This window comes from Thioclava sp. ISO4, assembly GCF_058105145.1.
The window spans coordinates 53,948-107,053 of the sequence record NZ_CM176571.1 but is presented as its reverse complement, the minus strand read 5'-3'; the positions used below and the strand labels follow the sequence as shown (position 1 = coordinate 107,053).

Annotated in this window: 57 protein-coding genes and 1 tRNA gene (2 of these 58 only partly in view); 37 read left to right on the top strand and 21 right to left on the bottom strand. The window is 64.3% G+C overall.

Annotated features, from left to right (window positions below; genetic code table 11):
• The 5 genes in view from AC2TZ7_RS00585 to AC2TZ7_RS00565 are tightly spaced (at most 40 nt apart) and all read left to right on the top strand, a layout consistent with a single transcriptional unit that may run on beyond the window.
• A protein-coding gene (locus AC2TZ7_RS00585) for an FAD-dependent oxidoreductase (RefSeq protein ID WP_489865530.1) crosses the window boundary here: on the top strand, positions 1-441 show its end. Its footprint begins 1,116 nt before the window's first position; 441 of the gene's 1,557 nt are visible here — the last part of the coding sequence; its start codon lies beyond the left edge, outside the window; its stop codon occupies positions 439-441.
• Positions 438-683 carry a DUF2783 domain-containing protein gene (locus AC2TZ7_RS00580; RefSeq protein ID WP_078521172.1) on the top strand — a complete coding sequence of 82 codons (246 nt, stop codon included), beginning with the start codon at positions 438-440 and terminating at the stop codon, positions 681-683. Before AC2TZ7_RS00585 ends, AC2TZ7_RS00580 begins: the two co-directional genes overlap by 4 nt.
• Before the next feature lie 40 nt (positions 684-723).
• A complete protein-coding gene (locus tag AC2TZ7_RS00575) occupies positions 724-1,764 on the top strand; it encodes a TRAP transporter substrate-binding protein (protein ID WP_273071198.1) in 1,041 nt (346 codons plus the stop codon).
• Positions 1,761-2,207, top strand: coding sequence for a TRAP transporter small permease (locus AC2TZ7_RS00570; RefSeq protein ID WP_134331280.1), 447 nt, complete (start codon positions 1,761-1,763; stop codon positions 2,205-2,207). The genes AC2TZ7_RS00575 and AC2TZ7_RS00570 overlap by 4 nt, the downstream gene beginning before the upstream one ends.
• Positions 2,204-3,517, top strand: coding sequence for a TRAP transporter large permease (locus tag AC2TZ7_RS00565; protein WP_489865529.1), 1,314 nt, complete (start codon positions 2,204-2,206; stop codon positions 3,515-3,517). The genes AC2TZ7_RS00570 and AC2TZ7_RS00565 overlap by 4 nt, the downstream gene beginning before the upstream one ends.
• Before the next feature lie 16 nt (positions 3,518-3,533).
• On the opposite strand, the gene AC2TZ7_RS00560 is transcribed toward AC2TZ7_RS00565, so the two are convergent.
• Positions 3,534-3,992 (bottom strand): MarR family winged helix-turn-helix transcriptional regulator, encoded by a 459-nt coding sequence (locus tag AC2TZ7_RS00560; protein ID WP_078521164.1) that lies wholly within the window; start codon positions 3,990-3,992, stop codon positions 3,534-3,536.
• A 61-nt stretch (positions 3,993-4,053) separates the two neighbouring features.
• On the bottom strand, positions 4,054-4,536 hold the full coding sequence (hpaR, locus tag AC2TZ7_RS00555) for a homoprotocatechuate degradation operon regulator HpaR (RefSeq protein WP_273071191.1): 483 nt from the start codon (positions 4,534-4,536) through the stop codon (positions 4,054-4,056).
• Positions 4,537-4,640: 104 nt separating this feature from the next.
• Between hpaR and AC2TZ7_RS00550 the strand changes: the two genes are divergently transcribed.
• The 7 genes from AC2TZ7_RS00550 to AC2TZ7_RS00520 all read left to right on the top strand — a co-directional run bounded on the left by AC2TZ7_RS00550 (position 4,641) and on the right by AC2TZ7_RS00520 (position 11,597).
• Entirely contained in the window at positions 4,641-5,039 is a 399-nt protein-coding gene (locus tag AC2TZ7_RS00550) for a 5-carboxymethyl-2-hydroxymuconate Delta-isomerase (protein WP_489865528.1), read from the top strand.
• The gene (gene hpaE, locus AC2TZ7_RS00545) at positions 5,039-6,547 is read left to right on the top strand and encodes a 5-carboxymethyl-2-hydroxymuconate semialdehyde dehydrogenase (protein WP_489865527.1); all 1,509 of its coding nucleotides are present in this window, start codon (positions 5,039-5,041) and stop codon (positions 6,545-6,547) included. Before AC2TZ7_RS00550 ends, hpaE begins: the two co-directional genes overlap by 1 nt.
• 54 nt (positions 6,548-6,601) lie before the next feature.
• Complete coding sequence (hpaD, locus tag AC2TZ7_RS00540) at positions 6,602-7,582, top strand: 3,4-dihydroxyphenylacetate 2,3-dioxygenase (protein WP_489865526.1); 981 nt, start codon at positions 6,602-6,604, stop codon at positions 7,580-7,582.
• 38 nt (positions 7,583-7,620) lie between these two features.
• The gene (locus AC2TZ7_RS00535; RefSeq protein WP_489865525.1) at positions 7,621-9,033 is read left to right on the top strand and encodes a pyridoxal phosphate-dependent decarboxylase family protein; all 1,413 of its coding nucleotides are present in this window, start codon (positions 7,621-7,623) and stop codon (positions 9,031-9,033) included.
• Positions 9,030-9,911, top strand: coding sequence for a fumarylacetoacetate hydrolase family protein (locus tag AC2TZ7_RS00530; RefSeq protein ID WP_489865524.1), 882 nt, complete (start codon positions 9,030-9,032; stop codon positions 9,909-9,911). Before AC2TZ7_RS00535 ends, AC2TZ7_RS00530 begins: the two co-directional genes overlap by 4 nt.
• Positions 9,905-10,705 (top strand): FAA hydrolase family protein, encoded by an 801-nt coding sequence (locus AC2TZ7_RS00525; RefSeq protein WP_489865523.1) that lies wholly within the window; start codon positions 9,905-9,907, stop codon positions 10,703-10,705. The genes AC2TZ7_RS00530 and AC2TZ7_RS00525 overlap by 7 nt, the downstream gene beginning before the upstream one ends.
• Before the next feature lie 142 nt (positions 10,706-10,847).
• Positions 10,848-11,597 (top strand): HpcH/HpaI aldolase family protein, encoded by a 750-nt coding sequence (locus AC2TZ7_RS00520; protein WP_489865522.1) that lies wholly within the window; start codon positions 10,848-10,850, stop codon positions 11,595-11,597.
• Positions 11,598-11,661: 64 nt separating this feature from the next.
• On the opposite strand, the gene AC2TZ7_RS00515 is transcribed toward AC2TZ7_RS00520, so the two are convergent.
• Positions 11,662-12,117: an Lrp/AsnC family transcriptional regulator gene (locus tag AC2TZ7_RS00515; RefSeq protein WP_489865521.1), complete on the bottom strand. Its 456-nt coding sequence runs from the start codon at positions 12,115-12,117 to the stop codon at positions 11,662-11,664.
• 133 nt (positions 12,118-12,250) lie between these two features.
• Between AC2TZ7_RS00515 and hppD the strand changes: the two genes are divergently transcribed.
• The gene (gene hppD, locus AC2TZ7_RS00510; RefSeq protein WP_489865520.1) at positions 12,251-13,345 is read left to right on the top strand and encodes a 4-hydroxyphenylpyruvate dioxygenase; all 1,095 of its coding nucleotides are present in this window, start codon (positions 12,251-12,253) and stop codon (positions 13,343-13,345) included.
• A 333-nt stretch (positions 13,346-13,678) separates the two neighbouring features.
• On the opposite strand, the gene AC2TZ7_RS00505 is transcribed toward hppD, so the two are convergent.
• Positions 13,679-13,752: transfer RNA gene (locus AC2TZ7_RS00505), tRNA-Cys, on the bottom strand.
• 194 nt (positions 13,753-13,946) lie between these two features.
• On the opposite strand from AC2TZ7_RS00505, the gene AC2TZ7_RS00500 reads away from it, so the two are divergent.
• The 3 genes from AC2TZ7_RS00500 (at position 13,947) to AC2TZ7_RS00490 (ending at position 17,561) form a co-directional block, all read left to right on the top strand.
• Entirely contained in the window at positions 13,947-14,597 is a 651-nt protein-coding gene (locus AC2TZ7_RS00500) for a protein-L-isoaspartate O-methyltransferase family protein (protein ID WP_489865519.1), read from the top strand.
• A 133-nt stretch (positions 14,598-14,730) separates the two neighbouring features.
• On the top strand, positions 14,731-16,092 hold the full coding sequence (locus AC2TZ7_RS00495) for a TolC family outer membrane protein (protein WP_489865518.1): 1,362 nt from the start codon (positions 14,731-14,733) through the stop codon (positions 16,090-16,092).
• Between the two features lie 143 nt (positions 16,093-16,235).
• Entirely contained in the window at positions 16,236-17,561 is a 1,326-nt protein-coding gene (locus AC2TZ7_RS00490; protein WP_489865517.1) for a hypothetical protein, read from the top strand.
• Positions 17,562-17,781: 220 nt separating this feature from the next.
• On the opposite strand, the gene AC2TZ7_RS00485 is transcribed toward AC2TZ7_RS00490, so the two are convergent.
• The 3 genes from AC2TZ7_RS00485 to AC2TZ7_RS00475 form a co-directional block, all read right to left on the bottom strand.
• Positions 17,782-18,114: a DUF6280 family protein gene (locus AC2TZ7_RS00485; RefSeq protein ID WP_075773874.1), complete on the bottom strand. Its 333-nt coding sequence runs from the start codon at positions 18,112-18,114 to the stop codon at positions 17,782-17,784.
• A gap of 397 nt (positions 18,115-18,511) precedes the next feature.
• The gene (gene ygfZ / locus AC2TZ7_RS00480) at positions 18,512-19,243 is read right to left on the bottom strand and encodes a CAF17-like 4Fe-4S cluster assembly/insertion protein YgfZ (RefSeq protein WP_489865516.1); all 732 of its coding nucleotides are present in this window, start codon (positions 19,241-19,243) and stop codon (positions 18,512-18,514) included.
• Between the two features lie 50 nt (positions 19,244-19,293).
• On the bottom strand, positions 19,294-20,994 hold the full coding sequence (locus AC2TZ7_RS00475) for an ABC transporter ATP-binding protein (protein ID WP_489866770.1): 1,701 nt from the start codon (positions 20,992-20,994) through the stop codon (positions 19,294-19,296).
• 196 nt (positions 20,995-21,190) lie between these two features.
• On the opposite strand from AC2TZ7_RS00475, the gene AC2TZ7_RS00470 reads away from it, so the two are divergent.
• A complete protein-coding gene (locus AC2TZ7_RS00470) occupies positions 21,191-22,402 on the top strand; it encodes a pyridoxal-phosphate-dependent aminotransferase family protein (protein WP_489865515.1) in 1,212 nt (403 codons plus the stop codon).
• Here the strand turns inward: AC2TZ7_RS00470 and AC2TZ7_RS00465 are convergent.
• The gene (locus AC2TZ7_RS00465) at positions 22,393-22,599 is read right to left on the bottom strand and encodes a hypothetical protein (RefSeq protein ID WP_078542284.1); all 207 of its coding nucleotides are present in this window, start codon (positions 22,597-22,599) and stop codon (positions 22,393-22,395) included. The genes AC2TZ7_RS00470 and AC2TZ7_RS00465 overlap by 10 nt on opposite strands.
• Positions 22,600-22,734: 135 nt before the next feature.
• Positions 22,735-23,844: a pyridoxal phosphate-dependent aminotransferase gene (locus AC2TZ7_RS00460; protein WP_489865514.1), complete on the bottom strand. Its 1,110-nt coding sequence runs from the start codon at positions 23,842-23,844 to the stop codon at positions 22,735-22,737.
• Between the two features lie 138 nt (positions 23,845-23,982).
• On the opposite strand from AC2TZ7_RS00460, the gene AC2TZ7_RS00455 reads away from it, so the two are divergent.
• Positions 23,983-25,278, top strand: coding sequence for an MFS transporter (locus tag AC2TZ7_RS00455; RefSeq protein ID WP_489865513.1), 1,296 nt, complete (start codon positions 23,983-23,985; stop codon positions 25,276-25,278).
• Between the two features lie 189 nt (positions 25,279-25,467).
• Here the strand turns inward: AC2TZ7_RS00455 and AC2TZ7_RS00450 are convergent, their stop codons facing one another.
• Positions 25,468-28,587, bottom strand: a complete 3,120-nt coding sequence (locus AC2TZ7_RS00450) for a valine--tRNA ligase (protein ID WP_489865512.1) — start codon at positions 28,585-28,587, stop codon at positions 25,468-25,470.
• Positions 28,588-28,777: 190 nt separating this feature from the next.
• On the opposite strand from AC2TZ7_RS00450, the gene AC2TZ7_RS00445 reads away from it, so the two are divergent.
• Positions 28,778-29,998, top strand: coding sequence for a T6SS phospholipase effector Tle1-like catalytic domain-containing protein (locus AC2TZ7_RS00445; protein WP_489865511.1), 1,221 nt, complete (start codon positions 28,778-28,780; stop codon positions 29,996-29,998).
• On the opposite strand, the gene AC2TZ7_RS00440 is transcribed toward AC2TZ7_RS00445, so the two are convergent.
• Positions 29,900-30,391 (bottom strand): PaaI family thioesterase, encoded by a 492-nt coding sequence (locus tag AC2TZ7_RS00440; RefSeq protein ID WP_489865510.1) that lies wholly within the window; start codon positions 30,389-30,391, stop codon positions 29,900-29,902. The genes AC2TZ7_RS00445 and AC2TZ7_RS00440 overlap by 99 nt on opposite strands.
• Positions 30,392-30,600: 209 nt before the next feature.
• On the opposite strand from AC2TZ7_RS00440, the gene AC2TZ7_RS00435 reads away from it, so the two are divergent.
• Positions 30,601-31,590, top strand: coding sequence for a carbon-nitrogen hydrolase family protein (locus AC2TZ7_RS00435; RefSeq protein WP_489865509.1), 990 nt, complete (start codon positions 30,601-30,603; stop codon positions 31,588-31,590).
• 75 nt (positions 31,591-31,665) lie between these two features.
• Here the strand turns inward: AC2TZ7_RS00435 and metF are convergent, their stop codons facing one another.
• On the bottom strand, positions 31,666-32,532 hold the full coding sequence (metF, locus tag AC2TZ7_RS00430; RefSeq protein ID WP_489865508.1) for a methylenetetrahydrofolate reductase [NAD(P)H]: 867 nt from the start codon (positions 32,530-32,532) through the stop codon (positions 31,666-31,668).
• A 93-nt stretch (positions 32,533-32,625) separates the two neighbouring features.
• Between metF and AC2TZ7_RS00425 the strand changes: the two genes are divergently transcribed.
• The 4 genes from AC2TZ7_RS00425 to mscL all read left to right on the top strand — a co-directional run bounded on the left by AC2TZ7_RS00425 (position 32,626) and on the right by mscL (position 35,843).
• On the top strand, positions 32,626-33,531 hold the full coding sequence (locus AC2TZ7_RS00425) for a LysR family transcriptional regulator (protein ID WP_098412037.1): 906 nt from the start codon (positions 32,626-32,628) through the stop codon (positions 33,529-33,531).
• Between the two features lie 211 nt (positions 33,532-33,742).
• Entirely contained in the window at positions 33,743-34,534 is a 792-nt protein-coding gene (locus AC2TZ7_RS00420; RefSeq protein WP_489865507.1) for an inositol monophosphatase family protein, read from the top strand.
• Positions 34,535-34,554: 20 nt separating this feature from the next.
• Positions 34,555-35,301 carry a hypothetical protein gene (locus AC2TZ7_RS00415; RefSeq protein ID WP_489865506.1) on the top strand — a complete coding sequence of 249 codons (747 nt, stop codon included), beginning with the start codon at positions 34,555-34,557 and terminating at the stop codon, positions 35,299-35,301.
• Positions 35,302-35,414: 113 nt separating this feature from the next.
• Complete coding sequence (mscL, locus tag AC2TZ7_RS00410; protein ID WP_489865505.1) at positions 35,415-35,843, top strand: large conductance mechanosensitive channel protein MscL; 429 nt, start codon at positions 35,415-35,417, stop codon at positions 35,841-35,843.
• A gap of 94 nt (positions 35,844-35,937) precedes the next feature.
• Here the strand turns inward: mscL and ald are convergent, their stop codons facing one another.
• The gene (gene ald / locus AC2TZ7_RS00405; RefSeq protein ID WP_489865504.1) at positions 35,938-37,062 is read right to left on the bottom strand and encodes an alanine dehydrogenase; all 1,125 of its coding nucleotides are present in this window, start codon (positions 37,060-37,062) and stop codon (positions 35,938-35,940) included.
• A 144-nt stretch (positions 37,063-37,206) separates the two neighbouring features.
• On the opposite strand from ald, the gene AC2TZ7_RS00400 reads away from it, so the two are divergent.
• Positions 37,207-37,671, top strand: coding sequence for an Lrp/AsnC family transcriptional regulator (locus tag AC2TZ7_RS00400; protein WP_078569775.1), 465 nt, complete (start codon positions 37,207-37,209; stop codon positions 37,669-37,671).
• Here AC2TZ7_RS00400 and AC2TZ7_RS00395 read toward each other — a convergent pair.
• Both AC2TZ7_RS00395 and rpsU read right to left on the bottom strand, forming a co-directional pair.
• Positions 37,668-39,116 carry a TrkH family potassium uptake protein gene (locus AC2TZ7_RS00395; RefSeq protein ID WP_489865503.1) on the bottom strand — a complete coding sequence of 483 codons (1,449 nt, stop codon included), beginning with the start codon at positions 39,114-39,116 and terminating at the stop codon, positions 37,668-37,670. The genes AC2TZ7_RS00400 and AC2TZ7_RS00395 overlap by 4 nt on opposite strands.
• Positions 39,117-39,322: 206 nt before the next feature.
• Positions 39,323-39,529 (bottom strand): 30S ribosomal protein S21, encoded by a 207-nt coding sequence (gene rpsU, locus AC2TZ7_RS00390; protein WP_011748553.1) that lies wholly within the window; start codon positions 39,527-39,529, stop codon positions 39,323-39,325.
• A gap of 107 nt (positions 39,530-39,636) precedes the next feature.
• On the opposite strand from rpsU, the gene AC2TZ7_RS00385 reads away from it, so the two are divergent.
• From AC2TZ7_RS00385 to AC2TZ7_RS00375, 3 genes are all read left to right on the top strand, one after another.
• The gene (locus AC2TZ7_RS00385) at positions 39,637-40,305 is read left to right on the top strand and encodes a COQ9 family protein (RefSeq protein WP_489865502.1); all 669 of its coding nucleotides are present in this window, start codon (positions 39,637-39,639) and stop codon (positions 40,303-40,305) included.
• A gap of 14 nt (positions 40,306-40,319) precedes the next feature.
• The gene (locus AC2TZ7_RS00380) at positions 40,320-41,306 is read left to right on the top strand and encodes an NAD(P)H-quinone oxidoreductase (RefSeq protein ID WP_489866769.1); all 987 of its coding nucleotides are present in this window, start codon (positions 40,320-40,322) and stop codon (positions 41,304-41,306) included.
• A gap of 65 nt (positions 41,307-41,371) precedes the next feature.
• The gene (locus AC2TZ7_RS00375) at positions 41,372-41,836 is read left to right on the top strand and encodes a SpoIIAA family protein (protein WP_489865501.1); all 465 of its coding nucleotides are present in this window, start codon (positions 41,372-41,374) and stop codon (positions 41,834-41,836) included.
• Positions 41,837-41,840: 4 nt separating this feature from the next.
• On the opposite strand, the gene AC2TZ7_RS00370 is transcribed toward AC2TZ7_RS00375, so the two are convergent.
• Positions 41,841-42,491 (bottom strand): ribonuclease T2 family protein, encoded by a 651-nt coding sequence (locus AC2TZ7_RS00370; protein WP_489865500.1) that lies wholly within the window; start codon positions 42,489-42,491, stop codon positions 41,841-41,843.
• A 132-nt stretch (positions 42,492-42,623) separates the two neighbouring features.
• On the opposite strand from AC2TZ7_RS00370, the gene AC2TZ7_RS00365 reads away from it, so the two are divergent.
• Positions 42,624-43,400: a DUF1013 domain-containing protein gene (locus AC2TZ7_RS00365; RefSeq protein ID WP_098412029.1), complete on the top strand. Its 777-nt coding sequence runs from the start codon at positions 42,624-42,626 to the stop codon at positions 43,398-43,400.
• A 177-nt stretch (positions 43,401-43,577) separates the two neighbouring features.
• On the opposite strand, the gene AC2TZ7_RS00360 is transcribed toward AC2TZ7_RS00365, so the two are convergent.
• Entirely contained in the window at positions 43,578-44,639 is a 1,062-nt protein-coding gene (locus tag AC2TZ7_RS00360; protein WP_489865499.1) for a hypothetical protein, read from the bottom strand.
• A 271-nt stretch (positions 44,640-44,910) separates the two neighbouring features.
• Here AC2TZ7_RS00360 and AC2TZ7_RS00355 point away from each other — a divergent pair, with 271 nt between their 5' ends.
• The gene (locus tag AC2TZ7_RS00355; RefSeq protein ID WP_489865498.1) at positions 44,911-45,660 is read left to right on the top strand and encodes an SDR family NAD(P)-dependent oxidoreductase; all 750 of its coding nucleotides are present in this window, start codon (positions 44,911-44,913) and stop codon (positions 45,658-45,660) included.
• Here the strand turns inward: AC2TZ7_RS00355 and AC2TZ7_RS00350 are convergent.
• On the bottom strand, positions 45,657-46,082 hold the full coding sequence (locus tag AC2TZ7_RS00350) for an ArsR/SmtB family transcription factor (RefSeq protein WP_489865497.1): 426 nt from the start codon (positions 46,080-46,082) through the stop codon (positions 45,657-45,659). The genes AC2TZ7_RS00355 and AC2TZ7_RS00350 overlap by 4 nt on opposite strands.
• Positions 46,083-46,297: 215 nt before the next feature.
• Between AC2TZ7_RS00350 and AC2TZ7_RS00345 the strand changes: the two genes are divergently transcribed.
• The 5 genes from AC2TZ7_RS00345 (at position 46,298) to AC2TZ7_RS00325 (ending at position 48,935) form a co-directional block, all read left to right on the top strand.
• Entirely contained in the window at positions 46,298-46,654 is a 357-nt protein-coding gene (locus AC2TZ7_RS00345; protein ID WP_078522460.1) for an AtpZ/AtpI family protein, read from the top strand.
• A gap of 7 nt (positions 46,655-46,661) precedes the next feature.
• Complete coding sequence (locus AC2TZ7_RS00340; RefSeq protein ID WP_093476999.1) at positions 46,662-47,417, top strand: F0F1 ATP synthase subunit A; 756 nt, start codon at positions 46,662-46,664, stop codon at positions 47,415-47,417.
• Positions 47,418-47,481: 64 nt separating this feature from the next.
• Positions 47,482-47,718: a F0F1 ATP synthase subunit C gene (locus tag AC2TZ7_RS00335; protein WP_038144344.1), complete on the top strand. Its 237-nt coding sequence runs from the start codon at positions 47,482-47,484 to the stop codon at positions 47,716-47,718.
• A gap of 91 nt (positions 47,719-47,809) precedes the next feature.
• The gene (locus tag AC2TZ7_RS00330; RefSeq protein WP_098412026.1) at positions 47,810-48,373 is read left to right on the top strand and encodes a F0F1 ATP synthase subunit B'; all 564 of its coding nucleotides are present in this window, start codon (positions 47,810-47,812) and stop codon (positions 48,371-48,373) included.
• Positions 48,374-48,377: 4 nt separating this feature from the next.
• The gene (locus AC2TZ7_RS00325) at positions 48,378-48,935 is read left to right on the top strand and encodes a F0F1 ATP synthase subunit B (RefSeq protein ID WP_078522463.1); all 558 of its coding nucleotides are present in this window, start codon (positions 48,378-48,380) and stop codon (positions 48,933-48,935) included.
• 82 nt (positions 48,936-49,017) lie between these two features.
• Here AC2TZ7_RS00325 and AC2TZ7_RS00320 read toward each other — a convergent pair whose 3' ends face one another.
• From AC2TZ7_RS00320 to AC2TZ7_RS00310, 3 genes are all read right to left on the bottom strand, one after another.
• Positions 49,018-49,779: a FadR/GntR family transcriptional regulator gene (locus tag AC2TZ7_RS00320; RefSeq protein WP_078522464.1), complete on the bottom strand. Its 762-nt coding sequence runs from the start codon at positions 49,777-49,779 to the stop codon at positions 49,018-49,020.
• A gap of 98 nt (positions 49,780-49,877) precedes the next feature.
• Positions 49,878-50,558 (bottom strand): YiaD family glycine zipper/OmpA-like lipoprotein, encoded by a 681-nt coding sequence (locus AC2TZ7_RS00315; RefSeq protein WP_098412025.1) that lies wholly within the window; start codon positions 50,556-50,558, stop codon positions 49,878-49,880.
• A gap of 142 nt (positions 50,559-50,700) precedes the next feature.
• On the bottom strand, positions 50,701-51,555 hold the full coding sequence (locus AC2TZ7_RS00310) for a bifunctional helix-turn-helix domain-containing protein/methylated-DNA--[protein]-cysteine S-methyltransferase (protein WP_489865496.1): 855 nt from the start codon (positions 51,553-51,555) through the stop codon (positions 50,701-50,703).
• A 114-nt stretch (positions 51,556-51,669) separates the two neighbouring features.
• Between AC2TZ7_RS00310 and nth the strand changes: the two genes are divergently transcribed.
• The gene (gene nth / locus AC2TZ7_RS00305) at positions 51,670-52,314 is read left to right on the top strand and encodes an endonuclease III (RefSeq protein WP_489865495.1); all 645 of its coding nucleotides are present in this window, start codon (positions 51,670-51,672) and stop codon (positions 52,312-52,314) included.
• A protein-coding gene (locus AC2TZ7_RS00300; protein WP_489865494.1) for an adenosine kinase crosses the window boundary here: on the top strand, positions 52,311-53,106 show its 5' portion. It continues 191 nt past the right edge of the window; only the first 796 of its 987 coding nucleotides appear in the window; it begins with the start codon at positions 52,311-52,313; its stop codon lies off the right edge, out of view. Before nth ends, AC2TZ7_RS00300 begins: the two co-directional genes overlap by 4 nt.

Sequence of the window (53,106 nt, the reverse complement as noted above, 5' to 3'; positions counted from 1 at the left end):
GCCGGCGCTGAGCGCTGGTTCCGCGACGCGGTTCTGGCGCTTTCGGAACATGCGCCTTTTGCGCGGCCGATGGTCAATTCCGGGCGGCTCAGCCTCCCGTGTTGCTATCCGCTCGATGCTGCGCCGAACGTCGCGGCGATGCCGGAGGTGAGCCGCCCCGGGAAAGTCGCGCCGGACGCGCCTCTCGGGAACGAGTGGCTCCTGCAAAAACTTGCGGGCCAGTTCACCCTGCTCGCGATTGGCTGCAAGGCGCCTGAGGTTGATGGGCTGAATACGCTTACGCTCGAGGTCACGCCGGAGCTGAGCGCGCGCTATCTCGGGCAGGCCACGACAGGGCTCTACCTGATCCGCCCCGACCAGATCATCGCGGCGCGCTGGGAAACGGCTGAGCCCGCCCAGATCATCGACCATCTCACCGCGATCAAGGAGGGACGGGCATGAGCTTGCAGACCGAACTCAATATCAAGGATCACGACGCGCTCTACGAGAAATTGATCGCGACGCATAAAGGGCTGACGGAAGCGGAGAGTGCAGCGCTCAACGCGCGGCTCGTTCTGATCTTGATGAATCACGTCGGCGATCCGGAGGTTCTGGAAGAAGCTTTTGCGCTCGCACGGCAAAGCGGACGCAAGGCGAAGTTGACAAGTGACACGACTGCGAATGAAGTTAACACGTTAAGTTAATCGGGCTCGGCCCGAGGCTTCGTCATCAGGGGAGGAAAAAATGACGACCAAACTGACCAGACGTTCGATGCTCGGCACCGCGGCGCTTGCCGGGGCCAGCCTTGCGCTCCCGGCGATTCCGGCGCGGGCAGAGGGTGTGGACCTCGTGCTGTCCAGCTGGCTGCCACCGCGCCACCCGATCGTGGTGGACGCGATCAAGCCCTGGGCGAAGGATATCGAGGCTGCGACCGAAGGCCGTGTGCGCATCCGCGTCCTCGCCAAGCCGCTAGGCTCGCCGCCTGCGCATTTCGACATGGCGCGCGACGGTGTGGCCGACATCACCTACGGTCTGCACAGCTTCACGCAGGACGACCGCTTCAAGAACTCGCGCGTGGGTCAGTTCAGCTTCCTCGGCAATGACGCCGTGTCGATGTCGGAAGCCTTCTGGACGGTCTACACCGAGAAACTCGGTGCCAAGGAGGAACATGCCGGCACCCACCTGCTGGGCCTGTTCAACCACGGACCCGGGATGATCCACAACAACAAGCGCCCGATCAACAAGATCGAAGACCTGCAGGGTCTGAAGATGCGTGTGCCGGGCGGCTACATCGCCGATCTGATGAGCCATTTCGGGGTCGAGACGATCTTCACCCCCTCGGGCGAGGTCTATGAGAAGCTCTCGCGCGGCGTCGTCGATGGGGTCACTTTCCCCTATGACGCGATCGCCTCGTTCAACCTCGCGGATTATCTGAAATACACCACGACGATCCCAGGTGGCATCTACAACACCACATGGTTCCTCGTGATGAATTCCGGCAAGTGGGATTCGATCTCCTCGGCCGATCAGGAGGCGATCAACAAGCTCTCGGGTCTCGCCTTCGCAACCCGCGTCGGCAAGGCGTGGAACGGTGCGGATGAGCGCGGCAAAAAGGCCGCGGCCGATGGCGGTATGGTCGCCGAGACCGCGCCGCAGGGCGTGCTCGATGCGATCAAGGAGCAGGCCGCCGTCCTCGAAGGGCAGTGGGCCGATAGCCTGGGCGGTGACTATGACGGGCGCGCGGCGCTGGAAGAGTTCCGCAAGCAGACCGGCGTGTCCGCATGATTGCACGCGCCCGCTTCGTTCTCGAGGCGATCGCGGCCGGGTTGGTGACGGGGTTGATCCTCGTCACCTGCGTCGACGTGGTCGGCCGCTACCTGTTCAACAATCCGCTGACCGGCGCCTATGAGATCACGCAGGTCTTGTTGGGCGCGCTGGTCTTTGTGGCGATGCCGCTGACCACGGGCAAAGGCGGCCATGTCGAGGTGGACCTGCTGATGCCGCTTCTGCCTACGGCGGTCCGCCGGGCGCTGGGGCGGATTGGCGGCGTGGTGGCAGCCCTCGTCATGGGCTATTTCGCATGGCGACTCGTGATCCTGGCCGAGGATCAGTTCCACACCCAGCTCGCAACCTCGGGCCTTGGAATCAAACTGTGGTATTTCGGCGTGATCGGCATCGTCAGCTTTGCCGCCTCCGCCGTGGTCGCCCTGCTCCGGAGACCGGAATGACAATTTCTCTGATCGCCTTTGCCATTCTTCTGGCCCTCGTCTTTCTGCGCGTGCCGATCGCCTTCGCGATGGCGCTTGTCGGCGGGGCAGGGTTCGCGTGGATGCGCGGGGCAGATGCTGCGGGCTCGATGGTCGGCAGCGCCGTCTTCGAGACCGGGATGAACTACTCGCTCTCCGTCGTGCCGCTCTTCATCTTCATGGGCAACGTACTTGCCGGGTCCGGCATCGCCAGCGGTCTTTTCACCGGTGCCGACCGGGTGTTCGGGCGGATGCGCGGCGGCCTCGCCATGGCCACGATCCTCAGCTGCGGCGGTTTCTCGGCGGTTTGCGGCTCGTCTCTGGCGACGGCGGCCACGATGTCAAAGGTCGCGATGCCCTCGATGCGCCGCTTCGGCTACCATGACTCGATCGCTACGGGCGCAATTGCCGCGGGCGGCACGCTGGGCATTCTGATCCCGCCCTCGGTCATCATGATCATTTTCGGCCTGCTGACCGAAAGCGATATCGGCAAGCTGTTCATCGCCGGGATCATTCCCGGTGTTCTGGGCATCGGCCTGTATCTCGTTTCCGTCATGGTCGCAGTGCGGCTGAACCCGAAACTCGCCCCCGAGGTGCGGGAGCCCCTGCCGATGAAGCGCACCGATTTCATCGGCGTTCTCGCGACCTTGGCGCTGTTCGTCTTCATCATGGTCGGGATTTATGGCGGCTTCTTCACGCCGATCGAGGCTGCGGGCATGGGGGCTGCGGCTGCTGTGGTGATCGCGGCGGCTGTGGGCGGGCTGAAGGTGCGCGCGCTCTGGGAGGCGCTGAAGGATGCCGCGATCGCCTCCGCCATGATCTTCGCGATCATAATCGGGGCCGAGATCTTCGGGAATTTCGTCACGTTTGCCGGTCTGCCCGACGCGCTGGCCGATATCGTCTACAACCTGGGCCTTGGCGGCTTCGAGGTGATCATCATCATCGTGCTGATCTATATGCTCCTCGGCATGGTGCTCGAGAGCCTGTCGATGATCCTTCTGACGGTGCCGATCTTCTATCCGCTGATTTACCAACTCGATTTCGGCTCGGGCGTTCTTGCCAATCCCGATAACGCTCTGATCTGGTTTGCAGTGATCGTGGTGGTGGCGACGGAGATCTCCTTGATCACCCCGCCAGTTGGCATGAACGTCTTCGTGCTGCGCTCGGTTTTGCCCGATGTGCCGCTGATGACGATGTTCCGCGGTATCTTGTGGTTTTGGGTCGCCGATATCGTGCGCATCGTGCTGATCATCGCCTTCCCGGCGATCTCGCTCTGGCTGGTCGGGCCCTGACGGGCCCGGCAGCTGGTCAGGTCTCGGCGCTCTCGTTACGGGTTTCGATATCGAGAGCGAGCGAGTCGATCAGGCTGTTGACCCCGTATTCGAGGGCGACCTGCGCTTCGGGGGGCATCGCCGACAGCATCGCCTTCGCGCGCGCGTTCACTTTTGGTCGCGCTTCGGCATAGAGGGCGCGGCCCTCCGGGGTGCATTCGTACTCCCGCAGTCGTCTGTCGCTGTCGGGCACGAACCGTTCGATCAGCCCCCGCGCTTCAAGCCGGGTCGCCGCACGGCTCACCTGCACCTTGTCGAGCGTGGTGCGCCGCGCGATGTCGAGCGAGCTGATCCGACCGACCCCGTCCAGGATCGACATGAGCCGCCATTCCTCGCGCGTCAGGCCATATTCGCGCGAGTAGACATCCTGCAGACGACGGGAGAAGGCTTCTGCCGCGACGGCCAGACGGTAGGGAAAGAACTCTTCGAGCTTCATGCAGTCTCCGATTTACACACCCAACCCTACGACCGTTTCGTTCGCAATGAAATGACTTATCTCACGCGCGATCGTCATGCTCCAGGGCAGCGACGAAGGCCTCGAGCTCGTCGAGAAGCCGGGTGATCCGCTCTGCGCCGATTTCGGCCTCGAGCTTGGCATAGATTTCGGCGCTTTGGGGCGAGACGTCGCGGAGGAAGGCGGTGCCAGCCTCGCTCAGTCCGACGCTGGCGCGCCTGCGGTCTTCGCCATCGCGGCGGATTTCGATCAGTCCACGGGTCTCGAGCGCGCGCAACATGCGCGTCAGCGAAGGAGCCAGCACGCAGGCACGTTCGGCAAGCATCGAAGCATCGAGCGGCCCGCTTTCGCGCAGCACTCGCAACACGCGCCATTGCTGCTCGGTCACGTCATGCGCGTTGAGCATCGGGCGGAAACGCTCCATCACCAATTCCCGCGCCCGCAGCAGGGCGATCGGCAAGGAGCGACGCGGGGCGTTCAACTCGAACCCGTCCGGCCGCTGTCGGGGGGCGCTGTCTTGGGTCATCGAAACCTCGTTCCTGTCAGGTGGCGGGCAAAATCGGTGGGTTTGGGGCAGTTGACAAGTCTCGATAAACTTAACATGTTAATAAAAGTCACGGGAGGAGAATCGTGCCGCATCTCAAGATCGAATATTCCGCAGGGCTGGCGGAGCGCGTCGATATTTCGGCGGTCTGCCATGCACTGCATGCCGCGATGGTCGAATGTGGTCTCTTCCCGGTGGCCGGAATTCGGGTGCGCGCCTTTTGCGCCGATCATGCGATCGTGGCCGACGGGCTGCCGGAAAACGATTTCGCCGCGTTGACGCTTTCGGTGGGGGCGGGGCGCGACACGGCGACCTTGCGCGCGGGGGGCGATGCGATTTTTGCCGCCGCCCAGACCGCGCTTGCCGCTCCGCTGGCCACCGAACATTTCGCGCTCTCGCTCGAAATCCGGGTGATCGACCCGGAGCTGAGCTGGAAGCAGACACCGATTCACGCCCGCCTGTCGGGCCAAGCCAAGGGTAAGTGATGACCGATCTGACGGAAAACCTGCGCCGCGCCGAAGGCTATATCGCGCATTTCGCGCAAACCGGCGTGCGCAATCACATCGGAGGTGAAAGTGTCGAGGCCGCATCCGGTGCCACCTTCGACACGCTTTCGCCCGTCGATCTGAAGCCGCTGGCAAAGGTCGCGAAAGGCGGAGCCGAGGATATCGACCGCGCGGTCGCTGCCGCGAAAGAGGCGTTCAAGACCTGGAGCAAGATGCCCGGAGCGGACCGCCGCAAAATCCTGATCAAAGTCGCCGAGGCGATCGAGGCGAATGCCGAGCGCATCGCCTTCACCGAATGCCTCGACACCGGACAGGCGCTGCGCTTCATGTCGAAAGCGGCACTGCGTGGTGCGGCCAATTTCCGGTTCTTTGCGGACAAAGCCCCGGCGGCGGAGGATGGTCAGGCTCTGCGCAACGCGACGCAGATGAACGTGACCTCGCGCCGCCCGATCGGCCCCGTGGGCGTCATCACCCCGTGGAACACGCCCTTCATGCTGTCCACCTGGAAGATCGCCCCAGCGCTGGCGGCGGGCTGCACGGTGGTGCACAAGCCCGCCGAATTCTCGCCGATGACCGCCAAGCTGCTGGTCGAGATCGCCGAAGAGGCGGGGCTGCCGAAAGGGGTTCTGAATCTCGTGAACGGCTATGGTGAGGATGCGGGCAAGCGGCTGACCGAACATCCCGACATCAAGGCGATCGCCTTTGTGGGCGAAAGCCGCACCGGTTCGATGATCATGGCGCAGGGGGCGGCGACGCTGAAGCGCGTGCATTTCGAACTCGGCGGGAAGAACCCCGTGATCGTGTTCGACGATGCCGATATCGACCGCGCCGTCGATGCCGCGAGCTTCATGATCTATTCGCTCAACGGCGAACGCTGCACCTCGTCTTCGCGGCTTCTCGTGCAGGAGAGCATTTACGACGAGGTCTGCAAGCGCGTCGCCAAGGTGGCGGCGAATATCAAGGTCGGCCATCCGCTCGATCCGGAGACGGTGGTGGGGCCGCTGATCCATCCCGAGCACGAGGCCAAGGTGCTGTCTTATTTCGAGACCGCCCGCAACGAAGGCGCGACCATCGCGACCGGCGGCGAGAAAGTCGGCGATCAGGGCTGCTACGTCGCGCCCACGCTGTTCACGCAGGCCCGCAACGATATGACCATCGCGCAGGAAGAAATCTTCGGCCCGGTGCTGACCGCGATCCCCTTCGCCGACGAAGACGAAGCGCTCGCCTTGGCCAATGGCGTCGATTACGGGCTGGCCGCCTATCTGTGGACCGCCGATCTGGACCGCGCGATGCGGATGACCGACGCGCTCGAGGCGGGCATGATCTGGGTGAATTCGGAAAACGTGCGCCATCTGCCCAGCCCGTTCGGCGGCGTGAAGGCCAGCGGGATCGGCCGCGATGGCGGTGACTGGTCCTTCGATTTCTACATGGAGACGGTCAACGTTTCCTTCCCGCGTCAGGCGCATCGCGTGCCGCGCCTCGGCTAACGACAGCGGGCGGTCGGAGGAGGCCGCCCCGATCTTTCCTCAAGGGAGCGAGACATGCCCATTCCGGCCCCGAATCTGTATCCGCCGTTCAACATCATCCGCCTCAGCCATGTCGTCTTCGGCGTGACCGATCTGGCCGCCAGCCGCGCCTTCTATGTCGATACGCTGGGGCTTCAGGTGACCGACGAGGACGACCGTCATATCTTCCTGCGTGCGATGGAAGAGCGCGGGCATCACTCGGTCGTTCTGGTCAAGACGCCCGAGGCCAATGTGCGCTCGCTCGCCTTCAAGCTCTTCGACGAGGGCGAGCTGGACAAGGCGCATGACTGGTTCACGTCCGAGGGGCATTCGGTCGAATGGGTCGAGCGTCCCTATCAGGGCCGCACCCTGCGTACCCATGACTGTTTCGGAATGCCGATCGAGTTCTATTTCCAGATGGACCGTCTGGAACCGATCCACCAGAAATACGCGCTCTATCACGGCGTGAAGCCGCTTCGGATCGACCATTTCAATTGCTTTGCCAGCGATGTCGATAAGGCGGTCGAGTTCTACAATCGCATCGGCTTCCGCGTCACCGAATATACCGAGGATGAAGAGAGCGGACGGCTTTGGGCGGCATGGACCCATCGCAAGGGCGGCGTGCATGACATCGCCTTCACCAACGGCCTTGGCCCGCGGTTGCACCACACCGCGTTCTGGGTGCCGACGCCGCTCAACATCATCGATCTGCTCGACCTGATGTCGACCACCGGCTATGTCGCCAATATCGAGCGCGGACCGGGCCGTCACGGCATTTCGAACGCGTTCTTCCTGTATATCCTCGATCCCGATGGCCACCGGATCGAGATCTACTGCTCGGACTATCAGACCGTCGATCCCGATCTCGAGGCGATCCGCTGGGATCTGAAGGACCCGCAGCGCCAGACGCTGTGGGGGGCGCCCGCGCCGCGCTCGTGGTTCGAGCATGGCTCGCTGTTCCAAGATGTCGAGCCGGTCGCCAGCGATATGAAGGCCACTCCGATCATCGCGCCGTGAGCGGGTCCCCGCAGACAAGCCCTTGCAGGAGAGACAGGATGGATGTTCAGGACTTCGAGACATGGTCGCGGCGCGCGGCGTCATGGGGTGTGAAATATCGCGAAACACTCGATGCCCGCCCGGTGCGCGCGCGCACGGCGCCCGGCGAGATTTACCGCGCGATCCCGTCCAAGCCGCCCGAAACCGGCTGCGAAATGGAGCGGATCTTTGACGAGTTCGAGAGCCTGATCGAGCCGGGCATGACCCATTGGCAGCATCCGCGCTTCTTCGCTTACTTTCCCAGCAATGCAGCCCCCGTGTCGGTGGTGGCGGAATATCTGGTCACCGCTATGGCCGCGCAATGCATGCTCTGGCAGACCTCCCCGGCGGCGACCGAGCTGGAAACCCGGATGATGGAGTGGCTGCGCGACGGGCTGGGGCTGCCCGAAGCGTTCTCGGGCGTCATTCAGGACAGCGCCTCGTCCGCGACGCTGGCGGCGGTCTTGATGATGCGTGAGCGTGCGCTGGACTGGCAGGGCAATCGCGTGGGGCTCAGCCAAGCGCCGCGCTTGCGGATTTACTGCTCGGATCAGGTGCATTCCTCGATTGACCGGGCGATCTGGATCGCGGGGATCGGTCAGGACAACCTTGTGAAACTGCCCGCCGATCCGCGCAGCGGCGCGCTCCCGCCCGACGCGCTGGAGGCGGCGATCCGCGCGGATCTGGCGGCCGGGTATCAGCCCGCCGGGGTAATCGGCTGCGTGGGGGCGACCAGCACCGGGGCATGCGACGATATCGGAGCGCTGGTGGCGGTCGCGCATGCCCATGATCTGTTGATCCATGTCGATGCAGCCTGGGCCGGTTCTGCAATGATCTGTCCCGAGTTCCGCACGCTTTGGGCCGGGATCGAGGGTGCGGATTCCGTCGTCTTCAATCCGCATAAATGGCTGGGCGCGTCCTTCGACTGCTCGGCCCATTTCATTCGCGACCCCGAGATGCTGGTGCGCACGCTGGCGATCCAGCCCGAGTATCTCAAGACCCATGGCCGCGACGGGATCGTCAACTATTCCGAATGGTCCGTACCGTTGGGACGCCGTTTCCGCGCGCTCAAGCTGTGGTTCCTGCTGCGCTTTCATGGGCTTGAGGGGCTGCGCGCGATGATCCGCGATCACGTTCGCTGGGCGGGGATGTTGCATGACCGGCTGGCTGCGACCCCGGGCGTTGAGATCGTGACCGCCCCGGTGCTGTCGCTGTTCTCGTTTCGCCGGGCGGGCGCATCGGATGACGATACGATCTCGCATGTGAGCGCGATCAATGATGACGGGCGCATCTATCTCACCCAAACGCGGGTCGGCAACCGGCTTGCGATCCGCTTTCAGGCTGGGTCCTTTGCGATGAGCGAATCCGATATCGACATCGCCTATAGCGCCATTCTCGACGGGCTGGGACTTTCACAGGAGGGACTGTCATGACTCTGGCACTGCCGCGCATCGCGGCGTTTCGCACCGGTGGCACGGATCGCTACGGCGTGGTGCAGGATGACGGCATCGTGGATCTCACTCCAGAGTTCGGCGCGCGGTTCGCGACCCTTCAGCAGGTCGTCGAGGCCGGCGCGCTGGAAGAGGTCATCGCGGCGGCGGAGGGCCGCGCGTCTGATTATCGCATCGACGAGGTCGAGTTCCTGATCCCGATGGCGGCCCCGGAAAAGCTGATCTGTATCGGGGTGAACTTTCCCGACCGTAACGCCGAATACAAAGACGGGCAGGCCGCGCCGCCTTATCCCTCGATGTTCATCCGCTTCCCGCGCAGCTTCACGGGCCACGGCCAGCCGCTGATCCGTCCGCCGGAAAGCCCGCAGCTCGATTACGAGGGCGAGGTTGTGATCGTGATCGGAAAGGCGGGTCGCCGGATCGCGAAGGAAGACGCCTACGGTCACATCGCCGCGCTGACCCTGTGCAACGAGGGCACCATCCGCGACTGGGTGCGTCATGCGAAGTTCAACGTGACGCAGGGCAAGAACTGGGACCGCTCCGGCGCGATGGGCCCGTGGTTGGTGCCGTTCCGCGACGCGACCCAGCTGGACGATGTCGAGCTGACCACGCGCGTGAATGGCGAGGTTCGCCAAAACGATCGCACAGGCCGGATGATCTTCGATTTCCGCTATATCGTGAATTACGTCTCCACTTTCACGACGCTGGTGCCGGGCGACGTGATCGTGTGCGGCACGCCGACCGGGGCAGGGGCGCGGTTCGATCCTCCGATCTGGCTGCAACCGGGCGACGTGATCGAAGTCGAGGCCGAAGGCATCGGCCTGCTGCGCAACACCGTTGCGGATGAGTCGACATGCTGAGCCCCGATCAGATCGCACAGGCCGCCGATGACCTGCTGGCCGCCGAAGAGGCGCGCAAACAGATCGGGCTGCTGAGCCTGCGCCATCCCGGCATGACGCTGGACGACGCCTATGCAATCCAGTCGGCGCAGATGGCGCGCAAGCTGGCGGTGGGACGGTCGATCCTTGGCTGGAAGATCGGGCTGACCTCGAAGGTGATGCAGGCCGCGCTCAAGATCGACACGCCGGATTCTGGCGTGCTCTATGACGATATGCTGTTTGCCAGCGGGGCGACGGTGCCTGCCGGACGTTTCATCCAGCCGCGGGTCGAGGCCGAGATCGCCTTCGTCATGAAAGCGCCGCTCGACGCCACGGCGGATCGCGCGGCGGTGCTGGCCGCGACCGATTACGTGACCCCGTCGCTCGAGATCCTCGACACCCGCATTCTGCGCGCCGATCCCGCGACCGGGCAGGCGCGTGTAATCGTCGATACCGTGTCGGACAATGCGGCGAATGCGGGGATCGTGCTGGGCGAGGCGCGTCACGATCCATCTCAGGTCGATCTGCGCTGGACCGGAGCGATCCTGCGCAAGGATGGCGAGGTCGAGACGACCGGGCTAGGCGCGGCGGTGTTGGACGATCCAGTGCAGGGACTTGTCTGGCTGGCGCGGCGAATGGGCCAATACGGCCAGCGGATCGAGGCGGGGCAGGTGATCCTGTCGGGGTCGTTCATCGCACCGATCGAGTGCCCCCCGGGGACCCGGATCGAGGCCGATTTCGGCGCTTTCGGGGACGTGTCCATCGCCTTCGATTGAGGCCGCAGGTCATGCCAGCCCGGCGGATTGCTGTTCGCGAGGTGCGATCGGCGTCCGTTTCGAATAAGCTCAAGCAACCTTTTATGGACGGCCCCGCGTATCCGTTCAGCGGGTGCCGAGGTCAACAAGGAAGAAAATCACGATGGTCGATCTGCCAAGAAATTCGTTCAAAGCGGCGCTGAAAGCCTTCGAGGTCCAGCGTGGCTGTTGGTGCACGATGAGCGACCCGCTCGCCACCGAGCTGATCGCTGGCTGCGGTTACGACTGGATGATGTTCGACACCGAGCATTCGGCGCTCGATGCGCGCAGTGTCTTGCCACTGCTGCAGGCGGTGGCCCCCTATCCTGTTTCGCCGATCGTGCGGCCCGGATCCCTCGACGCGGCGGAGATCAAGAAATTACTCGACCTCGGCGCGCAGACGATCCTCGTGCCGATGGTGCACGATGCAGAGATGGCGCGCGCGGCGGTGGCGGCGGTCGAATATCCGCCGCAGGGCATGCGTGGGGTTTCCGGCATGAACCGCGCCACGCGCTTCGCCAAGATTCCCGGTTACCACAAGATCGCCCGGGAAGAGATCTGTCTCGTCGTGCAGATCGAGAGCGTCGAAGGGCTCTCCAATCTCGAGGAGATCGCCGCCGTGCCCGGGGTGGATGGAATTTTCGTCGGGCCTGCGGATCTGGCCGCCTCGCTTGGGCATCCGGGCGAGCCTTCGCACCCCGAGACCACTGCGGCGGTGCTCGACGCGATCGCGCGCATCCGCGCCGCGGGCCTGCCGCCGGGCATCCTGACCACCGACGATGAGGTCTATCAGCGTGCGCTCGAGGCCGGTGCCGTCTTCGTCTCACGTGACATCGACCTGATCGCCCTGCGCAAGGGGCTCACTCTCGGCTGACGGCGCGTGCGGATGGGCCCGGGGTCACGTGTAATGAGATGACGTTCCAGAACGCGGTCCGCATTCAGATGGGCAACGGCGCATCCTGCTTGAACTGATGCATGACGATCTGGCTCTGCACCCGCGCGACGGTGGGGTGGGCCAGCAGCACGTCGTGGATCAGCCGGTGGAGCGCCGCCAGATCCGCGCAATAGACCCGCAGCAGATAATCGGCCTCCCCGGTAAGGGTCCAGGCCGAGGTTATCTCGGGCTGCAAGGAGACCAGGCGCGAGAATTGCTGCGCGGGCTCCGCCCCGTGGCGCAGCATCTGCACCTGCACGAAGGCCTGAACCGCAAGCCCAAGCCGCGCCGCGTCGAGCCGCGCGCCATAGCCTCGGATCAGCCCCTCGGCCTCGAGCCGCTGCCGCCTGCGCCCCACCTGACTGGGTGACAGGTTCAGTCGCTCGCTCAAATCCTGCGAGGTCAGCTGGGCATTCTGCTGCAATTCCGCGAGAAGGCGTTTGTCGATTTCGTCGATCATGCGGGAATTTTGCGCCCTTTTTTAAGAAGATGCAATATTCCCGCAAATCTTAGGGATTGTATGCGCGACTTCGCGCGGAACGAGCATCCGTCCCGGGCTATCCTCTTCGCAGCGCAAACAGGAGGAGAAATCCATGGGACCGTTCCCGCACGATGCCCCGCAATCGACCATCACCGAGGAGAACCCCGCCGGCACGGACGGGTTCGAATTCGTCGAATTCGCCCATCCCGATCCGCAAGAGCTGCGCGATCTCTTCGCGAAGATGGGCTACGAGCATGTCGCCAACCACAAATCCAAGCCGGTCGAGCTTTGGCAGCAGGGCGACATCACTTACGTTCTCAACGCCGACCCGGACAGTTTCGCGGCCCGTTTCGTGGAGGAGCACGGGCCCTGCGCACCCTCGATGGCATGGCGCGTCGTCGATGCGCAGCACGCCTTCGATCACGCGGTGAAGAACGGCGCGGAGCCTTACGAAGGGGCGGACAAGACCGTCGACTGGCCCGCGATCAAGGGGATCGGCGGCAGCCTGATCTATTTCACCGACCAGTATTACGACACCTCACCCTATAACGCGGAATTCGACTGGCTGAAGACGTCGAAGCCGAAAGGCGTGGGCTTCTATTACCTCGACCACCTGACCCACAATGTCTTCAAGGGCAACATGGACAAGTGGTTCAACTTCTATGGCGATCTGTTCAATTTCCGCGAGATCCGGTTCTTCGATATCGAGGGGAAATATACCGGTCTCTATTCCCGGGCGCTGACCTCGCCCTGCGGGCGTGTCCGCATCCCGATCAACGAGGATCGCGGCGAAACCGGCCAGATCGTCTCCTATCTCAAGAAATACAAGGGCGAAGGCATCCAGCACATCGCCGTAGGCGCACGCGACATCTACGAGGCGACCGACGCGATCGCCGATCGCGGCATCCGCTTCATGCCGGCCCCGCCCGAGACCTATTACGAGCTCAGCCATGACCGCGTGACCGGGCACGAGGAGCCGGTCGAGCGAATGAAGAAGCACGGTATCCTGATCGACGGCGAAGGCGTCCTTGGCGGCGGCGAGACAAAGATCCTGCTGCAGATCTTCTCGAAGACGGTGATCGGGCCGATCTTCTTCGAATTCATCCAACGCAAGGGCGATGACGGGTTCGGCGAAGGGAACTTCAAGGCGCTCTTCGAGTCGATCGAGCGCGAGCAGATCGAAAGCGGCGAACTCGTCGCGGAATGACCTTCTGAGCGAAGGCTTCGGGTCAGGTTGCTGCCTGGCCCGAATGGGCTATCGGCTCTCTCGAGAGCGAAGAGAGACCGTTTGCAGTGCCTGGTCCGAGTATTGCTCCGAGCGTCGGATCGCATGGCAAGACACCGCACCGGGAAAGTTCATGCAGAACGGCTTCGCGCGACCCTTGGAAGTTGAACGCGGCGTCTTCCGTCTCACTTCAGTGCTCGCCTGACATGGCGCCAGGCCACGATTGGGCATCTGAAATGTCAGCCGAATAACCAGATTCCGGGTCGCTTCTGTAAACCGACCTGTAAACCAGTGCCCCGATTTTCAGCTAAGTAGTGGAGGCGAGTACCGGAATCGAACCGGTGTACACGGATTTGCAATCCGCTGCGTCACCACTCCGCCAACTCGCCACCGTGGTGTTGGCGTCAGATACGGTATCGCAAGCGTCCGCGCAAGAGGTGAGTTGCACCCGCGATGCATTGTGCGCAGGCGACGTCGGCTCTGAGCGCAAGAGCAGGTCCGAAGGCCCTCTCGCACAACTTGCTCAGACCCTGCTTCTGTGGCAAAACCGGCCACAAGGGTTTGCTACCGAAGAGTTCTCGACATGCAAGATTTCGCTACGCGCCGCACCATGATGGTCGACACGCAGGTCCGTCCCAGCGATGTGACCAAATTCCCGATCATCGCGGCGATGCTGCATGTGCCGCGCGAGCAATTCGTGCCCGCGGCCAAGCGCGAAGCCGCCTATATCGGGGAAAACCTCGAACTGGCGCCGGGCCGCGTCATGCTCGAGCCGCGCAATTTCGCGAAGATGCTCGATGCGCTCGACATCCAGCCCGACGATCTGGTCCTCGATGTGGGCGCGGGGCTCGGCTATTCCTCCGCCGTGATCGCGCGGATGGCCGAGGCGGTCGTCGCGCTCGAAGAGGAAGAGATGGCCTCGCAGGCAGAGACCGCACTGGCCGAGACCGGGTCCGACAATGTCGCCGTCGTCACCGGCGCGCTGACCGAGGGCGCGGCGCAGCACGGCCCCTATGACGCGATCCTCATCGAAGGGGCGGTCGAAACCGTTCCCGCCGCGCTGATCGAGCAGCTCAAGGAAGGCGGCCGGATCACCGCGATTTTCATGGAAGGCGCTCTCGGGGTCGCTCGGATCGGTTACAAGATCGACGGTGCGATGAGCTGGCGCGATCTTTTCAATGGCACCGCACCTGTCCTCCAGGGGTTCGTGAAGCCGCGTGAATTCGTGCTCTGAGGAGCACATCGAATAGGCTAGCTGTTTTGCAGGATATGCAATCGGGCGCTGAGCCGGTAGAATTTGAAGCAATCGCGCCCGGCGGCAGAGGGACACCTGCATCTGCGGCGGTACTGGAAACGAGGGATATTCGATGCTGCGCAAGACACTGACTTTGACCGCTTTGGTCGCGGCAACCGCTTTTGGGCCGGTCGCGGCGGGGGCGGAGACGCTCGCTGACGCTCTGGTTTCGGCATATCGCAATTCGAACCTGCTGGAGCAGAACCGGGCCGCGCTGCGGGCCGCCGATGAAGACGTCGCGCAAGCCGTCGCGAATCTGCGCCCGGTCCTGCAATGGACCGCGAGCTACGACTACCTCAATTCCGACGCCACCGGGGCGATCTCGCAAAGCGCCTCGACCTCGCTCGGCGCGTCGATGACGCTGTTCGATTTCGGTCGCAACAAGCTCAATGTCTCGATGAAGAAAGAGACCGTTCTGGCCACCCGCGAGGGTCTGCGTTCGGTCGAGCAGAACGTGCTGCTGTCGGCGATCCAGGCCTATTCGGACGTGAAATCGGCCTCCGAGCAGGTCGCCATCAACCAGAATTCGGCGCGCGTCCTGAACGAAGAACTCAAGGCCTCGAACGACCGTTTCGAAGTGGGCGAAGTCACCAAGACCGACGTTTCGCTTGCACAGGCGCAGTTGGCCTCCGCCCGCGCCTCGCTCGCTGCGGCACAGGGCAACCTGCGCTCCGCACGCGAAGCCTACAAGGCGGCGACCGGCCATTACCCGAACAACCTCGCGGCCTTCCCGAAGCGTCCGTCTCTGCCGGGCTCGCTCGATGCGGCGCGCGACATCGCGCTGCGCACCCATCCGAGCATCAAGCAGCTGCAGCACACCGTCGCGGTCTATGACCTCGGCGTGGATTACGCCCGCGCCAATCGCCTGCCGAAAATCACCGGTTCGCTTGGTCTGAGACAGGAAGAGCAGGGCGTTCAGACGCAATCCGCCGGGATCGAGCTGAACCAGACGCTCTATTCGGGTGGCGCGCTGATGTCAGCGCAGCGTCAGGCCGTGGCGAACGATCAATCGGCCCGCGCGCAGCTGAGCCAGGCCGGCGTGACGGTCTCGCAAAACGTGGCCAGCGCCTGGGCGGCGATCGACATCGCGAAGGCGCAGATTTCGGCTTACGACCAGCAGATCAGCGCGGCGCGCACCGCCTATCAGGGCGTCAAGGAAGAGGCGCTTCTAGGCGCGCGCACCACGCTCGACGTGCTCTCGGCCGAACAGGACCTGCTGGATGCGCAGGCGGGCCGGATCGACGCGGCGGCCACTTTGCAGGTAGCTTATTATCAACTTTTGTCCGCTATGGGTCTGTTGACGGTAGAAAACCTGAAGCTTGGAATTCCGACCTATGATCCCGCGGCCTATTACAACTCGGTCCGCTCCGCGCCCCTCACGCTCAGCCCGCAGGGCAAGCGTCTGGATCGCGTGCTCAAGGCCATCGGCCAGTAACGACCGAACGGTGTTTCGGCGGGCTTTCGGGCCCGCCTGCCGCGCCGATGTGGCGCAGGCATTGCAGCCTCCGGGTGTCCCTCGCAGTTTCGGGTCCGTCACGGCTGGACAGGCGCGCGTGCGCGCTGCAGGATGGAGTGATCATGGCTGATACGCGACCCAGACCCGAAATCGAAGATGTGCTGGCATCGATCCGGCGACTGGTGTCGCAGGACAGCCCGCGTGTGGCCGAGAGCTATCCGACCTCGAAAGGGGAGGGCTCGACGCCCGATCCTCTGGTTTTGACGCCCGCGCATCTCGTGTCGGACACTCAGGCGGAACCGAAGGGTGATATCCACGATCTCGAATGGTCCGCGCCGGGTGTTTCGCCGGAAGAGGAAGCCGCAGAGGCGCAGGATGACGCGGCCGATCTGTCGGAGGCGTCTGCCGAGTCGGCGGAGCCCGCACCGCTGTCCGAGGCGCGTCGCAAGCCGCAGAATTTCGAACCCGAATTCGATGATGCCGAGGCCGAGCCCTGGCCGTCGGAGGCGGAACTGCCTCAGAGCAGCTTTGACGATGAGCTCAAGCGGCTGGAGGGCTCGCTCGCCCAGCTTGAGGCAGAAGTGGCGCGCGATGGTTCCGATTATGAATCCGAGACGGGCGACGCGTTCGAACCGGCAGGCACCGCGCCGCTGACCGAACTGCCCGAAAGTTTTACGCCGGTTTGGGATCAGGGCTCCGATCCGGAGCAGACCTTCACCAGCGCCGAGTGGGAGGACGTGGCCGGTTTCGTCGCGCCTCAAGCGCCGGAAGCCGACGAAGCGGACAGTGACGCGGACGCCGCCCCCGAGGCGCTCGAGGGCGCGGAGGACGATACGTCCGCCGAGGATGATCCTCTGGCAGGGCTCGATTTCGATGACGCCGCTCCCGCAGAGGCCGAGCCGGAAGACATCAGCACCGACGATGAGCCCCTCGCGACCGAGGCCGTGATCGGCTTCGACGTGCCGCCAGGGGCCGAGGCAGAGCCTGAGCCTGAGTCGCTGCAGGACGCCACCGCAGTGCAGGATTGGGAAGATCTCACGCCGGAGATGGACGACGACACTGACAGTGCATCCGCGTTCATGCAGGCGAGCGACCCGGAGGCTGATACGCCGCCGCGTCGCCTGCATCTCAGCGATGCCGGGGCGCGTGCCCCGGAGCCGGAGCCGCGGACGTCCAGCTATGCGGAGTTGCGTGCGACGCTCGAGGAAGATTTCGAGGCGGATGAGATCGCCGCGCTCGAGGCTGAGCTTGCGTCCACCTCGGACCAGCCCGATGCCGCCTTGCATCCGCTGGCGCAATCGATGACCGAGACCCAGCTTCGGCAGCTCGTTTCGTCGCTGCTGCGCGAAGAGCTCCAGGGCGCGCTCGGCGCGAAGATCACGCGTAACCTGCGCAAGATGGTGCGTCGCGAAGTGCAGCGCGCGCTGATGAGCCGCGATCTGGACTGACCTTTCCCCTTCGGGACTGTGCCACGGCCCGCGTCGCGAGAGTGACGTGTTGGCTGCCCCGACATGTTTCGCGCAGTCGCAAATAAAGCGAAATCGAAGGCACGGCCCCAGGACACGGCTTAGACTGCTAGAGAAAAACACGCCCAAGAAATTCAAAACGGCGCGCCCTGTGGGACGCGCCGTTTTGTGTATCCAACTGTCGCCGTGGCGCCTGACAGGATCAGGCGGCTTCGGCCTCGTGCTCGTCCGAAATCGCGGCGAGGCGGCGTTCGCTTTCTTCGCGCGACAGGGCGACCGACGTGCGGACACCTTTGCCGACGAATTCCATCAAACCCCGGACGACGCGCTCGTTCGGATCGATGCCGGCGCAGGACAGAACTTCACGACCATCGCGCGAGCGTGCCCAGCGGGCGATCTGCTCGGGACCGTTGCCGTATTTCTTGTCGTCTGCAATCGCATCATCCAGCGCCGCGAGAACCACAGCGGCGAACAGTTTGCGGGCTCGTTGGCCCTGCTCGTAATTGAAGGCCGAGCCGTCAACGAAATCGCGCATTCTTCCGTCCTTTGTTATTGCTCTTGCGTTTCCTGGCGTGAGGGCCATCTAGGCCGTTCGGCCCCCGATTCGATATGCCTTGGGCCACATGGCAGCTATGCGCCATGCGCATGGCACCCTTGCCCGTCGTCAAAGCCTGCCCCCCTGAAAGGGATCACATTTCACGCGAATTAAGCGCGCGCTGACGAAATTCAAGGGCAGCTATTCGCAAAGCGCGAACCTCAAAAAGCCGAATATCCCGTGTAAGCATCAGAAAATGCTTCTTATTTTCGCGAGGTCGTCAGGGGGAAATCATTCGATATACGAAGAATTTTCTCTGCCGTTTCTTGCGCGTCACGATGTCTTGCAAAACGCAGCCGCGGGGCTTGCGCTTTTTGAAACATTTGATCCTCGTTGGTCATAAATAAGTGACCGATGCGTCACCCGCCGACATCTCGCCCGTTGCGCGCCCGAGGCGCAGATAGGCGATCGCGCGATCGCCCGAACGGGTGAAAAGACGCCCGACGCTGCGCCCGTCCGAGGTGATCTCGGTTCCCGGCTCGGCGGGGCCTTTGACATCGACCGTGACGAAGCCTTTGCGCAGCTCGGTCTTGTGCTTCATCCGCGCGGTGACTTCCTGGCCGACATAGCAGCCTTTGCGAAAATCCACGCCGGCCAACCGATCGAACCCGGCCTCGAGGATGAACGTGTCGGGGGTAAGCTCGACACCGGTCTCAGGGATGCAATGCGCAACCCGGATCGCGTCCCAATCGGTGCCGTCATCGCCCGCTTCGTCCCCGTAGAGCCGCCAGCCCATGTCGGGATGGCGCGGATCGGCCAGTGCGCCCTCGGGCGCCGGTCCGGTGCCGCGATAGACCTTCAGATCGGAGGGGGCGATCGCGACATCGGCCCGCAGCTTGTACATGCTCAGCCGCTTGATCGTCGCCTCGGCGATGCTCTCGTCGATATCGAGCACGATCGCCTCGCCCCGCGCCAGCAGGAAGAAATCGGCAAGGTATTTGCCCTGCGGCGTCAGCAGGGCGGTATAGACCAGCCCGTCTTTCACGTGGCTCACGTCGTTCGTCACCAGCCCTTGCAGGAAGTGCTCGCGATCCGCACCGGTGATCTCGTAGAGAATGCGCTCGGCCATAGAGGTCTCCTTTCCCCGCCCATGTAGGCAGCCGGGACGGGAATGCCAACTCAATCGAGAAGCTGCATCCGGCACAGCCCCGCATAGGGCCCGTTCTTGGCCAGCAGCTCGTCATGCGTGCCCTGTTCCACGACCTGACCTTCGACCACCACGACGATCTTGTCGGCATTGCGCACGGTCGACAGGCGGTGGGCGATCACCAGCGTCGTGCGGCCCTGGCTCAGGTCCGCCAGTGCCTGCGCGACCTTGGCCTCGGAGACGGTGTCGAGGGCGGAGGTCGCCTCGTCGAGCAGCAGGATCGGCGCGTCGCGCAGCACCGCGCGCGCGATGGCGACCCGCTGGCGTTGCCCGCCCGAGAGCGCCGAGCCGCGCGGGCCTGCGCCGGTATTGATGCCGTTTTGCAGAAGGTCGGTGAATTCCGTCACATGAGCCGCTTCGAGCGCGGTTTGGATATGGTCGGGATCGACCTCCTGCCGCCCGAGAAGGACATTCTCGCGGATCGTCTCGTCGAACAGCGCGGAATCTTGCGATACGGTTGAGAAATGCTGGCGCAGTTCGGCAAGGCCGAGATCGTTCAGCGGCGTGCCGCCCAGCGTGATGCGCCCGCTATCGGGATCGACGAGCCGGGTCAGCAGGTTGAACACGGTGGTCTTGCCCGCACCCGAGGGGCCGACAAGCGCGGTGGTCTGGCCGGGTTCGGCAACGAAGCTGAGACCGCGCAGAACGTGCTTGTCGCCGTAATGCAGATGCACGTCGTCGAACTCGATCCGCGTGGTCTCGGGCAGCGCGGCAGGCTGCGCGGGCGAGGTAATCGCGGGTTGCGTGTCGAACAGGCGATAGATCCGCTCGAGGCTCGCCGCCGCCGTTTGCCATGCGCCCGCTGAATTCGCGAGGCGGCGCAGCGGTTGGAAGGCCAGCGCCATCGCGGTGAAGAAGGACATGAAATCGCCGACGGAGCGCTCGCCCGCCAGAATCTGCTGGCCGCCGAGGATCAGCACCACGAAGAAGCCCAGCCCGGTGATGATATCGATCATCGCGGGCACGAGGCCTGAGATGAAGGTAGTCTTGATCTGCGCCACGCGGACTTCGTTCACCAGTCGGGCGAAACGCCCCGCCTGATAGTCCTCGATCCCGTTGAGCTTCACGGCGGCGATGCCGTGGAAGACCTCGTCGAGCCGGGTCGCGCGCTCGGACGAGCTTTCGCGCATTTGGCGGGTCTTGCGGCGGATATAGCGCTGCGCCATCGCGACCGGCAGGATCAGGAGCGGCGCGCCGATCACCGCGCCCAGCGTCCAGCCGGGGTCGATGGCGACCGCCACGGCGAACAGCGAGATCAGCGAAACCGCGTCGCGCCCGGTGCTCGAGATGAAGATTTTCCACACGTTCTGCACGGCGGCGGTGTCGCCCTGCACCCGTTCGATCAGCGCGCCGGGCGGGTTGGCCTGATAGAAATGCTGGTCGAGCCGCAGCATGTGCCGGAACAGATCGGTCTGCATATCGCTCGAAGTGCGCAGCGAGACGCTCGTCATCACCGTGCGCGAGGCCACAGAGGTCGTCGCGCGGATCAGGAACAGCCCGAAGATCGCGGCGCCGACCCACCAGATCAACTCGCTCTCGCCCTGCACGAAGACCTTGTCGAAGAGCGGCTTGAGCATCCAGCTCAGCGCGCCCAGCGTCGAGCCTTCGATCATCAGAAGGACCATTGACACGCCGATCATCGGCAGGTGCTTGCGCAGATAGTCGCGCCACATCCGGCCCGCGAGGTGTTTCGACGTGTAAGGGTTTGCAGTCTTGGCCACGAGGCACCATGCGATAGGCGCGCCTGTCGGCGCGCGGTTAAGCCCGTGAAGTACCGCGAGATAGGGGGCACGCGCAAGCCGGGCGCGAGATTGACGCGGCGCGCGGGCGGGATTACCGATTGTCCGTTGTGCCAGACGGAGATACCCGATGAGCCTTGCCCAAGGTCGCCCCTACCTCGCCATTCCCGGACCCTCGACGATGCCTGACCGTGTTCTGGCCGCGATGCATCGTCCCGCGCCCAATATCTATGAAGGCGAGATCGAGGAGATCGCGGCCCGGGTCGCGGCGAACCTGCGTCGGGTGGCGATGTCCTCGTCCCATGTCGCGATCTATATCGCCAACGGGCACGGCGCCTGGGAGGCGTCGATCTCCAACGTGTTCTCGCGCGGGGACAAGGCGCTGAGCCTCGTGACCGGGCGCTTCGGCAATATCTGGGCGCGCAACGCGGCCACGATGGGCGTGGACGTTCAGCGGCTGGAATTCGGCATCAAGGCTCCGGCCGATCCGGCCCGCGTCGAAGAGGCGCTCCGGGCCGACAAGGATCACGAGATCAAGGCCGTGCTGCTCACCCATGTCGATACCGCGACCTCGGTGGTCAATGACGTGGCGGCGATCCGCGCAGCCATCGACGCGGCGGGTCACCCGGCGCTCTTGATGGTCGATTGCATCGCCTCTTTGGGATGCGACGAGTTCCGGATGGATGACTGGGGCGTCGACGTGATGGTCGCCGCCAGCCAGAAGGGCCTGATGGTGCCGCCGGGGCTGGGCTTCGTGTGGTTCTCCGACAAGGCGCTGGCCGCCAGCCGCGAGGCCGATCTGGTCACGCCCTATTGGGACTGGCAGCCGCGCGCCTTCCCCGAGATGGTCTATCAGTATTTCGGGGGCACCTCGCCGACCCATCACCTCTTCGGCCTCGATGAGTCGCTCAAGATGATCCTCGAGGAAGAGGGGCTGACCCATATCTGGGCGCGTCACGCGACGCTCGCCTCCGCCGTCTGGGCCGCTTTCGAGACCTGGGGGCAGGAGGGCGACATCGCGCTCAACATCGCGAACCCGGCCCATCGCGCCCATTCGGTGACAGCGGCGCGGATCGGGGCGGGCAATGCGCAGCGGCTGCGCAGCTGGCTCGAACGCGAGGCGGGGGTGACGCTGGGGATCGGGCTCGGGATGGCCGAACCCGGCACGCCCGAGGCCAACGATTTCCTGCGGGTCGCCCATATGGGCCATGTGAACGCCCATATGACGCTGGGCGCGCTGGCGACGATGGAGGCCGGGATGCAGGCGCTGAAAATCCCGCACAACCCCGGCGGCATCGCCGCGGCGGCGGGCGCTATCGCGAAAGGCGCCGGTCAGGCCTGACCGTGACGCTCCAGCCAGTCGGTGAGCTGTTCGACCTCTTCCGAGGCTTCGCGCGACACTTGCGGGGCTTCGGTGCGCGAGGTCGAGAGCTTCATCTCGCGGCTGGATTGGGTCATGCCTGCATAAGCGCCGAAGGCCAGGGCAAAGGCCAGCGGGCTAAGCATTGCGATACGGGCGTTGCGAGTCTTGCGGCTCATGGGTCTGCTCCTGTTGTTGAGCAAAACATGGGAGCGCCCCCGAGTCGGCGCAACTCACCTTGCGGCGAGATGCGCTGAGGCCGGTGCTTTTTCGCCGATCTCATCGGCGGAATTGTGTTCGGGAGGGCGCGTCGATCAGCGCGCGCGAGCGGCTTTCAGCGCGTCGGGCAGGGCCGCAGCGAGCGCGTCCAGTTCGGCGTCTGGCCCGACCGAAACCCGGATGCAGCGGTCTTGCGGCGCGACGAAAGGCATCCGCACGAACACGCCGCGCGCATCGAGTTCCCGCAGCACGACCCGCGCGAACTCGCCGTCCTGCCCGCAGTCGATGGCGACGAAATTCGTGGCCGACGGCAGGGTGGTCAGCCCGTTCTCACGGGCGATCACGTCGATCCGGTCGCGCGCGCCTGCCACCAGAAGGCGCATATAGGCCTGCCACGTCGTATCCTGCAGCGCGGCCAGTGCGCCCGCCTGAGAAATGCGGCACATGCCGAAATGATTGCGGATCTTGTCGAAGGCCGCGATCAGCTCGGGCGCGGCCAAGGCATAGCCCACACGCGCGCCTGCCATCCCATGCGCCTTCGAGAAGGTGCGCATCCGGATCACGCGGGGATCGTCGGCTTTGATGCGCGCCTCGGTCCCGTCGTCGGCGAATTCCACATAGGCCTCGTCCAGCACCATCAGCGTGCCCTCGGGCACCGCCTCGATCATCGCCTCGATCGTCTCGCGCGGGTGATGGGTGCCCATCGGATTGTCGGGGTTCGCGATATAGACGAGCTTCGCGCTCACCTCCGCCGCCTTCGCGATCAGCGCCTGCGGGTCTTCGTGGTCGTCGGCATAGGGCACCTTGTGCAGCACCCCGCCAAAGCCCGCCACATGGTAGTTGAAGGTCGGATAGGCCCCGTCCGAGGTCACGACCGCGTCGCCCTGTTCGATCACCAGACGGCACAGATAGCCCAGAAGCCCGTCGATCCCTTCGCCGACCAGCACGTTCTCGACCGCGACCCCGTGATGCTCGGCAATCGCCGCGCGCAGATCGAAACTGGCCGAGTCGCCATATTTCCAGACATCGCCCGCTGCCGCCGCCATCGCGGCAATCGCGCGCGGGGAAGGGCCGAAGCCGTTTTCATTGGCCCCCAGCCGCGCGGCGAAGGGGCGACCGGCACGGCGCTCCTGTTCCTCGGGCCCGACGAAAGGCACGGTGGCGGGAAGGCTGTCGATCAGTTTTGTGTAACGGGGTCCGGTCATGGCTACAGGCGTAAGCGCAAAGCGCGGGTGCGGCAAGAGGGCGCGTCGGTTGGCGCGATCGCGGCGGAACCGGGGACTGGGCCAAATGCTTTTCCCTGCGTAATATCGTGAAATGACATAAGTTCGGGAAGCCAGCCGATGAGCGCCAGCGACACCTCTTTTTCCACCTCCCTTTTCGAGACCCTGACCGGAGATGCGCCGGGGAACGTAAAAGAGCTCAGCGACAGCGCGGCGCAGCACGAACCCGGCAGTTTCCTGCGCCATGTCGGCTCGCTGTCGATGACCAAGCTGGCCGACGGGCTGATCGATCCGAAACTGGTGCTGAGCTGGCTGATGCAGGCGGTGGGTGCGCCCGCTGCGCTGGTCAGTTGGCTGGTGCCGGTGCGCGAGTCCGGCTCGCTTTTGCCGCAGCTGTTTACCGCGCCGCATGTGCGCAAGATGCCGCAGCGCAAATGGGCCTGGGCGGCGGGGAGTCTGATCCAGGGGCTGGCCGCGGCGGCGATTGTTGTGATCGCACTGACGATGCAGGGGATGGCTGCGGGGCTGGCGATGCTGGTGGCGCTGGGCGTGCTGGCGATTGCGCGCTCGCTGTCCTCGGTGAGCTACAAGGATGTGCTGGGCAAGACCGTGGACCGGACGCGGCGCGGCACGACGACCGGGATCGCGACGAGCGTCTCAGCCGCCGGGGTGATCCTGTTCGCGATCATCCTGATGACCGGGGTGGTGGAGCGGATGAGCCTCGTGATCGGAGCGATCTCGCTGGCCGCTGTGCTCTGGGTCGCGGCGGCGGCGCTGTTCTCGACGCTGCGCGAGGAAGATCAGCCGGGCGAAGACAAGGGCAGCATCGGCCTGTCCGAGCTGAGCCTGCTGTGGAAGGACGCCGATCTGGGCAAGTTCGTGATCGCGCGGGTGCTGCTGCTGCCGACGGCGCTCGCGCCGCCCTATATCGTGCTGCTCGCGGCGCAAGCGGGCGATAACCGGTTCGGCGCGCTGGGGGCGATGGTGCTGGCCTCGGCGCTGGCCTCTCTGGTGAGCTCTTACATCTGGGGGCGGCTGGCGGATCGCTCCTCGCGCAAGGTGCTGATCTTCACCGGGCTGGTCGCGACCGCGTTTCTGGCGCTGGCGGTGGTGTTGGGCTGGTCGGGGCTGATGGGCACGATCTGGGCCTCGCCGGTGGCGCTGTTCGGGCTGATGATCGGCTATCAGGGGGTGCGGCTGGGCCGGTCCACCTACCTCGTGGATATGTCGCCCAGGGATGACCGCGCGGCCTATACGGCGGTGTCCAACACGACCGTGGGGGTGATGCTGCTGGCCTTCGGTGCGGCAAGCTCGGCGCTCGCGATGGCGGGGGCGGAAATGGTGCTGATCGTCTATGCGGGGATCTGCGTGGTCGCCTCGGGCGTGGCCTTCACGATGAAGGAAGTGTCGGAGTAAGGTCTCCAATCAGCTCATGGCGCGGGGCGACCAGCCCCGGGCCGCGCCCGCCCCTCCCCCCGGGAGGGCGCATTGCGATGTCGCGCGCGCTCATCCGGTGTTCGGGCTCGTGAGATAAAGTGCGGACCTCACATGTTGAGCCGCGCCCACCCGAGGGTCAGGCGCGGCCCTGATCGCTAAAGGCCTCGCTCAGCCCAGCTCGGCCAGACGCGCCACGGCCTGACGCACCTTCTCGGCCTCTTCCTCGGCGCGTGCGAGGTTCTCGCGGGTTTCCACGACGACCTCGGGATCGGCATTGGCGATGAATTTCGGATTGTTCAGACGACCCTTCATGCCGCCGATTTCCTTCTCCATCTTGCCCAGAGCCTTCTCCAGACGCGCCTTCTCCTTGGCGATGTCGATCACGCCTTCCAGCGGCAGACCGAACAGAGCGCCCTGCGCCGGGATCGAGATCGCGCCTTTCGGGATCGGTGCCTCGGTGATGCTCTCGATGCGCGCCAGTTTGAAGATCAGCACCTCGTTATTGGCGAGGGCTGCACGCGCGGCGTCATCGGCCTCGGCCAGAACCATCGGCAGCTTCAGACCCACCGGCACGCCCATCTGGGTGCGCGACGACCGGATCGCCTCGATCAGTTCGATCACCCAGTTCATCTCGCGGTCGGCGGCCTCGTCCACCAGATCGGCGGCTTTGTAGTCCGGCCAGTCGGCATGGACGAGCATCTTCGCGCGGTCGCCCTGCGGCGCGGTCAGCTCCCACAGCTCTTCGGTGATGAAGGGCATGATCGGGTGCAGCAGCGTGTAGCACTGATCGAGAACCCAGCGCATCGTGGCGCGGGTTTCCTCGGCATGCTCGCCGTCGAACAGCGGCTTGGCGAATTCGACATACCAGTCGCAGACCTTGCCCCAGACGAAGCCGTAAAGCCCGAGCGCCGCGTCGTTGAAGCGATAGGCGGCGAAGGCCTCGTCCACCTGCTCGCGGATCTTGGCGGTCTCGCCGATGATCCAGCGGTTCACCGTGTGGGTGGGCTGCGGAATCTCGGTCACGACCGGGCCTTCGAACACACCGTTCATCTCGGCGAAGCGCGTCGCGTTCCAGATCTTCGTGCCGAAGTTCCGGTAGCCCTTGATGCGCTCTTCCGAGAGTTTCAGCACGCCGCCCATCGCCGCCATCGCGGCATTGGTGAAGCGCAGCGCATCCGCGCCGTAAGCGTCGATGATCTCGAGCGGGTCGATCACGTTGCCGGTCGTCTTCGACATCTTCTTGCCCTTCTCGTCGCGGACGAGCTGGTGCAGGTAGACGGTGTGGAAGGGCACCTGATCCATGACGGCCAGCTGCATCATCATCATCCGCGCCACCCAGAAGAACAGGATGTCGAAGCCGGTCACGAGGACATCGGTCGGGAAATACTTGCGCATCTCCTCGGTATCCTCGGGCCAGCCGAGCGTGCCGATCGGCCAGAGCCCCGACGAGAACCAGGTGTCGAGCACATCGGCGTCGCGCCAGACCGGATAGACGAGCTGCGTCGGGTCCTCGGTCATCTCGTATTGCGCGAGGCTCGCGGCGAGCACTTCGATTGCCTTGTGGCGGTCTTCGACCTCGACGATGCGCGCGGCGTTGAGCGGCGTCGGCAGCTCGGCATTCTGCGCCTTGAACCAGCCGATGACGCTCTCGAAATCGGACGCGCAGTGATAGCGGTCGTCGCGATGGACCATCTTCGTCTCGACGAGCAGGCGGCCCATCTCCACGAGGTCGATCGTGCCGTCGCCCTCGTCATCGCGGAAATCGGGCGCGTCCATGTCCAGACCGTACCAGACCGGGATCTGGTGGCCCCACCAGAGCTGGCGCGAGATGCACCACGGCTCGATGTTTTCCAGCCAGTGGAAATAGGTCTTCTCGCCGGCTTCGGGCATGATCACGGTGTCGCCGTTGCGCACCGCATCCAGCGCCTTGCCCACGATCTTTTCGGCATCGACGAACCACTGATCGGTCAGCATCGGCTCGATCACCACTTTCGAGCGATCGCCGAAGGGCTGCATGATCGGCTTGTCTTCGACGTAGGGAGCGGTGGTCTCGGTCTCAACGCCGTCTTCGTCGGTGACGGTCTTGGTCGTCGTCACCGCGAGGCCCTCGTCGGTGATCTGACGGATCACGGCTTCACGCGCCTCGAACCGGTCGAGCCCGCGCAGTTCCTCGGGCACGAGGTTGAGTGCGTCGATCTCGGCCTCGGTGAACTCCGCGCCTTTCGAGATGTCCATCGCACGGGCCGCGCATTCCTCGTAGGACAGCCCGTCGGCGCGCATCGCGCCCTTGGTGTCCATCAGGCGATACATCGGGATGCCGTTCCGCTTCGCGACCATGTAGTCGTTGAAGTCATGCGCGCCGGTGATCTTCACCGCGCCCGAGCCGAATTCGGGATCGGGATATTGATCGGTGATGATCGGGATCAGGCGGCGATGCTCTTTCGGGCCCACCGGAATCTCGCAAAGCTTGCCGACGATCGGCGCGTAACGCTCATCCGACGGATGCACCGCGACCGCGCCATCGCCCAGCATCGTCTCGGGGCGGGTGGTCGCGATCGAGATGTAATCGCGCTCTTCGGTGAAGAGGACATTCCCGTCCTCGTCCTTCTCGACATAGGTATAGGTTTCGCCGCCTGCGAGCGGGTATTTGAAGTGCCACATGTGACCGGCGACTTCGATATTCTCCACTTCCAGATCCGAGATCGCGGTCTCGAAATGGGGGTCCCAGTTCACCAGCCGCTTGCCGCGATAGATCAGGCCCTTTTCGTACATGTCGACGAAGACCTTGATCACCGCGTCATGGAAATTGCCCTCATTGCCTTCCGGCGCACCGGGCGCGCCCGACATGGTGAAGGCGTTGCGCGACCAGTCGCAGGAAGACCCAAGGCGCTTGAGCTGGTTGATGATGGTCGAGCCGTATTCGCCCTTCCACTCCCAGACCTTCTCGAGGAATTTTTCGCGGCCCAGTTCCACCCGCTTGGGCTGCTGGGTCTTGGCCAGTTCCTTCTCGACCATCAGCTGGGTCGCGATGCCCGCATGGTCCTGACCCGGCTGCCAGAGCGTGTCGAACCCGCGCATCCGGTGCCAGCGCACGAGGATATCCTGCACGGTGTTGTTGAAGGCGTGGCCCACATGCAGCGCGCCCGTCACGTTGGGCGGCGGGATCATCACGCAGAAGGTCTCGTCGCGCGATGCGTTGGCTCCGGCCTTGAAGGCTCCGGCCTCTTCCCATTTCGCGTAGATCCGCGGCTCGGCGCTCGCGGCATCGAAAGTCTTGTCCATCGTCATGTCAGGCATCCTTGGCTCGGCTTGAGGGCTGTTTAGCCCGCGCAGCCGGCAAGGAAAACCCCGTGCGCGCGGTCCGAAAAAGCGCGGCGGGCACGATCGGGCCAACAAACTGCCGCGATTGCCCCTGAAGATAAGAGAAACTTATCCTACATTGGATAGTATAAGCCCAACTTATCTGAGGAGCGCTGATATGCGCGGTCTCTTCGAGCGTGTGATCTCTGCCCTGCGCCGCCGCAGCCCGGAACGGGCCGAGGCGCGCGCGGCAGCTGGTGCGGGCCGCGGACCGGTGGATCATGTCGTGCTGCTCGACGGGACGCTCGGCTCGCTGCGGCCCGACCGCCTCACTTCGATCGGGCTGATCTATCGCTTCCTGCGCCGGGCCGCGCCGAAAGTGTCGGTCTATTACGGGCGCGGGCTGCGCTGGCGGGATTGGCACGACATGTCGGACGTGTGGTTCGGCTGGGGCGTGAACCAGCAGATCGCGCGCGCCTATGGCTGGCTCGCGATGCGCTACCGTCCGGGCGACCGGATTTTCCTGATCGGCTATTCTCGGGGAGCCTTCGGCGCGCGCTCGCTGGCCGGGATGATCGGGCGGATCGGTCTCTTGCGTCCCGAACATGCGATCGAGCGTAACACCCGCCTCGCCTGGCGCCATTACGAGGAAGAGACGCCCGCAGACATCCTGCAAAGCTTCCGCAACAGCCTGTGCCACGAGAACGTCGAGATTGAGATGGTCGGCGCGTTCGACACGGTGCAGGCGCTGGGCATTCGCGTGCCGTTCTTCTGGATCGTCAGCGAAGAGCGCGTGCGGTTTCACGACCACCACCTGAGCGATCATGTGCGCCACGGGTTTCAGGCGCTCGCGCTCGACGAGCGGCGCTCGGTGCTGGAACCGCTTTTGTGGGAAAGCGACGAGGGGGCGTCGGAGGCGGATGCTCCCGCGCCCCGGATCGAGCAGCGCTGGTTTCGCGGCGCGCATGGCGATATCGGCGGGATGCTGGGCCATTTCGGCGATGCCCGGCCGCTCGCCAATATCCCGCTGGTCTGGATGCTGGAACGCGCCGAGTCGCTGGGCCTGAGCCTGCCGCCCGGCTGGCAGGCGGAGTTTCCGCGCGATCCGAATGCGCCCTCGGTCGGCACGTGGACTGGCTGGAGCAAGCTGTTCTGGCTGCGCGCCCCGCGTGTCGTCGGACGCGATCCATCGGAAGGGTTGCATGAGAGCGTCGTCCTGCCCGAAGGCTCGCGCGCGATTTTCCGGCCGCGCATCCTGCGCCCCGAAATCCGCCGCCTCTCGCGCGGGTCCGCGCCGACCTCAGAGCTCGGGCGTCATGACGAAACAGGTGGCGGTGCCGGTCGCGTAGAGACGTCCGTCCTCGGCGCCTCGGATCTCACCCCGCGCGACGCCGGTTGACCGCCCGATATGATCGAGCTGGCCCGTGCCGATCACCTCGGTGCCGGGCTTGATCGCGCGGATCAGGTTCACCTTGAATTCGAGCGTCGTCTGCGTCTGACCCTTCTTCAGCCCGGTAATCACCGAGCAGGTCATCACCGTATCGAGCATCATCGCATGCCAGCCGCCGTGAATGCCGCCATAGCCGTTGGTCTGCGGATGCCCCGGCGTGCCGCGACAGGTAACGCGGCCCTCCTCGGCCTCGGTGATCCGGTAGGCCATCAGGTTCTGCACGGTGGGCGAGGGGACGTCGCCAGAGACCATCTTGCGGATGTATTCGAGCCCCGACATCGAAAGCACCTCCTCCAGCGGGAGAAAATCTTCCGGGCCTTCGGCGAAATATTGATCGGGCATGTCTGGCTCCTGTTACGTCGGGCGACAAGCTATCGCAGGAGGCAGGAAAGGGAAGGGGGAGCGCTTGCAATCCGTCCCGCAAAGGGCGGCATCGCCCTTGGGGCCAACATCGCGAGGCGCGGCGCTCCACGGGTGCTTGCGGGTTTTCTCCGGTGGATGGGCGTCTTGTGCTATTCTCGAACATCACTCCGCGGACGGAGTGGGGCGTCTTGACCGTCTTCCGTTGTGATGGCCGCGCGCCGGACAGCCATTGGGAGGACGATCTCATGCAAATTGCTATCGTACAGCAACCGCCGGTCTACATGAACAAGACGGCATCCCTGGAGCGAGCGGTGGAACTGGTGGCCGAGGCGGCCTCTCAGGCGTGCCGACTGATCGTGTTTCCCGAGACATGGTTGCCGGGTTACCCCACTTTCGTCTGGCGGCTCCCGCCGGGGGCAGGGATGAGGAAGACCGACGATCTCTTCGCGCTTTCGCAGGCCAATTCGATCGATCTCAGCAAAGACGAGCTTGCGCCGATAAAGGACGCGGCAAAAGAGCATTCGATGGTGGTCGTGATGGGCCATCAAGAGGTGGACGGAGCGGTCAGCGGCAGCACGCTTTTCAACAGCGCAGCGATCATCGACGCCGACGGAACCCTTCTGAACAACCATCGAAAGCTGATGCCGACAAACCCTGAGCGTATGGTCTGGGGGTTCGGAGACGGCTCGACCCTCAAGGTCGTCGAGACCGCTGTCGGGCGCGTGGGCGCCCTGATCTGCTGGGAAAACTACATGCCGCTGGCGCGGTTCGCGCTCTATGCCCAGAATATCGACATCTATTGCGCACCGACCTGGGACAGCGGCGATACCTGGCTGGCGACAATGCAGCATATCGCGCGCGAAGGGGGATGTTGGGTTCTCGGCTGTGCCACGTCGCTCGAGGCAAGCGATGTGCCCGCGGATCTCCCCTATCGCGACGAGCTTTTCCCCGACGACAACGAGTGGATCAATCCCGGGGATGGGGTGGTCTACAAACCCTTCGGCAGTCTGCACGCAGGCCCGATGAGGAAGGAAAAGGGGCTGTTGGTCGCGACGGTGGACGTGGATGCCGCCAGGGCCTCACGCCGCAAATTCGATGTTAGTGGTCATTACGCCCGGCCGGATGTTTTCACGCTCAACGTCAACCGAGCCAAGCAATCGCCCATTTCCTTCGACTGACACCGGGCGGCCGCCCCCAGCCAAAGAAAAAGGGGCCCAGCAGGGCCCCTCCGTTCAATCCATTTGAGCGCCCTTTCAGGCCACTTTCTCCAGCACCGTATCGGGCGTGACTCCCAGCGCGTGGCAGACGTCGCGGGTCAGGCCGGGGCGGTTGAGCGTGTAGAAATGCAGATCTTCCACGCCGCCCTCGATCAGCTTGTCGCACAGTTCGGTGCACAGCGCGGTCGCCAGAAGATGCTCGCGCCCGTCGCGGATCGCGGCCTCGAACGCTTCCTCGACCCATGCGGGGATGGAGGTGCCGCAGCTTTGCGCGAATTTCTTGGCGCCTTTCCACGACTGGATCGGCAGGATGCCGGGGATGATCTTGGCGTCGATCCCTTCCTTTTCGCAGGCGTCGCGGAAGCGGAAGAAGGTCTCGGGCTCGAAGAAGAACTGGGTGATCGCCGAGGTCGCACCTGCCTCGACCTTGCGCTTGAGCCAGCGCACGTCGGCCATATTGTCGGCGGCGTCAGGATGCGGCTCGGGATAGGCGCCCGCGCGGATCGTGAAGCGGCCATCCTCGGCCAGTGCCTCGATCAGCTCGACCGAAGAGGCGAAGCCCTCGGGATGCGGCGTGAAATGCGCAGCACCCTGCGGCGGATCGCCCCGCAGCGCCACGATCTCGGTCACGCCGACCTCGGCATAGGCGTCCACGATCTCCATCGTCTCGGCCTTGGTCGCTTCCACGCAGGTCAGGTGGGCGGCGACATTGAGGCCGTAATTCTTGTGGATCGTGCCGACCGCCTCATGGGTCAGCTTGCGCGTCGTGCCACCCGCCCCGTAGGTCACAGAGGTGAACTCGGGTTTCAGCGGTGCCAGAACCTGCGCGGTTTCCCACAGCCGGAACGACGCATCGAGCGTCTTCGGCGGGAAAAATTCGAAGCTGACCTTGGGCGTCGTCATGGGAATCTGTCCTTTCGTTCGCTCTCTTGTGCCAGATCGGGCTTTGTGAGACAAACTCATAATCTTCAAAATGGTTATGAGTGTAACAGCAAGATGCATCTCGAGTTCCGTCACCTGCGCACAATCAAGGCGATTCACGATGCCGGTGGGCTCGCGAAGGCAGCGGACGTGCTGCACATAACACAATCGGCGCTGTCGCACCAAATCAAAGGGCTGGAGGACCAGACCGGGGTGGAGCTGTTCGTGCGTCGCTCGAAGCCGCTGAAACTGTCGGCGGCGGGGCAGAAGCTGCTGCGGCTGGCCGAACGCATCCTGCCCGAGATCGCCGCGACCGAGGCCGAGTTCGAGGCGCTGCGCTCAGGCCGCGCGGGCCGCCTGCATATCGCGATCGAGTGCCACGCCTGTTTCGACTGGCTGTTCCCGGTGTTGGAGCGCTTCCGCCACGCCTGGCCCGATATCGACGTGGATATCCGGCCCGGTCTGGCGTTCAACGCCTTGCCCGCGCTGAGCCGCGAAGAGGTCGATCTGGTGATCTCGTCGGATCCGGAGAAGATCGACGGCGTCACCTTCAACCCGCTCTTCGACTATGCGCCGACCTTCATCGCCGCCGCGAATTCGCCGCTGGCCGCGAAACCCTATATCGAGGCGCAGGATTTCGCGGATCAGACGCTGATCACCTATCCGATCGACCGGGGCCGCTCGGATATCTTCACGCAGCTGCTCACCCCCGCCCGGGTCGAACCGAAAGCCGTGCGGCAGGTGGAGCTGACCGCGGTGATCCTGATGCTGGTCGCCTCGAATCGCGGCGTGGCGGTGCTGCCCGACTGGGTGCTGCGCGAGGTGAAATACCAGCCGGACTACATCACCAAGCCTGTGACCGAACACGGCCTGACCAAGCGGCTCTATGCCGCGACGCGGTCCGAGGATGCGACCCAGCCCTTCATGGCGCATTTCCTGCGGCTTGCGCGCACCGAGCCGGTGAAGCTGCAACGCGCCTGAGCCTTCTTCTCGACCGAAATATCCCGGGGGGTGAGGCGGAAAATGGCGGCCTTCCAGTGGAAGGACGCCCCGCCGAACGCCCGGAGCGCAAGCAAAGGGCTGGCAGCGAGCGGGGCAGAGCCCCTTCTCAGTTTGCCTGACGCGCCAAAGGTCTTGGATTTTCCACGCAACCCCTGTAAGGCGACCGCTTGAAACGCGAAGGAGCCCAGAGATGCAAGGCAGCGCAAACCTCAACCTGATGATCAAGGCCGCCCGCAAGGCAGGCCGCTCGCTGGTCAAGGATTTCCGCGAGGTCGAGAACCTTCAGGTCTCCTCGAAGGGGCCGGGCGATTTCGTCTCGAAGGCCGATCGCGAAGCCGAGAAGATCATCAAGGACGAGCTGCGCGGCGCGCGCCCCTCCTATGGCTGGCTCGGCGAGGAAACCGGCGAAGAGGCGGGCGACGACCCGACGCGCCGCTGGATCGTCGACCCGCTCGACGGCACCACCAACTTCCTGCACGGGTTGCCGCATTGGGCGATCTCGATCGCGCTGGAGCATAAGGGCGAAATCATCGCGGCCGTGGTGTTCGACGCCGCGAAAGACGAGATGTATTTCGCCGAGAAGGGCCTTGGCGCTTACATGAACGACACCCGTCTGCGGGTTTCGGGCCGTCACAAGATGATCGAATCGGTCTTTGCGACCGGCGTGCCCTTCGGTGGCAAATCGACGCTTCCGGCGACGCTGAAGGACCTTGCCAAGCTGATGCCGCAATGCGCTGGCGTCCGGCGCTGGGGCGCGGCCTCGCTCGATCTGGCCTATGTCGCGGCAGGCCGCTACGAGGGCTATTGGGAGCGCGGGCTGAACGCGTGGGACGTGGCTGCGGGCATGCTCCTCGTGAAGGAAGCGGGCGGTTTCGTGGAAGCCGTGCGCGAAGGCCGCGAGGTTCTCGAATCGGGTTCGGTGATCGCGTCGAATGCCGAAATGTTCCCGGCTCTCACGAAGGCGCTTCGATCAAACGACTGAGAAACCTATGAAATTTTGCTGTGGCGGTGAAAGGTGAGCGAAAGTTCACCTTTCGTTCATTCCGTTGTGCCAGCCTGATGCGGTTACCAGAAAGGGATGCCGCCATGGTTGGACAGGAATACGGGTCCGCGTCACTCGCGCTTGAACAGCGCGCATTGATCGCGCTGCGCGGGGCGGGCGATTGCGCCGTCGAACGCGCGTTGGAAGAGTTGCGGCAGGCGGTCTCCGATCTCGCTTTTGCCGAGGCGGCCGACCTGATCGCACGTCACCGGGTCGCGTTCCTGGACGAGATGATTTCGGGTTGCTTTGAGGATGCGGAAACGGCCGAGCCGGACACGGCAGCGGCCCTGCGCGCGGCGGCCGAAGGGCTTCAGGAAGAGCGTGCGACTCTGGCAGAGACCTTGCCGCTCGAGCTTTCCCTGCGCGCCGATCAGCGCGACGCAGCCTGCGAGCGCATCCGCGCCGCGCAGCGCCGCCTGCGCAACATTTCCCAGATGCCCGACCATTTCGGCTGTGCCTGCGCGTGTGGCCGCGCTGGGGCAGGGCCGTGCGAGGACGCGGCGGATCAGATCCAGCAGGCGCTTCGCTTCGATGCCGAAGCCATCGCCGATATCGCCCGACAGGAGGCGCGCGCACGTCTCAGCGACGGCTTTGCGGCCCTGCCGGTCGCCTCGGCCCTTTCGCCTCGCCGCGGCGGTGATACGGGGACCACGGCGGCGCAGATCGCCCGCCGCCTTGTCGAGGATGCGCGCCGGAGACTGTGCTGAGCCGCGATCCCGTCCGGATGCGTCCCACGGAACCCGCTGTTGGAGACTATGCAGACCGCAAGATCGTGCTAGCCTGTTGCGGCGCAAAAGGCGCATCGCAAAGAGGGTCTGAAATGATTCAGGAATTCAAGGATTTCATCGCCAAGGGCAATGTCATGGACATGGCGGTGGGCATCATCATCGGCGCGGCCTTCACCGCGATCGTCACGTCGCTGGTCGGCGACATCATCAACCCGATCATCGGCCTGTTCACGGGCGGGGTCAATTTCACCAACAATTATGCTGTTCTGTCCGGGGAGGTGCCCGCAGGGGCCAGCCTCGAAGAGGCGCGCAAGGCGGGCGCGTCTATTTTCGCCTATGGGGCCTTCGTGATGGCGGTGATCAACTTCCTCATCATTGCCTTCGTGGTCTTCATGCTCGTGAAGATGGTCAATCGCGTGAAGGCCGCGGCGGAGAAGCCGGACGATGTCGCGCCGGAGGTGCCAACCGGGCCGAGCCAGCTCGACGTTCTGCTCGAGATCCGCGACGCGCTTCGGAAGTGACGGCGCGGGACGTCGCGGGCAGACGTTGCAGGCAGATATGAGAACGGCCCGGGGCGACGCTCCGGGCCGTTTCATTCGCGGGGCAGGGTGGCCCTTATTCGGCCGCGTGCATCACCGCCTCGGGGGTGTCGAGCGGCAGGTCGAGCGCTTCGGCCACGGCCTTGTAAGTCACCTTGCCCGCATGAACATTGAGACCTGCGGCTAAGTGCGGATCCTCGGCGCAGGCGCGTTCCCATCCCTTGTCGGCCAGCGCCAGCAGGAACGGCTGCGTCGCGTTCGACAGGGCGAGGGTCGCGGTGCGCGCGACTGCGCCGGGCATGTTGGCCACGCAGTAATGCATCACGCCCTCGACCTCGTAGATCGGGTCGTCATGGGTCGTGGGATGCGAGGTCTCGACGCAGCCACCCTGATCGATCGCGACATCGACGATCGCCGCGCCGGGCTTCATCGTCTTCAGCATCTCGCGGGTGACCAGTTTCGGGGCGGCGGCCCCGGGGATCAGCACCGCGCCGATCACCAGATCGGAGGCTGCAACGAGCGCCTCGGTCTCGGCTTTCGAGGCATAGGCGGTGCGGAAGGTGCCGCCGAACGTGTCATCGAGATAGCGCAGACGCGGCAGCGACTTGTCGAGCACGGTCACATCCGCGCCCATCCCGGCAGCTACGCGCGCGGCGTTGGTGCCCACGACGCCGCCGCCGATCACGACGACCTTCGCGGGCGACACGCCGGGAACGCCGCCCATCAGCACGCCGCGCCCGCCATTGGCTTTCTGCAGGGTCCAGGCGCCCATCTGCGGCGCGAGGCGACCGGCCACTTCGGACATCGGCGCGAGCAGCGGCAGGGTGCCGTCTTTTGCAGTCACCGTCTCATAGGCGATGCAGGTCGCGCCCGATTTCATCAGGTCATGGGTCTGCGCCGGGTCGGCGGCCAGATGCAGATAGGTGAAGAGAAGCTGGCCCTCGCGCAGCATCGCGCGTTCGGAGGCCTGCGGCTCTTTCACCTTCACGATCATCTCGGCCTGGGCGAACACATCCGCCGCATCGCCGAGGATTTTCGCGCCGGCCGCCTCGTAATCGCTGTCTGCGAAGCCCGCGCCCTGACCTGCCCCGGTTTCGACCAGCACCTCGTGGCCATGGGCGATCGCTTCTTGTGCCGCAGCCGGGGTCAGCCCGACGCGGAATTCCTGCGCCTTGATCTCGCGCACCGTACCGATCTTCATCGCGTGTCCTCCTCCAAAAAATGGAAACGTCCTGCCCCCAGTATGCGCTCCGTCACAAGCAAGTGCTTTGCCAATTTGCCGGTTGTGGGCGGGGTGCGTCGCTCGTATCTTCGGTGAAATACGAAAAGATCGGCAGGATATTGCATGAGCGACAAGCTGGACGCGACAGATCGTCGGCTGCTGGAGGTTTTGCAGCGGCAGGGGCGAATCTCCAATGCCGAGCTGAGCGAGCGGGTGAATCTGTCGGCCTCGGCCTGCCATCGCCGGGTGCAGCGGCTGGAGGAGGAGGGCTATATCCGCGATTACGTCGCCCTGCTGAACCCGCGCAAGTTGGGGCGGACCACGACGGTCTATGTCGAGATCAAGCTGTCGAGTCAGGCCGATGAGGTGCTCGATGCGTTCGAGAAGGGCGTGCAGCAGGTGCCGGAAGTGCTCGAATGTCACCTGATGGCGGGGGCTGCGGATTACCTGCTGAAGGTGGTGGCCGCCGATGCCGAGGATTTCGCGCGGCTGCACCGGGCGAAACTCGCCAATATTCCGGGCGTGGCGCAGATTCAGTCGAGCTTTTCGCTCAAATGCGTGGTCTCGACCACCGCGATGCCGGTTTAAGCGCGCCAGAAGCGCGGCAGGAACACGACGAGGATCGCGAGCATCCCGATCCGGCCCAGCAGCATCGCGAGCGTCAGCAGCCAGGTCGCGGCGTCGCTGAAGTCGATCATCGTGCCGGTGCGATCGGTCAGCGGGCCGACCCCGTAGCCGATATTGCCAAGCGCGCCCCATGTCGCGAAGAGCGCCGAGACGAAATCCGCCCCGGTCATCGAAATCCCGACCGAGATCAGGCCGAGCGTCAGCATATAGCCGGTGAAATAGAGGATCAGGGAGGAGAGCACGTCCTCCTCCAGCAGCTTGTCGCCAAGGCGCGGTTGCAGCACCCGGTGCGGCATCTGCAGGCGGCGCACGGCGGCGCGGATCACTGCGCCAAGCGCCTGCAAGCGAAAGACCGAGAGCGCGCCCGAGCTGGACCCGGTGCAGCCGCCGATCAGCCCGACCCAATAGGTCAGCACCATCGCGAAGCTTCCCCAATTCGCGACATTGGCGGTCCCGAAACCGGTGCCCGTCATGATCGAGGACAGGTTGAAGGCGGCGGAGCGGAAGGTGGGTTCGATCCCCTCGGGCGCATGGGTGTAGCGCCAGATCAGGAGCGCCGCGAGCGCGAGGGCGAACCAGCGCAGGAAGGCGTGGATTTGCGGGTCGTCCCAGAACGGGCGCAGGTCGCCCCGGCCAAGCTGGACATAGCGGATGAAGGGCAGGGCCGAACCCAGCATGAAGATGACACCGGCATATTGAGCCCCCGGCGAGAAGCTCGCGAAGGAGCTGTCATGCGTTCCGAAGCCGCCCGTCGCGATCGTGGCCATCGCGTAGCAGATCGCGTCGAAGGAGCTCATGCCCGCGGCGGCATAGCTAATCGCGCAGGCCAGCGTCAGCGAGACATAGACCCAGAGCAGCGAGCGCGCGATGTTATGGGCGCGCGGCATCACCTTGCCCAGCGTGTCGAATCCTTCGGCCTGAAAATAGCGCATCCCGCCGATCCGCAGCACCGGCAGGAAGATCATCGCGACGAAGGCGATCCCGAGCCCGCCGAACCAGTTCAGCATCCCGCGCCACAGCACCACCCCGCGCGGCAGCGTGTCGAGATGTTCGAAGACGGTGTAGCCGGTGGTGGTGATGCCCGAGGCGGCCTCGAAATAGGCGTTGGTCCAGGTCGCATGCGGCGCGCCCTCGATGAAGGGCAGAGCTGCGAAGATCGGCAGACCGAGCCAGATCGCCGCCGTGAGCAGATAGGCCTGACGCGTGTTCAGCCCGCTTGCGTTCGTGGTACGGGTCGTGAGCGCGAGGACCATCCCGATCAGCGCGGTCTCGACCGCCGCCTCGAAGAATTCCTGCCAGTTCGGATTGAGGTCGCTGAAGTCCAGCGCCGCGGGCACCAGCATAGCGGTCCCGAGGGCCGCGAGGATCAGGCCGAAGAGATGCAGGACGGGCCGGATATCGGACATGTGAAAGCGGTTCCCGCCAGAACGAAATGCTGGCGCTAGGGTAGGGGGCGCGGCGCTTTAGGCAAGATCAAAGCGGCGCCGGCTGCGCTTTCTTGTAGAGGTGTCTTCCAGAAACCAAAAACCCCCGCGGCCAAGCCTCGGGGGTCATCGGTGCGGGCAAGCCCGCCAGCATTTTCAGGCGCCTTTTCAGACGCGGAGCGGTGCGCTTAGAGCGCGCCTTCGCGCTGAGCCTTCTTACGTGCCAGTTTACGGGCACGGCGGACGGCTTCGGCTTTCTCGCGCGCTTTTTTGACCGAGGGTTTCTCGAAATGCTGCTTGAGCTTCATTTCGCGGAACACACCCTCGCGCTGAAGCTTTTTCTTCAGAGCACGGAGCGCCTGTTCGACGTTGTTGTCGCGAACGCTGACCTGCATGTGGTGTCACCACCTTCCTAAGTTAGAGTTGCAGTTGCTTGCAGGAGCGCTCCATATATTCACCAAAAGGCGGTTTGTCTACCGCCAAAGCTGAGAGAGGAAACGCGATGAAAAACGACCATCTCGATATGGACCGCACGCGATCCGAGCTGTTGGCGGCGATCAAGCCGCATGTGCCTTTCGACGGCTGGTCCGAGCCTGCCTTCAAGCTCGCGGTCTCCGATCTGGGGCTCGATCCGGGGCTGGCGCGGGTCGTGTGTCCGCGCGGCGCCGTCGATCTAGCGGTGGCCTATCACCGCGAGGGCGATGCCGCGATGCTCAAGCGTCTCGAAGAGGCCGATCTGTCGGGGATGAAGTTCCGCGACCGTATCGCGACCGCCGTGCGCTTCCGTCTGGAAGAGGCCGATCCGGAGCTGGTGCGCCGCGGGGCCGCGATCTTCGCGCTGCCGCAGAATGCCACGACCGGCTCGAAGCTGATCTGGGAGACCTCGGACAATATCTGGCGCGCACTGGGCGACGTCAGCGAGGATTACAACTGGTACACGAAGCGGATGACGCTTTCGGGGGTCTATAGCTCGACCGTGCTCTACTGGATGGGCGATGAGAGCGAGGGCAAGGCCGACACCTGGGCCTTCCTCGACCGTCGCATCGAGGATGTGATGCAGTTCGAAAAGGTGAAGGGCGCGGCGATGAAGCTGCCTTTCCTGCCGAAGCTTCTCGGCGGCATCCGTGCGCCGAAAGGCACTGACGACATGCCGGGCCGGGAGGCGCATTGATGAAACCTGTCGAGATGCCGACCGAGATGCGCTGCGTCGAGATTTCCGAACATGGCGCGCCGGAGGTGCTGAAAGAAGTCACCCGCGCCGTGCCGGTCGCGGGTCATGGGGAGATCCTGATCGAGGTGGCCTATGCCGGGGTGAACCGCCCCGATGCGCTGCAACGCGCGGGCGCCTACAACCCGCCGCCGGGCGCGTCGGATCTGCCGGGGCTGGAATGCTCGGGCCGGGTCGCGGCGATCGGGCCGGGCGTCACGGATTGGGAAGTCGGCGACGCGGTCTGCGCGCTGCTGCCCGGTGGCGGTTATGCCGAGTATGTGACCTGTCCGGCGGAGCATGCGCTGCCCGTGCCTGCGGGGCTCGATCTGAAATCGGCCGCCTGTCTGCCCGAGACCTGCTTCACCGTCTGGTCGACCATGGTGATGCGCGGCGGCTTGCAGGCGGGCGAGCGGTTCCTGGTGCATGGCGGCTCTTCCGGGATCGGCACGACCGCGATCCAGATCGCGACGGCGCTGGGCGCGCGGGTCTTCACCACTGCTGGCAGCCCCGAGAAATGCGCGGTCTGCGAAGAGCTTGGCGCGACGGCGATCAACTACAAGACGGGCGATTTCGTCGATGTGCTGAAGGCCGAAGGCGGCGCGAACCTCGTGCTCGACATGGTGGGCGGCGACTATATTGCGCGCAATATCAAGGCGATGGCCAATGATGCGCGCCTCGTCTTCATCGCCTTCCTGGGCGGTCCCAAGGCCGAGATCAACTTCGCGCAGGTCATGGTGAAGCGCCTCACGATCACCGGGGCCACGCTGCGCCCGCAATCGGATGCCGCCAAGGCCGAGATTGCGCGGCAGTTGCGTGCCAATGTCTGGCCGATGATCAATTCGGGCAAGCTGCGCGTGATCCATGACAGCACCTTCCCGCTGGCCGAGGCTGCAAAAGCCCATGCGCGGATGGAGACGAGCCAGCATATTGGCAAGATCGTGTTGGAAGTTGCGGGCGGCTGAACTTTCGTCCCGCGTGCGCCGGGTGTATGCTTCCGGCGTGCGCGGACCAACGAGGGGAGGCGGTCATGAGCGAAGGGCGCTTTGAATTTCTGGACGGGTTTCCGGCCGATGTGCTGGCATTCGAGGCCAAGGGCACGATCGGCGCGGAGGCTTACGAGCAGCATCTGATCCCGGCGGTGGAGGCCAAGATCGCCGCCGAGGGCAAGGTGAAGTTGCTCTATATCATCGGCGACGCATTCGACGGCTACACCGCGAAAGCGGCATGGGACGACACCAAGCTGGGCCTGTCGCATCTGGGCGATTTCGCCGCAGTGGCGCTGGTGAGCGATGTCGACTGGATTCGCTGGGGCGTGCAGGCTTTCGCGCCGATGATCCCCGGCACGGTCAAGCTGTTCCGCTTGAGCGAATTGGATCAGGCCAAGGCGTGGATTTGCGCCGCCGGCAAGGCCGAGGAAGACCACAGCCACGACGTTGCGGCGAGCCACAAGCTGCCCACGTTGGAAGATCGGCAGCCGCCGCTGGAAGACTGACGCCTCAGCGCACCTTTTCCATAAGCGCGTTGGGCAGGCTGCAATCGCGGATCGTATCGGAGCCGCATTTGCGCGGATCGAGATCCTTGGTCAGGCAGATACGGGCCTCCTGAATGCGGCCCGACTTGCAGGTTATGGTGATCTCGTCGGCATCGAGGCCGGGATTGGCCTCCAGAAACGCCTGCTCGACTACCTTCGCGGGCAGTCTCACGTCGCGGTCGAGATTGGCCAGCACGTCCGGGATTTCGATGCTGGCATAGGCTTCGCGTTCCAGCGCGAAATAGTCCGCCGCCGACAGGCCCGAGCAGCGCCCGTGTTTCTTCCATTCGTACCAGGCCAGCCCCGGCGCGCCGGTCAGATCCTCCATCGCGGCGGTCTGCTGGCGCGAGGGGTCGCGATGCGGCGTGCGGCAAAAGCTGGGCCAGCCGCGCTCGTATTGCGGCCAAAGCCCGTGCAGCACGAAAGAATGATCGTGCTTCGGATCGCATTGCGGCGAGTTGCGCGCGTCACCGGTCAGGGCGCACCAGGTGGGCGACCAACTGAGCGAGAGGACGTAATAGTCGAAATCGCCCGCGCGCTCGCCTTCGGCATGGGCGGGCAGGGCAGCGGTCGAAAGCGCAAGCAGGGCTGCGGCCAGAAGGCCCAAACGAGTCATTTTCTCTTTTCTCCCGACGCGCGATTGACTATATGAGGCGGCAATTCCCCTTCCAGAAATGGACCGCGGCAGGGAATTCCCGCGCCGCAGCCGATTTCTCGGCCCGGGAGAGATATGTAAAGGATGGCTGCAATGACGAACAAGCCCCTGATGGCAAAGGCCACCGCCGTGTGGCTGGTGGACAATACGACGCTCAGCTTCAAGCAGATCGCGGATTTCTGTGGCCTGCACGAACTGGAAGTGCAGGGCATCGCCGATGGTGACGTCGCAACCGGCGTGAAGGGCTTCGATCCGGTCGCCTCGAGCCAGCTCGATCAGGAAGAGATCGACAAGGCCGAGAAAGACCCGCTGCACAAGCTCAAGCTGAAGTTCAACAAAGCTGCTGTCGGCGAGGACAAGCGTCGCGGCCCGCGCTACACGCCGCTGTCGAAGCGTCAGGACCGCCCGAACGCGATCCTGTGGCTGGTGAAATTCCACCCGGAACTGGCCGATGCGCAGATCGCGCGTCTCGTCGGCACCACCAAGCCCACGATCCAGTCGATCCGCGAGCGCACGCACTGGAACATCCAGAACATGACCCCGATCGATCCGGTCGCGCTGGGTCTTTGCCGCCAGTCGGAACTGGATATCGAAGTGCAGAAGGCCGCGAAGAAAGCCGCCGCCGAAGGCGTGATGAGCGATGACGAGCGTCGCAAGCTGGTCTCGACCGAGCAGTCGCTGGGCATGCCCGACGAGCCGCGCCTGCCCTCTGGCATCGCCGGTCTGGAGAACTTCTCCTCCTCCGATCTCAAGCAAGAGAACGAGGAAGAGGACGACGCGGCGGACAATGCCGATTACTCGGACGCCGACAGCTTCTTCAACCTGCCCGAGGATGATGACGACGAGGATGAGGACGACAACCGCAAGTAAGCTGTCGTCGTCGCGCAAGATCAGGGCCGCTCCATCGGGGGCGGCCTTTTTCGTTGCGGTGCGACGCTTCGCGTCGTTGAGGCTGAAAAAGGAACACGGGCGACGAATGAACCGCCGCCCGTCTCTAAGGTTGGAGTGAGCTGCCGGAGAACCGGCAAGTCCCGCGACAGGCGCAGCTTACTGCTTCAGCACCACGGGTTGGAACGAGAAGACGCCATCGGATTTCGGATCGACCGTCATCTCGACCCAGCTGTTGTCGCTGCTGCCGAACACCTCGACGCGGGTGAAGTTCGCGGTGCTGCGGCCATCGGGCTGGAGCATGGGCTTGTCGACCTTGAAGTAATGCGAGTCGCCGTGAACCAGCAGGACCTGACCGTCGAAGTTATGCGTCTCCTCGACGAGGGTCTTGTAGAAGTCGGTGAAGCCGTTCTTGTCGTCGAGTGTCGGCAGGAAATCGTCTTTGTAGCCGCCACCGCTCAGTTCGAAGGGGAAGAAGATGTCGGCCTGAATGTCGATCAGGATGCCCGCGTCGTTATTCTCGCGTGCCTTTGCGAAGGACTCCTTGAGCCATTCGACGTTCTTTGGGTTGCGCGCCTCGTACTCCGCGGTTGCGGCATCGCAATCGGCCTGCGTGCGGTCGGACTTCTTGGTGCACTGCTTGTCGGTCACCACAAGGTTGTTGTTGCTGCCGGGCACGTTGAGGGCCACGAACATCACGTCGTTGCGCTCGAAGCGGCTGTTCTCGCTATAGGCTTCGCCCGGGGCACCCTGACGTTCGACGTCGATCGGGTTCGAGCCCTGCGATTTCGCGGCATCGAAGAAGGTCTTGCGCAGGTAAGAGAGCCGCTCGACCGGGTCGTAGCTGCCATTGTTGGTCCGGTGGCAGTCGACCCATTCATTGTCGCCGAGGGCGTAGAGCGTCGGCATGTCGAGGCGGTTGAAGATCGCCTGCACGTCCGCCCCGATCGCCTGATCGGTGCATTCGCTGCTGCCGCTCTTGGTGTCGCCGGCGAAGATCGTGAAATCGAGATCGTGATCGTTCATCGAGGCAACGGTCTGGTCGATCCAGTTTGCCTTCTCCTCGGGATCCTTGCTGTAGAACTCGTCGCCCCAGAGCGCGACCTTCAGGACGCCCGCGTCGGAGGCGGATTGTGCATGGGCCGGAGCCACCAGCGCGGTGGAGAGAAGGGCGGCGGTGAGCGCTGCGGACAGCGTGAACGAACGGGAAAGGCGTGGCATGTATACCCCCAAGATGACTTGATATGACGAAGGCCCTGAGGGCGAGGTGCCGCGTCGGGCGGCGGGCCGTCGGCTCTGGGCTTCGGGCGTCATGTTACGTCGGAGTGTGACAAGCCGCTGACGCGGGTGCGAAGCGTTCGTGACACTCGCCCGGGCGGGTAGGGCGGAGCGAAGCCCCGAAGGCTGCTTTCCTCCGCGCGTCATTTTCGAGGCGCTCTCTGGACAGCGGGGGCAGCGGGCGCGATGCTCGCCGCGAAAAGAGGAGGAGCAGATGCCGGACTTCGCGACTTATCCGAGCCTGAAGGGCAAATCCGTAATCGTGACCGGGGGTGCCTCGGGGATCGGGGCGCTGATCGTCGAAGGCTTCGCCGCGCAAGGGGCGAAGGTCGGGTTTCTCGACCGCGATGCCGAGGGGAGTGCGGCGATCGCGAAACGGTTGGGCGTCGATTACGAGCTGTGCGACCTGCGCGACATCACCGCGATGAAAGAGGCGCTGGGCCGCTTACGCGAGAAGATCGGCCCGGCGGATGTGCTGGTGAACAATGCTGCGCGCGACGACCGGCACGACTGGCGCGAGATCGATGCCGAGTATTGGGACGAGCGCCAGCACACCAACCTGCGCCACATGTTCTTCGCGATCCAGACGGTCGCGCCGGACATGATCTCGAAAGGGGCGGGGTCGATCATCAATATGGGCTCGAATTCGTGGTGGGAGGCCGGCAGCGGCTTTCCGGCCTATGCGACGGCGAAAGCGGCGGTTCATGGGTTGACCCGCACGATGGCGCGCGAGTTGGGCGGGCATCGCATCCGGGTCAACACGGTCGTGCCGGGCTGGATCATGACGGATCGGCAGAAGACGCTCTGGGCCACGCCCGAGGCGCTGGAGGAGCATCGTCGCAACCAATGCCTGCCCGATCTGATCCAGCCGGAATATGTCGCGCGGATGGTGCTGTTCCTCGCCTCGGACGATGCGGCGATGTGCACGGCGAACAACTACATGGTCGAGGCGGGCTCGATTTAATCGTGTTGCGGCGCGCTGCCGGGCGGCGCGTCGCTTTGCCCATTCTCCACGGGTCCAGTCTCCACCGGCTCGGCGGGCTCGATCTCGATCTGCGCCAGTTCAGCTTCGAGGAATTTCTCGAACGCGTCGAAATCCAGCGGCTCGAACTGACCGAAACCCTGGATCCATGTCGTGGCCGCGGACATCGCGAGCGGCTCCAGCTTGCACCATTTCACCCGGCCGCGTTTCTCCTGAGAGATCAGCCCGGCATTGGTCAGGATCGCGAGGTGCTTGGAGACGGCCGCCAGCGACATCTCGAAGGGCTCCGCCACGTCGGTCACCGCCATGTCGTCTTCGAGCAGCATCGTCAGGATCGTCCGCCGGGTCGGATCGGCGAGCGCGGCGAAGATCGCATCGAGAGACGGGGTGGGCGGCGGTAGCATCGCTCCTTGATGGGGCGGCGCGCGATAAACGTCAACCGATCGGTTGAATATGCGATTGCTCGCATTCGCGTGAGCTTGGCGCGGCGCGAATTTGAGGCTTATTTTCAAAATCTTTACGGATCAATGGGTTGCGAGGCGTTTTCCGAGGCCTATCCGGAATTGACTCAGGCGGGGGGCACGGCTATCACGGCTGAGACCTGAGTGGGGGCCGAACCATGCCTGATCACCGCTCCGACGAGCCCGATCCCGAGCGCCTCGCAGCGCTTGAGAAGAAGCTTGCGGCAGTGAGAAAGACGCAAGAACCGCCTCCGCAACGTGCCGATCATCATCTGTCCCAGGCGAATATGGCCTGGCGTATGGTGATCGAAATGGTTTCGGGGCTGGGGATCGGCTTCGGCATCGGATACGGGCTGGATGTGCTTATGGGCACGATGCCTTGGATGATGGTGCTGTTCACGCTTCTCGGGCTCGCGGCCGGGGTGAAGGTGATGCTTCGCTCGGCCAAGGAAATGAACGAAGAGCGTGCGGCCGACATGGCCGATGAAGAGGAAGACGACCGTGGCAACTCTTGAACAGGAAATGCGCAGTGAACTGACCTTCCACCCGATGGATCAGTTTATCGTTAAGCCCCTCTTCGGCGATGGCCCGGTTCACTGGTACACGCCGACCAATGCGACGCTGTGGATGGCGATCGCCGTTCTGGCGATCTTCTTCATGCTCGTCATCGGTACCCGCGGTCGCGCCGTGGTGCCCTCGCGCGCCCAGTCGATCGCGGAGCTGTCCTACGGCTTCATTCACAAGATGGTCGAAGACGTGGCGGGCAAGGACGCGCTGAAGTTCTTCCCCTATATCTTCACGGTCTTCCTGTTCATCGTCTTCTCGAACTTCCTCGGCCTGCTGCCGCGCGGCTTCACCACGACCTCGCATATCGCTGTGACCGGTCTGCTGGCGATCGCCGTGTTCGTTGCGGTGACCGTGATCGGTTTCGTCAAGAACGGCGCGGGCTTCCTGAGCCTGTTCTGGGTGGCCTCGGCGCCGCTGGCGCTGCGCCCGATCCTCGCGATCATCGAGATCATCTCCTACTTCGTGCGCCCCGTCAGCCACTCCATTCGTCTTGCGGGCAACATGATGGCTGGCCACGCGGTTATGAAAGTGTTCGCCGCCTTCGCGCCGCTGATCCTGTTCTCGGGCGTCGGCATCGCCGTCACCCCGCTGTCGATCCTCGCGATCACCGCGATGTACGGGCTCGAAGTTCTCGTGGCCTTCATCCAGGCCTATGTCTTCACGATCCTGACCTGCGTCTATCTGCGCGACGCGCTTCACCCGGCACACTGACCGGATAACGGATCGAACCAGTTCACCAAATTTCTGCCACTTCCAACCTCAAGGAGTTACGACAATGGAAGGCAATATCGTTCAAATGGGTGCTTACATCGGCGCTGGTCTGGCCTGCATGGGCATGGGCGGCTCGGCTATCGGTGTGGGCAACGTTGCCGGCAACTTCCTGTCGGGCGCACTGCGCAACCCCTCGGCGGCCGCTGGCCAGACCGCGACCCTCTTCATCGGCATCGCCTTCGCAGAAGCGCTCGGGATCTTCTCGTTCCTCGTCGCGCTGCTGCTGATGTTCGCCGTCTGATCCAGCACGCTTTTCCTTGAGGGCGGGTGGGCTCATTCGGAGCCCATCCCGTGACCCGCAAGGGGATTTGTGATCAGGGTCGAGGGACGACATGGCAAGCGAAACGCAAAATACAGCGCACGCAGCCGCTGATGCGGCCCAAGGCGCGGCACATACCGCGCAAAAGGCCGGTATGCCGCAGCTCGACTTCTCGAGCTACCCGAACCAGATCTTCTGGCTCGTGGTCGCTCTGGTCGCGATCTACTGGCTGCTGACGCGCATCGCACTGCCCCGGATCGAGGCAGTTCTCGCCGATCGTCAGGGCACGATCGCGGGTGACATCGCCGCGGCCGAAGACTTCAAGCGCAAGGCCGAAGAGGCCGAAGCCGCTTACGAGAAGGCTCTGGCCGAAGCACGCGCTCAGGCGCAGAAGATCGCAGGCGAAACCAAGGCCGAGATCCAAAAGGACCTCGACGCGGCTATCGCCAAGGCAGATGCCGAGATCGCCGCACGCTCCGCGGAATCGGAAGCCCGCATCGCGGAAATCCGCGACGGCGCGCTTGCAGCGGTCGATCAGGTCGCCAAGGACACCGCCGGCGAGATCGTCGCGGCTCTGGGTGGCAAGGCTGACGCCAAGGCCGTGACCGCGGCTGTCGAAACGCGGCTGAAAGGGTAAGACGATGAAGAAACTCTCGCTTCTCCTTCCGTTCGTGGCGGCACAGCCCGCCTTCGCAGCGACGGGCCCGTTCTTCTCGCTTTGGAACACGAACTTCATCGTGACCATCGCCTTCATCATCTTCGTGGGCATCGTGCTCTACGCGAAGGTGCCGGGCATGCTGGGCAAGATGCTCGACAAGCGCGCGACGAACATCCGCTCGGATCTCGACGAAGCGCGCAAGCTGCGTGACGAGGCGCAAGCGGTTCTCGCCAGCTACGAGCGCAAGTCGCGCGAAGTGCAGGGGCAGGCCGACCAGATCGTCGCCGCTGCCAAGCGCGACGCCGAAGCCGCTGCCGAGAAGGCCAAGGAAGACCTGAAGGTCTCGATCGAGCGCCGCCTGAAGGCCGCTGACGAGCAGATCGCCTCGGCCGAGGCGCAGGCTCTGAAAGAGGTCAAGGACCGTGCCGTGTCGGTCGCCGTGGCCGCCGCTGGCGATGTGCTCGCCAAGCAGCTGAGCGCGTCGGACCGTGCCGCGATGATCGACAGCTCGCTTTCGGAAGTCGAACAGCGCCTGAACTGATCTCCCCTAACGGGTGACATTGAAAACCCCGGTCCGATGGGCCGGGGTTTTTCTTTGTCTTGGGCTCAGAGGTGATGTGGGCTCAGCGGTTATGTTCGAGACGTAACCGCGCGGTGGCCTCGTTGCGCTCGGCCCGGCGCATCGCCGCCATCTCGACCTCGACGAATTCCATATGGGCCGCGATGGCCTTGCGCGCGGCAGAGGCGTCGCGGCGCTGGATCGCCTCGTTGATCGCCCGGTGCTGGTCGAGCAGCTTGCTGCGCGTTCCGCGGTTCCGGAACATCATCGAGCGGTTGTAGAACACGCCCTCGGCGAGCAGGTCGAACATCGCGCGCATCATGTGGATCATGATGACGTTATGGCTCGCCTCGATGATCGCCATGTGGAACTGCGCGTCGAGCTGCGCCTCCTGCGTGGGATTGCGCTTGGAATGGGCCGCTTCCATCTGCGAGAACAGCGTCTGGATCACCGCGAGATCGGTATCCGAGCCGCATTGCGCCGCGCGCTCGGCGGCGAGCCCCTCCATGTCGCGACGGAAGGAGATGTAGTCGAACAGCGCCTGATCGTTGCGCGCAAACAGCCGGATCAGGGCGGGCGAGAAGGCGGAATCGAGGACTTCGGCGACATAGATCCCGGCCCCGGCGCGTGTGGTCAGGAGACCTGACTCCTGCAGTTCCGCGACCGCTTCGCGCAGGCTCGGACGCGAGACGCCAAGGCGTTCGGACAGCTCTCGCTCGGAGGGGAGGCGCTCACCGGGGCGCAGAATGCCCTGCAGGATGAGCTGCTCGATCTGGCGCACGACAGCATTCGCGAGCTTCTCGGATTCGATCTTCTGAAATGGCATGCACCCCTCCATGTGGTAAAGATGTATGACCAGATCGGGTCGTCGGCAATGAAAAAAGGCCGGGTTTCCCCGGCCCTTTTCCCACTCTGACGAGCGGTTTAGTTGTTCGGACGAATGATGAATTCGACCCGGCGGTTCGCCTGACGCCCCTCGGCGGTCAGGTTGCTCGCGATAGGTTGATCCTCGCCGCGACCGGTCGGGATCACGCGGTAGCTCGGGACGCCGCCATTGATCAGGACATTGGCCACCGATTGCGCGCGCTGACGCGACAGGCGCATGTTGTAGGCCGCATCGCCGGTGTTGTCGGTATGGCCGACGACTTCGACGGTGGTGTCCGGATAGCGGTTGAGGCTGCCTGCGAGCGTGTACAGGTCGCGCTGCAGATCGGGGCGCACGGCCGCGCTGTCGGTCGCGAAGAGCACGTCTTGCGGCATCGTCACGATCAGCTGGTTGCCCTGACGCACGACGCTGACGCCGTTGGTGGTCAGGTCGCGCCGCAGTTCCTGTGCCTGACGGTCGAGCTGCGAACCGATCGCGCCGCCGAGCACGCCGCCGACGATGGCGCCCGCTGCGGCTTTGGTCAGCTTCTCGTCGCCTTTGCTCGTCGCGCCGATCGCGCCGCCGATCAGTGCACCGGTGATCGCGCCGGCATTGCGGTTTGCGTTCGGGCTTTGGTCGGGATTGTCCGCCCCGGTGTAGCCGCCCGGCACACAAGCGGTGAGCGCCATTGCAGCGGCGGCGCTCAGAAGAATGGTTTTGGTCTTGAGAACGGTGGTCATGTTCTGTCTCTGCCTTCTCTGGTCGCCTCATGTTTCGAGGCTTAACGAGAAGATACGCGTAAAAATCGCGCAGGTTCCATGCCCTTTTCGTGAAGCGCGGAATTCCGCGCATCATTTCTCGGCAGAACCGGCGGAGGGACGCTCAATCGGCCTCGGCGCGGGCCCCTTCCCAGCCCAGAATCGCGCGTTTGACGCCTAGGCCCCAGTGATAGCCGCCCAGACCGCCGGATTTGCGCAGGGCGCGGTGGCACGGAATCAGGAAGGAGATCGGGTTGCGGCCCACGGCGGTGCCGACGGCGCGCACCGCTTTGGGATTGCCGATCGCTTCGGCGATGTCGGAATAGGTGGTGACCTGCCCCGAGGGGATCGAGAGCAGCGCCTCCCAGACCTTGATCTGGAAGGGCGCGCCGATCAGCGTCAGCTTCGCCTCGCCGTGTCGGCTGAACGCGGCCTCGACCCAAGGACGCAGCGGCTCGGGGTTTTCGGTGAAATGGGCGTCTGGCCAGCGGCGGGCGAGGTCGTCAAAGGTCTCGCGCTCGCCCATCTCGGCGGTGAAGCCCATGCCGCAAAGCCCTTGATCCGTGCCCATCGCGATCACCGGGCCGAAGGGGCTGTCGAACCGCCCCCAGCGGATCGTGACGCCGTCGCCGCCGCGGGCAAACGCGCCGGGCGTCATCGCCTCCCAGCGCAGCACCAGATCGTGCAGGCGGCCCGTGCCCGAGAGCCCTGCACGGTCGGCCACCTCGTCGAGCGGCAGGCGCTGGCTCAGCAATTCGCGCACGAAGTCGAGCGTCAGGTATTGCTGGTAGCGTTTCGGAGAGACCCCGACCCAGGCCGAGAACAGCCGCTGGAAATGCGCGGGGCTCATCGAGAGCCGTGCCGAGATCGCCTCGAGCGTCAGCAACTCGCCCGCCGACTGCGCCGCGTCGATCTCTGCCAGCGCGCGGGCGATGACCTGATAGTGGTAGCTCTCGGCAATGTCGCTATGGTCGTTCATCACGCACCTCTTGGTTCTCGTCGATCCTAGGGCGCGGGCGGCAGCCGCGCGACCCGAAAGCTGCGGTTTGCGCGCGGCCTTGCCCTTCGCGCGCGTGGCGGGCATTAGGAAAGCATGGCCAAGCAATTCGATTATGCCACGATGAAAGAGGTCTTCGCGCGGTTCGAAGCCTCCGAGCCCCATCCCAAGGGGGAGCTCGAGCACGTCAACGCCTATACGCTGGTGGTGGCCGTGGCGCTTTCCGCACAGGCGACCGATGCGGGCGTGAACAAGGCGACGCGCAAGCTTTTCGCCGTGGCCGACACGCCCGAGAAGATGCTCGAGTTGGGTCTGGACGGCGTGACCGAGCATATCAAGACGATCGGGCTGTTCCGGCAGAAGGCGAAGAACGTCATCAAGCTGAGCCAGATCCTCGTCGATCAGTATGACGGCGAGGTGCCGTCCTCGCGCGCGGCGCTGCAATCGCTGCCGGGCGTGGGGCGCAAGACCGCGAATGTCGTGCTGAACATGTGGTTCGGCCATCCCGCGCAGGCAGTCGACACGCATATTTTCCGGGTCGGCAATCGCAGCGGCATCTGCCCGGGCAAGGATGTCGACGCGGTCGAGCGCGCCATCGAAGACAACGTGCCCGTCGAATACCAGCGCCACGCCCATCACTGGCTGATCCTGCACGGTCGCTATATCTGCGTGGCGCGCAAACCCAAATGTCAGGCCTGTCCGATCAAGGATCTGTGCCAGTTTGAGGAGAAAAACCTTTGAAACAGTATCAGGTCGTCGGCATCGGCAATGCCGTCGTGGACGTGATCGCGCAATGCGACGACAGCTTTCTAGAGCATATGGGCATCGAGAAAGGCATTATGCAGCTGATCGAACGCGAGCGCGGCGAGACGCTTTACGGCGCCATGAAAGAGCGCACGCAGGCACCGGGCGGCTCGGTGGGCAACACGATCGCGGGGCTGGGCAATCTCGGGCTCACGACGGCCTTTATCGGGCGGGTGCGCGACGACACGCTGGGGCGCTTCTACGAGGCGGCTCTGCATGGCGAGGGCACGGATTTCCCGAACCCGCCGGTCAAGGATGGCGAGCTGCCGACTTCGCGCTCGATGATCTTCGTGACGCCGGACGGTGAGCGGTCGATGAACACCTATCTGGGGATTTCCGCGGAGGTCTCGACCGAGGATGTGAACCTCAAAGTGGTGGAGAACACGCAGATCCTGTTCCTCGAAGGCTATCTCTTCGACAAGGATCACGGGAAGGCCGCGTTCCTGAAGGCGGCGCAGGGCTGTCACCGGGGCGGTGGCAAGGCGGGTATCGCGCTGTCGGACCCGTTCTGCGTCGACCGTCACCGCGCCGATTTCCGGCGTCTGGTGCGCGACCAGATGGATTACGTGATCGGCAACCAGCACGAATGGGAATCGCTCTACCAGACCGATCTGGATGCGGCGCTGAAGCAGGCGGCCGAGGAATGCGAGCTGGTGGTCTGCACCCGCTCGGGCGACGACGTGATCCTGATCCGTGGCGAGGAACGCGCGACGGTTCCGGTCAAGCGCG

What these genes read in the sequence shown, in the direction of transcription:
- AC2TZ7_RS00420 (WP_489865507.1), top strand. Translation starts at nt 33,743, where the DNA reads ATGCAAGGCAGCGCAAACCTCAACCTGATGATCAAGGCCGCCCGCAAG.
- AC2TZ7_RS00475 (WP_489866770.1), bottom strand. Translation starts at nt 20,994, where the DNA reads ATGTGGCGCGACTATCTGCGCAAGCACCTGCCGATGATCGGCGTGTCA.
- mscL (WP_489865505.1), top strand. Translation starts at nt 35,415, where the DNA reads ATGATTCAGGAATTCAAGGATTTCATCGCCAAGGGCAATGTCATGGAC.
- AC2TZ7_RS00485 (WP_075773874.1), bottom strand. Translation starts at nt 18,114, where the DNA reads ATGCGCGATTTCGTTGACGGCTCGGCCTTCAATTACGAGCAGGGCCAA.
- AC2TZ7_RS00315 (WP_098412025.1), bottom strand. Translation starts at nt 50,558, where the DNA reads ATGACCACCGTTCTCAAGACCAAAACCATTCTTCTGAGCGCCGCCGCT.
- AC2TZ7_RS00455 (WP_489865513.1), top strand. Translation starts at nt 23,983, where the DNA reads ATGAGCGCCAGCGACACCTCTTTTTCCACCTCCCTTTTCGAGACCCTG.
- AC2TZ7_RS00530 (WP_489865524.1), top strand. Translation starts at nt 9,030, where the DNA reads ATGACTCTGGCACTGCCGCGCATCGCGGCGTTTCGCACCGGTGGCACG.
- AC2TZ7_RS00495 (WP_489865518.1), top strand. Translation starts at nt 14,731, where the DNA reads ATGCTGCGCAAGACACTGACTTTGACCGCTTTGGTCGCGGCAACCGCT.
- AC2TZ7_RS00375 (WP_489865501.1), top strand. Translation starts at nt 41,372, where the DNA reads ATGAGCGAAGGGCGCTTTGAATTTCTGGACGGGTTTCCGGCCGATGTG.
- AC2TZ7_RS00385 (WP_489865502.1), top strand. Translation starts at nt 39,637, where the DNA reads ATGAAAAACGACCATCTCGATATGGACCGCACGCGATCCGAGCTGTTG.
- AC2TZ7_RS00440 (WP_489865510.1), bottom strand. Translation starts at nt 30,391, where the DNA reads ATGCCCGATCAATATTTCGCCGAAGGCCCGGAAGATTTTCTCCCGCTG.
- nth (WP_489865495.1), top strand. Translation starts at nt 51,670, where the DNA reads ATGGCCAAGCAATTCGATTATGCCACGATGAAAGAGGTCTTCGCGCGG.
- ald (WP_489865504.1), bottom strand. Translation starts at nt 37,062, where the DNA reads ATGAAGATCGGTACGGTGCGCGAGATCAAGGCGCAGGAATTCCGCGTC.
- AC2TZ7_RS00535 (WP_489865525.1), top strand. Translation starts at nt 7,621, where the DNA reads ATGGATGTTCAGGACTTCGAGACATGGTCGCGGCGCGCGGCGTCATGG.
- AC2TZ7_RS00340 (WP_093476999.1), top strand. Translation starts at nt 46,662, where the DNA reads ATGCGCAGTGAACTGACCTTCCACCCGATGGATCAGTTTATCGTTAAG.
- AC2TZ7_RS00400 (WP_078569775.1), top strand. Translation starts at nt 37,207, where the DNA reads ATGAGCGACAAGCTGGACGCGACAGATCGTCGGCTGCTGGAGGTTTTG.
- hpaD (WP_489865526.1), top strand. Translation starts at nt 6,602, where the DNA reads ATGCCCATTCCGGCCCCGAATCTGTATCCGCCGTTCAACATCATCCGC.
- AC2TZ7_RS00465 (WP_078542284.1), bottom strand. Translation starts at nt 22,599, where the DNA reads ATGAGCCGCAAGACTCGCAACGCCCGTATCGCAATGCTTAGCCCGCTG.
- AC2TZ7_RS00570 (WP_134331280.1), top strand. Translation starts at nt 1,761, where the DNA reads ATGATTGCACGCGCCCGCTTCGTTCTCGAGGCGATCGCGGCCGGGTTG.
- AC2TZ7_RS00565 (WP_489865529.1), top strand. Translation starts at nt 2,204, where the DNA reads ATGACAATTTCTCTGATCGCCTTTGCCATTCTTCTGGCCCTCGTCTTT.
- AC2TZ7_RS00470 (WP_489865515.1), top strand. Translation starts at nt 21,191, where the DNA reads ATGAGCCTTGCCCAAGGTCGCCCCTACCTCGCCATTCCCGGACCCTCG.
- AC2TZ7_RS00335 (WP_038144344.1), top strand. Translation starts at nt 47,482, where the DNA reads ATGGAAGGCAATATCGTTCAAATGGGTGCTTACATCGGCGCTGGTCTG.
- AC2TZ7_RS00425 (WP_098412037.1), top strand. Translation starts at nt 32,626, where the DNA reads ATGCATCTCGAGTTCCGTCACCTGCGCACAATCAAGGCGATTCACGAT.
- AC2TZ7_RS00520 (WP_489865522.1), top strand. Translation starts at nt 10,848, where the DNA reads ATGGTCGATCTGCCAAGAAATTCGTTCAAAGCGGCGCTGAAAGCCTTC.
- AC2TZ7_RS00360 (WP_489865499.1), bottom strand. Translation starts at nt 44,639, where the DNA reads ATGCCACGCCTTTCCCGTTCGTTCACGCTGTCCGCAGCGCTCACCGCC.
- AC2TZ7_RS00355 (WP_489865498.1), top strand. Translation starts at nt 44,911, where the DNA reads ATGCCGGACTTCGCGACTTATCCGAGCCTGAAGGGCAAATCCGTAATC.
- hpaR (WP_273071191.1), bottom strand. Translation starts at nt 4,536, where the DNA reads ATGACCCAAGACAGCGCCCCCCGACAGCGGCCGGACGGGTTCGAGTTG.
- AC2TZ7_RS00515 (WP_489865521.1), bottom strand. Translation starts at nt 12,117, where the DNA reads ATGATCGACGAAATCGACAAACGCCTTCTCGCGGAATTGCAGCAGAAT.
- ygfZ (WP_489865516.1), bottom strand. Translation starts at nt 19,243, where the DNA reads ATGGCCGAGCGCATTCTCTACGAGATCACCGGTGCGGATCGCGAGCAC.
- AC2TZ7_RS00310 (WP_489865496.1), bottom strand. Translation starts at nt 51,555, where the DNA reads ATGAACGACCATAGCGACATTGCCGAGAGCTACCACTATCAGGTCATC.
- AC2TZ7_RS00500 (WP_489865519.1), top strand. Translation starts at nt 13,947, where the DNA reads ATGCAAGATTTCGCTACGCGCCGCACCATGATGGTCGACACGCAGGTC.
- AC2TZ7_RS00330 (WP_098412026.1), top strand. Translation starts at nt 47,810, where the DNA reads ATGGCAAGCGAAACGCAAAATACAGCGCACGCAGCCGCTGATGCGGCC.
- AC2TZ7_RS00490 (WP_489865517.1), top strand. Translation starts at nt 16,236, where the DNA reads ATGGCTGATACGCGACCCAGACCCGAAATCGAAGATGTGCTGGCATCG.
- AC2TZ7_RS00460 (WP_489865514.1), bottom strand. Translation starts at nt 23,844, where the DNA reads ATGACCGGACCCCGTTACACAAAACTGATCGACAGCCTTCCCGCCACC.
- AC2TZ7_RS00560 (WP_078521164.1), bottom strand. Translation starts at nt 3,992, where the DNA reads ATGAAGCTCGAAGAGTTCTTTCCCTACCGTCTGGCCGTCGCGGCAGAA.
- AC2TZ7_RS00380 (WP_489866769.1), top strand. Translation starts at nt 40,320, where the DNA reads ATGCCGACCGAGATGCGCTGCGTCGAGATTTCCGAACATGGCGCGCCG.
- AC2TZ7_RS00370 (WP_489865500.1), bottom strand. Translation starts at nt 42,491, where the DNA reads ATGACTCGTTTGGGCCTTCTGGCCGCAGCCCTGCTTGCGCTTTCGACC.
- AC2TZ7_RS00580 (WP_078521172.1), top strand. Translation starts at nt 438, where the DNA reads ATGAGCTTGCAGACCGAACTCAATATCAAGGATCACGACGCGCTCTAC.
- AC2TZ7_RS00325 (WP_078522463.1), top strand. Translation starts at nt 48,378, where the DNA reads ATGAAGAAACTCTCGCTTCTCCTTCCGTTCGTGGCGGCACAGCCCGCC.
- AC2TZ7_RS00575 (WP_273071198.1), top strand. Translation starts at nt 724, where the DNA reads ATGACGACCAAACTGACCAGACGTTCGATGCTCGGCACCGCGGCGCTT.
- AC2TZ7_RS00320 (WP_078522464.1), bottom strand. Translation starts at nt 49,779, where the DNA reads ATGCCATTTCAGAAGATCGAATCCGAGAAGCTCGCGAATGCTGTCGTG.
- AC2TZ7_RS00365 (WP_098412029.1), top strand. Translation starts at nt 42,624, where the DNA reads ATGACGAACAAGCCCCTGATGGCAAAGGCCACCGCCGTGTGGCTGGTG.
- AC2TZ7_RS00445 (WP_489865511.1), top strand. Translation starts at nt 28,778, where the DNA reads ATGCGCGGTCTCTTCGAGCGTGTGATCTCTGCCCTGCGCCGCCGCAGC.
- rpsU (WP_011748553.1), bottom strand. Translation starts at nt 39,529, where the DNA reads ATGCAGGTCAGCGTTCGCGACAACAACGTCGAACAGGCGCTCCGTGCT.
- AC2TZ7_RS00525 (WP_489865523.1), top strand. Translation starts at nt 9,905, where the DNA reads ATGCTGAGCCCCGATCAGATCGCACAGGCCGCCGATGACCTGCTGGCC.
- AC2TZ7_RS00345 (WP_078522460.1), top strand. Translation starts at nt 46,298, where the DNA reads ATGCCTGATCACCGCTCCGACGAGCCCGATCCCGAGCGCCTCGCAGCG.
- metF (WP_489865508.1), bottom strand. Translation starts at nt 32,532, where the DNA reads ATGACGACGCCCAAGGTCAGCTTCGAATTTTTCCCGCCGAAGACGCTC.
- AC2TZ7_RS00450 (WP_489865512.1), bottom strand. Translation starts at nt 28,587, where the DNA reads ATGACGATGGACAAGACTTTCGATGCCGCGAGCGCCGAGCCGCGGATC.
- hpaE (WP_489865527.1), top strand. Translation starts at nt 5,039, where the DNA reads ATGACCGATCTGACGGAAAACCTGCGCCGCGCCGAAGGCTATATCGCG.
- AC2TZ7_RS00395 (WP_489865503.1), bottom strand. Translation starts at nt 39,116, where the DNA reads ATGTCCGATATCCGGCCCGTCCTGCATCTCTTCGGCCTGATCCTCGCG.
- hppD (WP_489865520.1), top strand. Translation starts at nt 12,251, where the DNA reads ATGGGACCGTTCCCGCACGATGCCCCGCAATCGACCATCACCGAGGAG.
- AC2TZ7_RS00350 (WP_489865497.1), bottom strand. Translation starts at nt 46,082, where the DNA reads ATGCTACCGCCGCCCACCCCGTCTCTCGATGCGATCTTCGCCGCGCTC.